Annotated in this window: 51 protein-coding genes (1 of these 51 cut by a window edge); 25 read left to right on the top strand and 26 right to left on the bottom strand. The window is 64.5% G+C overall.

The window, feature by feature from the left end; genetic code table 11:
- Positions 1-198, top strand: the 3' portion of a protein-coding gene (locus tag HDG32_RS00250; protein WP_184062307.1) for a hypothetical protein. It extends 138 nt beyond the left edge of the window; the window shows 198 of its 336 coding nt (coding positions 139-336); its start codon lies off the left edge, out of view; its stop codon occupies positions 196-198.
- On the opposite strand, the gene HDG32_RS00245 is transcribed toward HDG32_RS00250, so the two are convergent.
- Complete coding sequence (locus HDG32_RS00245) at positions 173-1,006, bottom strand: oxidoreductase (RefSeq protein ID WP_184062305.1); 834 nt, start codon at positions 1,004-1,006, stop codon at positions 173-175. The two genes, HDG32_RS00250 and HDG32_RS00245, sit on opposite strands and share 26 nt — an antisense overlap.
- Before the next feature lie 154 nt (positions 1,007-1,160).
- Between HDG32_RS00245 and HDG32_RS00240 the strand changes: the two genes are divergently transcribed.
- From HDG32_RS00240 to HDG32_RS00230, 3 genes are all read left to right on the top strand, one after another.
- Positions 1,161-2,072: an AraC family transcriptional regulator gene (locus HDG32_RS00240; protein ID WP_260335475.1), complete on the top strand. Its 912-nt coding sequence runs from the start codon at positions 1,161-1,163 to the stop codon at positions 2,070-2,072.
- Positions 2,073-3,293: 1,221 nt separating this feature from the next.
- Positions 3,294-3,710 carry a TadE/TadG family type IV pilus assembly protein gene (locus HDG32_RS00235; RefSeq protein ID WP_184062301.1) on the top strand — a complete coding sequence of 139 codons (417 nt, stop codon included), beginning with the start codon at positions 3,294-3,296 and terminating at the stop codon, positions 3,708-3,710.
- A 10-nt stretch (positions 3,711-3,720) separates the two neighbouring features.
- Entirely contained in the window at positions 3,721-4,908 is a 1,188-nt protein-coding gene (locus HDG32_RS00230) for a pilus assembly protein TadG-related protein (RefSeq protein ID WP_184062299.1), read from the top strand.
- A gap of 213 nt (positions 4,909-5,121) precedes the next feature.
- On the opposite strand, the gene HDG32_RS00225 is transcribed toward HDG32_RS00230, so the two are convergent.
- The 5 genes from HDG32_RS00225 to HDG32_RS00205 all read right to left on the bottom strand — a co-directional run bounded on the left by HDG32_RS00225 (position 5,122) and on the right by HDG32_RS00205 (position 10,500).
- Complete coding sequence (locus HDG32_RS00225) at positions 5,122-5,409, bottom strand: hypothetical protein (RefSeq protein WP_184062297.1); 288 nt, start codon at positions 5,407-5,409, stop codon at positions 5,122-5,124.
- Positions 5,410-5,638: 229 nt separating this feature from the next.
- Positions 5,639-6,067 (bottom strand): VOC family protein, encoded by a 429-nt coding sequence (locus tag HDG32_RS00220; RefSeq protein WP_184062295.1) that lies wholly within the window; start codon positions 6,065-6,067, stop codon positions 5,639-5,641.
- Between the two features lie 250 nt (positions 6,068-6,317).
- A complete protein-coding gene (gene zapE, locus HDG32_RS00215; protein WP_184062293.1) occupies positions 6,318-7,418 on the bottom strand; it encodes a cell division protein ZapE in 1,101 nt (366 codons plus the stop codon).
- Between the two features lie 247 nt (positions 7,419-7,665).
- A complete protein-coding gene (locus tag HDG32_RS00210) occupies positions 7,666-9,501 on the bottom strand; it encodes a thiamine pyrophosphate-requiring protein (RefSeq protein ID WP_184062285.1) in 1,836 nt (611 codons plus the stop codon).
- A 96-nt stretch (positions 9,502-9,597) separates the two neighbouring features.
- Positions 9,598-10,500: a YihY/virulence factor BrkB family protein gene (locus HDG32_RS00205; RefSeq protein ID WP_184062283.1), complete on the bottom strand. Its 903-nt coding sequence runs from the start codon at positions 10,498-10,500 to the stop codon at positions 9,598-9,600.
- 159 nt (positions 10,501-10,659) lie between these two features.
- On the opposite strand from HDG32_RS00205, the gene HDG32_RS00200 reads away from it, so the two are divergent.
- The 8 genes from HDG32_RS00200 (at position 10,660) to HDG32_RS00165 (ending at position 19,854) form a co-directional block, all read left to right on the top strand.
- Positions 10,660-11,742, top strand: coding sequence for a ligase-associated DNA damage response exonuclease (locus HDG32_RS00200; RefSeq protein ID WP_184062281.1), 1,083 nt, complete (start codon positions 10,660-10,662; stop codon positions 11,740-11,742).
- 10 nt (positions 11,743-11,752) lie between these two features.
- On the top strand, positions 11,753-13,426 hold the full coding sequence (locus HDG32_RS00195) for an ATP-dependent DNA ligase (RefSeq protein WP_184062279.1): 1,674 nt from the start codon (positions 11,753-11,755) through the stop codon (positions 13,424-13,426).
- 443 nt (positions 13,427-13,869) lie between these two features.
- Positions 13,870-14,346: a response regulator gene (locus HDG32_RS00190; protein WP_018425151.1), complete on the top strand. Its 477-nt coding sequence runs from the start codon at positions 13,870-13,872 to the stop codon at positions 14,344-14,346.
- A gap of 259 nt (positions 14,347-14,605) precedes the next feature.
- Positions 14,606-15,472, top strand: a complete 867-nt coding sequence (locus tag HDG32_RS00185) for a glucose 1-dehydrogenase (protein WP_184062277.1) — start codon at positions 14,606-14,608, stop codon at positions 15,470-15,472.
- 86 nt (positions 15,473-15,558) lie between these two features.
- Positions 15,559-15,876: a hypothetical protein gene (locus HDG32_RS00180; RefSeq protein WP_184062275.1), complete on the top strand. Its 318-nt coding sequence runs from the start codon at positions 15,559-15,561 to the stop codon at positions 15,874-15,876.
- 155 nt (positions 15,877-16,031) lie between these two features.
- Positions 16,032-16,592 carry a (2Fe-2S)-binding protein gene (locus tag HDG32_RS00175; protein ID WP_090809927.1) on the top strand — a complete coding sequence of 187 codons (561 nt, stop codon included), beginning with the start codon at positions 16,032-16,034 and terminating at the stop codon, positions 16,590-16,592.
- The gene (locus tag HDG32_RS00170; RefSeq protein ID WP_184062273.1) at positions 16,589-17,596 is read left to right on the top strand and encodes a xanthine dehydrogenase family protein subunit M; all 1,008 of its coding nucleotides are present in this window, start codon (positions 16,589-16,591) and stop codon (positions 17,594-17,596) included. Before HDG32_RS00175 ends, HDG32_RS00170 begins: the two co-directional genes overlap by 4 nt.
- Positions 17,593-19,854, top strand: a complete 2,262-nt coding sequence (locus tag HDG32_RS00165) for a xanthine dehydrogenase family protein molybdopterin-binding subunit (protein WP_184062271.1) — start codon at positions 17,593-17,595, stop codon at positions 19,852-19,854. The genes HDG32_RS00170 and HDG32_RS00165 overlap by 4 nt, the downstream gene beginning before the upstream one ends.
- A 71-nt stretch (positions 19,855-19,925) precedes the next feature.
- Here the strand turns inward: HDG32_RS00165 and HDG32_RS00160 are convergent, their stop codons facing one another.
- Positions 19,926-20,348: a PRC-barrel domain-containing protein gene (locus HDG32_RS00160; protein ID WP_184062269.1), complete on the bottom strand. Its 423-nt coding sequence runs from the start codon at positions 20,346-20,348 to the stop codon at positions 19,926-19,928.
- A gap of 291 nt (positions 20,349-20,639) precedes the next feature.
- Between HDG32_RS00160 and glgX the strand changes: the two genes are divergently transcribed.
- Together glgX and HDG32_RS00150 are read left to right on the top strand one after the other, a co-directional pair.
- The gene (glgX, locus tag HDG32_RS00155; protein ID WP_184062267.1) at positions 20,640-22,853 is read left to right on the top strand and encodes a glycogen debranching protein GlgX; all 2,214 of its coding nucleotides are present in this window, start codon (positions 20,640-20,642) and stop codon (positions 22,851-22,853) included.
- 151 nt (positions 22,854-23,004) lie between these two features.
- Positions 23,005-23,181 (top strand): DUF2934 domain-containing protein, encoded by a 177-nt coding sequence (locus HDG32_RS00150; protein WP_184035182.1) that lies wholly within the window; start codon positions 23,005-23,007, stop codon positions 23,179-23,181.
- A gap of 264 nt (positions 23,182-23,445) precedes the next feature.
- Here HDG32_RS00150 and HDG32_RS00145 read toward each other — a convergent pair whose 3' ends face one another.
- Together HDG32_RS00145 and HDG32_RS00140 are read right to left on the bottom strand one after the other, a co-directional pair.
- Positions 23,446-23,619, bottom strand: coding sequence for a hypothetical protein (locus tag HDG32_RS00145; protein ID WP_184062265.1), 174 nt, complete (start codon positions 23,617-23,619; stop codon positions 23,446-23,448).
- A 63-nt stretch (positions 23,620-23,682) separates the two neighbouring features.
- Positions 23,683-25,293: an FAD-dependent oxidoreductase gene (locus HDG32_RS00140; RefSeq protein ID WP_184062263.1), complete on the bottom strand. Its 1,611-nt coding sequence runs from the start codon at positions 25,291-25,293 to the stop codon at positions 23,683-23,685.
- Between the two features lie 251 nt (positions 25,294-25,544).
- Between HDG32_RS00140 and HDG32_RS00135 the strand changes: the two genes are divergently transcribed.
- Entirely contained in the window at positions 25,545-27,704 is a 2,160-nt protein-coding gene (locus HDG32_RS00135; protein ID WP_184062261.1) for a hybrid sensor histidine kinase/response regulator, read from the top strand.
- Between the two features lie 151 nt (positions 27,705-27,855).
- Positions 27,856-28,140 carry a hypothetical protein gene (locus HDG32_RS00130; RefSeq protein ID WP_184062259.1) on the top strand — a complete coding sequence of 95 codons (285 nt, stop codon included), beginning with the start codon at positions 27,856-27,858 and terminating at the stop codon, positions 28,138-28,140.
- 121 nt (positions 28,141-28,261) lie between these two features.
- Here the strand turns inward: HDG32_RS00130 and HDG32_RS00125 are convergent, their stop codons facing one another.
- The 3 genes from HDG32_RS00125 to HDG32_RS00115 all read right to left on the bottom strand — a co-directional run bounded on the left by HDG32_RS00125 (position 28,262) and on the right by HDG32_RS00115 (position 30,134).
- Complete coding sequence (locus HDG32_RS00125) at positions 28,262-29,281, bottom strand: class I fructose-bisphosphate aldolase (protein ID WP_184062257.1); 1,020 nt, start codon at positions 29,279-29,281, stop codon at positions 28,262-28,264.
- A gap of 97 nt (positions 29,282-29,378) precedes the next feature.
- Positions 29,379-29,798, bottom strand: a complete 420-nt coding sequence (locus HDG32_RS00120) for a secondary thiamine-phosphate synthase enzyme YjbQ (RefSeq protein ID WP_184062255.1) — start codon at positions 29,796-29,798, stop codon at positions 29,379-29,381.
- Between the two features lie 15 nt (positions 29,799-29,813).
- Positions 29,814-30,134 (bottom strand): thioredoxin family protein, encoded by a 321-nt coding sequence (locus HDG32_RS00115; RefSeq protein WP_090809954.1) that lies wholly within the window; start codon positions 30,132-30,134, stop codon positions 29,814-29,816.
- A 173-nt stretch (positions 30,135-30,307) separates the two neighbouring features.
- Here HDG32_RS00115 and HDG32_RS00110 point away from each other — a divergent pair, with 173 nt between their 5' ends.
- The 5 genes from HDG32_RS00110 to HDG32_RS00090 all read left to right on the top strand — a co-directional run bounded on the left by HDG32_RS00110 (position 30,308) and on the right by HDG32_RS00090 (position 34,813).
- Positions 30,308-30,604, top strand: coding sequence for a DUF2628 domain-containing protein (locus tag HDG32_RS00110; RefSeq protein ID WP_184062253.1), 297 nt, complete (start codon positions 30,308-30,310; stop codon positions 30,602-30,604).
- A 78-nt stretch (positions 30,605-30,682) separates the two neighbouring features.
- Positions 30,683-31,171: a hypothetical protein gene (locus HDG32_RS00105; protein WP_184062251.1), complete on the top strand. Its 489-nt coding sequence runs from the start codon at positions 30,683-30,685 to the stop codon at positions 31,169-31,171.
- 274 nt (positions 31,172-31,445) lie between these two features.
- Complete coding sequence (locus HDG32_RS00100) at positions 31,446-32,789, top strand: sugar efflux transporter (RefSeq protein ID WP_184062249.1); 1,344 nt, start codon at positions 31,446-31,448, stop codon at positions 32,787-32,789.
- Positions 32,790-33,005: 216 nt separating this feature from the next.
- Complete coding sequence (gene gnd, locus HDG32_RS00095) at positions 33,006-34,040, top strand: phosphogluconate dehydrogenase (NAD(+)-dependent, decarboxylating) (RefSeq protein WP_184062247.1); 1,035 nt, start codon at positions 33,006-33,008, stop codon at positions 34,038-34,040.
- A 74-nt stretch (positions 34,041-34,114) separates the two neighbouring features.
- Positions 34,115-34,813: an HAD family hydrolase gene (locus HDG32_RS00090; RefSeq protein ID WP_184062245.1), complete on the top strand. Its 699-nt coding sequence runs from the start codon at positions 34,115-34,117 to the stop codon at positions 34,811-34,813.
- 51 nt (positions 34,814-34,864) lie between these two features.
- On the opposite strand, the gene HDG32_RS00085 is transcribed toward HDG32_RS00090, so the two are convergent.
- Both HDG32_RS00085 and HDG32_RS36070 read right to left on the bottom strand, forming a co-directional pair.
- Positions 34,865-35,395 carry an ankyrin repeat domain-containing protein gene (locus HDG32_RS00085; protein ID WP_184062243.1) on the bottom strand — a complete coding sequence of 177 codons (531 nt, stop codon included), beginning with the start codon at positions 35,393-35,395 and terminating at the stop codon, positions 34,865-34,867.
- Positions 35,396-35,509: 114 nt separating this feature from the next.
- On the bottom strand, positions 35,510-35,638 hold the full coding sequence (locus HDG32_RS36070) for a hypothetical protein (protein WP_260335472.1): 129 nt from the start codon (positions 35,636-35,638) through the stop codon (positions 35,510-35,512).
- Between the two features lie 219 nt (positions 35,639-35,857).
- On the opposite strand from HDG32_RS36070, the gene HDG32_RS00080 reads away from it, so the two are divergent.
- Both HDG32_RS00080 and HDG32_RS00075 read left to right on the top strand, forming a co-directional pair.
- Entirely contained in the window at positions 35,858-38,251 is a 2,394-nt protein-coding gene (locus HDG32_RS00080; protein ID WP_184062242.1) for a phosphoketolase, read from the top strand.
- 13 nt (positions 38,252-38,264) lie between these two features.
- Entirely contained in the window at positions 38,265-39,416 is a 1,152-nt protein-coding gene (locus tag HDG32_RS00075) for an acetate/propionate family kinase (RefSeq protein WP_184062239.1), read from the top strand.
- 15 nt (positions 39,417-39,431) lie between these two features.
- On the opposite strand, the gene HDG32_RS00070 is transcribed toward HDG32_RS00075, so the two are convergent.
- A complete protein-coding gene (locus HDG32_RS00070; protein WP_184062237.1) occupies positions 39,432-39,686 on the bottom strand; it encodes a BON domain-containing protein in 255 nt (84 codons plus the stop codon).
- Positions 39,687-39,881: 195 nt separating this feature from the next.
- On the opposite strand from HDG32_RS00070, the gene HDG32_RS00065 reads away from it, so the two are divergent.
- Positions 39,882-40,577 carry a YceH family protein gene (locus HDG32_RS00065; protein ID WP_184062235.1) on the top strand — a complete coding sequence of 232 codons (696 nt, stop codon included), beginning with the start codon at positions 39,882-39,884 and terminating at the stop codon, positions 40,575-40,577.
- Between the two features lie 43 nt (positions 40,578-40,620).
- Here HDG32_RS00065 and HDG32_RS00060 read toward each other — a convergent pair whose 3' ends face one another.
- From HDG32_RS00060 to HDG32_RS00035, 6 genes are all read right to left on the bottom strand, one after another.
- Positions 40,621-41,139 (bottom strand): SLATT domain-containing protein, encoded by a 519-nt coding sequence (locus tag HDG32_RS00060; protein ID WP_184062233.1) that lies wholly within the window; start codon positions 41,137-41,139, stop codon positions 40,621-40,623.
- Between the two features lie 22 nt (positions 41,140-41,161).
- A complete protein-coding gene (locus HDG32_RS00055) occupies positions 41,162-42,205 on the bottom strand; it encodes a rod shape-determining protein (protein WP_013091688.1) in 1,044 nt (347 codons plus the stop codon).
- A gap of 146 nt (positions 42,206-42,351) precedes the next feature.
- Positions 42,352-43,197 (bottom strand): IclR family transcriptional regulator, encoded by an 846-nt coding sequence (locus HDG32_RS00050; RefSeq protein ID WP_184062231.1) that lies wholly within the window; start codon positions 43,195-43,197, stop codon positions 42,352-42,354.
- 90 nt (positions 43,198-43,287) lie between these two features.
- Entirely contained in the window at positions 43,288-44,016 is a 729-nt protein-coding gene (locus tag HDG32_RS00045; RefSeq protein WP_018425118.1) for an SDR family NAD(P)-dependent oxidoreductase, read from the bottom strand.
- Positions 44,017-44,029: 13 nt separating this feature from the next.
- Positions 44,030-45,331, bottom strand: coding sequence for an MFS transporter (locus HDG32_RS00040; RefSeq protein WP_184062229.1), 1,302 nt, complete (start codon positions 45,329-45,331; stop codon positions 44,030-44,032).
- A gap of 106 nt (positions 45,332-45,437) precedes the next feature.
- Positions 45,438-45,959 (bottom strand): 2,4'-dihydroxyacetophenone dioxygenase family protein, encoded by a 522-nt coding sequence (locus HDG32_RS00035; RefSeq protein WP_184062226.1) that lies wholly within the window; start codon positions 45,957-45,959, stop codon positions 45,438-45,440.
- Between the two features lie 327 nt (positions 45,960-46,286).
- Between HDG32_RS00035 and HDG32_RS00030 the strand changes: the two genes are divergently transcribed.
- Entirely contained in the window at positions 46,287-47,705 is a 1,419-nt protein-coding gene (locus HDG32_RS00030) for a trypsin-like peptidase domain-containing protein (RefSeq protein WP_184062217.1), read from the top strand.
- Positions 47,706-47,768: 63 nt separating this feature from the next.
- Here the strand turns inward: HDG32_RS00030 and HDG32_RS00025 are convergent, their stop codons facing one another.
- The 5 genes from HDG32_RS00025 to HDG32_RS00005 form a co-directional block, all read right to left on the bottom strand.
- The gene (locus HDG32_RS00025; RefSeq protein ID WP_184062215.1) at positions 47,769-49,250 is read right to left on the bottom strand and encodes an efflux transporter outer membrane subunit; all 1,482 of its coding nucleotides are present in this window, start codon (positions 49,248-49,250) and stop codon (positions 47,769-47,771) included.
- Complete coding sequence (locus HDG32_RS00020; protein ID WP_184062213.1) at positions 49,243-52,440, bottom strand: multidrug efflux RND transporter permease subunit; 3,198 nt, start codon at positions 52,438-52,440, stop codon at positions 49,243-49,245. The genes HDG32_RS00025 and HDG32_RS00020 overlap by 8 nt, the downstream gene beginning before the upstream one ends.
- Before the next feature lie 11 nt (positions 52,441-52,451).
- On the bottom strand, positions 52,452-53,660 hold the full coding sequence (locus HDG32_RS00015; RefSeq protein ID WP_184062211.1) for an efflux RND transporter periplasmic adaptor subunit: 1,209 nt from the start codon (positions 53,658-53,660) through the stop codon (positions 52,452-52,454).
- 369 nt (positions 53,661-54,029) lie between these two features.
- Positions 54,030-55,496, bottom strand: coding sequence for an amino acid permease (locus tag HDG32_RS00010; protein ID WP_184062209.1), 1,467 nt, complete (start codon positions 55,494-55,496; stop codon positions 54,030-54,032).
- Between the two features lie 361 nt (positions 55,497-55,857).
- The gene (locus HDG32_RS00005) at positions 55,858-56,586 is read right to left on the bottom strand and encodes a hypothetical protein (protein ID WP_184062207.1); all 729 of its coding nucleotides are present in this window, start codon (positions 56,584-56,586) and stop codon (positions 55,858-55,860) included.
- Positions 56,587-56,917: the final 331 nt, after the last annotated feature.

Here is a 56,917-nt window from a genome sequence, read left to right as displayed (position 1 = left end):
CATCTCCTTCGCCCCTTAATCCATTCGAGCATCGAGCCGCCTTCGATGAGCTTTCGCGTCTGGCTCAACAAATCCTCGCTGCCAACGGACTTTCAGATCGGGCAAGCATCGCTTCGTTCGCACCCGACGCCGCGGGATACGGTTCTCGACAGCTTCTCAGCCTCGGCGCTCATCAGCCGTCCGTCGAAACGGTGGTAGCCTCCCATGCATCGATTTCCACGTTCAATGCCGACAACTTGTCTCGAACGAGCCCGAGTGCGTCGCTACCGAGCAAAAGACGCGTGGGCGGATGATCCGCTGCCATGGCGGCCAGCATTGCGCGCGCCGCTTTCCTGGGATCTCCCAATTGCTTGCCGCTTTTTTCCTCGCGGGCCTGGCGGATGGGATTGAAAATATCGTCGTAATCCGAAATCGAGCGGGGGGTCCGCGTCATCGAGCGACCTGCCCAGTCAGTGCGAAATGAGCCCGGCGCCACGGCCGTCACGGCAATACCGAAGGGCTTGACCTCTTTGCCAAGCGCCTCGGAGATGCCCTCCAACGCAAACTTGCTCCCGCAGTAATAAGCGATTCCCGGCATCGTGATGTAGCCGCCCATCGATGTGATATTCAGAATGTGGCCGCGGCGGCGCTCACGCATGAACGGCAGGACGGCCTTCATCATGGCGACCGCACCAAATACATTCACATCGAACTGTCGGCGCATATCCGAGAGCGGCGATTCCTCCATGATGCCCTCGTGGCCGTAGCCGGCATTGTTGACCAGCACATCGATTGGGCCGATGCCAGCCTCGATTTCCGTCACGACGCCGTCGATCGCGTCGAAGTCGGTCACGTCGAGCACGCGTCCCCAAGCGGCATTCGCGGATACGGACTCGAATTCACGCTTTGCCTGGGCACTTCTCACCGTACCGACGACCTTGTGACCCACCGCCAGCGCTTCCTGTGCGAGCGCGCGGCCAAAGCCGCTGCTGACGCCGGTGATGAGCAGAGTTTTGCTGCTTGCCATTGAAGCTTCTCCCGAATGTCGATTGGAGAGTGCATACTAATCTGACCAGCGAGGCAAATTAAGCCGAATTCCGCTGATTTTCTTGCATAAAACTATGAACACGATACGCGCTTTGGCCCAGCATCCAGATCTATCCTCTCGAAGCCAGAAACGCATGATTGTCCTGCTACGCGCATTGGCGCCCGACGAGGGCTACAACCTGACGGCACTGCCGAGCGTCCGCATCTTGCGGTCGAACCGGGCGCTATCGCGCACGCCCGTTCTGTACGATCCCGGTATCGTGATCGTCTGCCAGGGCCGCAAGCGAGGTTATTTCGGCGACCAGCTCTACCTGTACGACGAGCGTCACTACCTGGCCGTGTCCGTGCCCGTGCCGTTCAGCATGGAGACCGACGCAACCGAGGAGCGCCCACTGCTCGCGCTGTATCTGCACCTCGATTTCGGATTGGCCGCCGAACTTGCGGAGCGGATCGACCGCGAAGGCGTGGGGGAGTGCGCACCAGCACCTCAAAGCATGATGTCGACGCCGATGGATGACGCAATGCAAGCGTCCGTGCTGCGCTTCCTCGAGGCGATGCATCGGCCACTCGAATCTGCTGTGTTGGGCGCCGGGCTGCTGCGTGAACTGTATTTCCGGGTGCTCACCGGAGCCCAGGGAGGCTCGTTGCGCGAGGCTTTGGCGATGCGAGGACAGTTCGGCCAGATAGGCCGCTCACTCCGCCTGATTCATGCAAGCTATGCGCAGCCCCTCGACGTAAGGCAACTGGCCGACGAAGCGGGTATGAGCATTCCGAGTTTCCACAGCCACTTCAAGGCAATTACGCAGGTGTCGCCGATGCAATATGTGAAGTCGACGCGCCTTCATCAGGCTCGCCTGTTAATGGTGCGCGAGGAGCTAACCGCGGAGGCGGCGGGACACGCTGTGGGTTATGCGAGCCCGTCCCAGTTCAGCAGGGAATTCAGGCGTCTGTTTGGCTTGACGCCTGCCGCAGAGGCAAAGCGTATGCGCGAGAGCTTCGCGATCCCGGCAGTATTCGCTGATACGGCTTATGTCTCGTCGCACTGAATTTGCCGCGGTTCGGTTCGATCGTAGATCAGTGATCGGACATCCACGAGTGTCTGCTAGACGGTGAGAATCATGCGCCCGCAACGTCGTCATGGAGGACGGTTACTTTTGACGAGGGAGGCTTTCAGCGCAGGTTGAAACCCGCCGCGAGTAACCGTCTTCGCTGGCCGCGGGTTGCCAGACCGCCGGCCCCGCGTCGTAATCAGGGCAGCGTTGGATCACAACCGGCACCGGTGAGCGCGATTGTTCGATGTCACGCCGATTGTCCGAAAGTTAGGGGGATACTGGGACGGCGGCCGTTTTCAAGCGGCGATGCAAACCACCGAGCCAACGGATCAACTGACTGCATGAAGGACTCGATCAACAACACACCGCTTCTCTTGACGACGAATACACAATCGCGGTCACGCGCCCAGATGGCTGTGCGTGTGTGGATGACGAAGCACGAACGCGTCGGGCCATGTGCCTGCGTGAGGGTTCGCGAAAACGTCGCAAGGCTAAAGTTCTTGCGCAGCAACGACTCGAAACTCGCGGGCAGATGCGATTGGTGGAATGACTATCGCTCGCATTCGCCGGAGTCTTCTTGAATTGAAGCCTGCGCGATAAATGCAACTCAGCTATGTCTGACTGCGCGAGAGCAGCCGCGGCCGGAGTTGTCGAGGCGCTGCGGCCGGGTCAAGCCACTTTCTCATCCACCGCGATGCAGTAACGTCGATCTCATTGAGCATGAGGCATCTGAAGCAATAAACCGGGTGGCCAGGATCAAGCGTAGCGAGATAAACGAACCCAATGTGTCGTCTTCAATAGCCGTTTTGCCTTTATTGCTGAAGAATTGTCTGGAAGCGCACAGATTCCCCCGATACGCCTCGTATGCTTTAGCGCTATAAGCGAAGCCAAAATGACAACCAGATGGCTTCTCGAGGCCCTTCGCATTCAGCAATCACATGCGGAGTGTGGCACTCAACGTCGGGGGACACCATGAGAAATCAAGCGAACAGCACCGTCGCGATTCCATCATATTTCAAGCGGGCCACGTCATCGGTGTTACCTCGATGTGCGCTGGCTCGTTACTGTTCACGCCCACTTCGATTCCCCGGCGCTAGCCGCGCCTTTGCGAAATTCAAGATCGCGTCGACCGAATCAGCGTCCAGAGCAGAGCGCAAGCTTTAGCCAACGAGGTGCTGTCGGTGACTGTTGCGTGAGCGCATACGGAGTCAAATAATGAGCCTGAAAAAAATGCAAAAGGGCGTGGTGGCCGTTGAAACCGCGCTCGTACTTCCGATCCTGCTGCTGATTGTGTTTGGGATCGTCGAGTTCGGCCTGGCGCTGTACGACCAGGCTGTCATCACCAACGCCGCCAGGGAGGGCGCGCGGGCGGGCATCGTGCTAACAAGTCCCAGGCCCACGACGACAAACATCACCAACGTGGTGACCAGCTATACGTCCTCGTACCTGATTTCGTTTGCGACGAAAAACCCGACACCGTCGGTCTCGGTGACCAACGCAGGCGGGTCGTTCGGCACCGCGTTGGCAGTCAAGGTTTCGTACACGTTCACGGGGTTGCTGCTCGGCCCCCTGATGAACCCGTTGACTGGGCCGATCACCTTGAGCTCCACGGCCACGATGAACAACGAATAAGAAGAACATCATGCGTAACATCCATACCATGCGTACTCAGCGCCGCGCAAAATCGATGAAGCAGCAAAAGGGTGCGGTGGCGATCATGGTCGCTCTGCTGCTGCTTATGCTCCTGAGCTTCGCGGCGCTCGCGATCGACATTGGCAACCTGATGCTCGCCCGCACTCAGGCACAGACTGCCGCCGACGCTGCGGCGCTTGCAGGGGCACAGTGCCTATATGCCCAAGCCAACAACCCTGGCTGCAACAACGCGAACGCCGCCAATCCGGATTGGAACGACTCGCAGACCGAGGCTGTTTCGTTCGGACCGAATAACAACGTCCAAGGGGCAGCCGTCCAACTGCATCCGTCGGATGTCACTACCGGCTATGTGAATGTCAGCAATGTCGCGGCTGGTGTATCCCAGGCAACCGTGCCGGTAGCAAGCGGAAACATCGTGCCGGCGGTCCAGGTGACGGTCCACAAGGACGGGACCGACTCTAACGGGGGCGTTCCGGTGTATCTGGCACAAGTGCTGAACATCGCGTCGCTGAAGACGAGTGCGACAGCGACTGCGGTCGTGGCTAGCCCGGGAACCGCTGAAGTTGGGGCACTGTTCCCGATTGTGATGTCGCGATGCCTCTACGACACCTACTGGAATTCGGCGACCAATTCACCCGATCTTGCTACCAGTACAACCGACCCCCAAGCGGCGAACAACGGCACACCAATTCCGCAGACGATCGGCCAACCGTACATCTTCGCGATCAGAGCGTCGTACCAGGCCGCCAATTGCAACGCAGGGCAATGGACTTCCCTCTCATCGGCGAACAGCCAGCTTGGTTCCAGCGCCATAGTCGGGTTGATGACGAGCGGAAACGCAAGTCCGATGTCTATCGGCGAACCGATCTATCTTGAAACGGGCCTAAATAGCAATGCGTTCCACAGTGTTGCAACGTGTAGTCAGATCGCGGCGGGTTCGGCGGGTAGTTGTGCCTGGGTGACCGTAGCTGTAGTGAGTAACGTCACGGGGGGACAGGGGAGTACTCCGCCGATAGTCGCATTCGGGTGCCTGCACATCCTGAACGAGACGGGCAGCGGCTCCAACGCAGTCATCACCGTTCAGATGGGCAACGATCCCAACTACTGCAAAAACAACCAGACGGACGGCATCGGGCCCGACTATGGGACGATCATGATGCCCCGGTTGGTTCAGTAGCTTTGCAATCGAGACGTCGTGGCAATCAGGGCCGACACGTTGGGGCGAACTCGGCCTTCTGGCGCGTTTATGACCGGCCAGTCACACCAACTTTTTTCTACCGTCGCGATCTGTGTTGCAAGTCGCGGCTATTCGGTCACGCTACGCCCGACGAAATTGAACCGCCTGGTCGCTTTGCGCTCATTTGCGCCCGGTTGCCAGCCTTGATTGCTGTCATTGGCCGGCTGGCGACTTTGTGGTTGGGGTCGCCAGCGAGTTGTTAACCCCGTAAGCGGGGGGGCGGGACGTCGAGCGACTGTTCGCGCTATTCGGCTGGCCCGAGGTCGACGACGCGGCGCCGCTGTCCGTGTTGGTGGCGCCAGGCGTGCCGTAGCCACTCGTTGCAGCGGCCGGCGACTGTGTGGTCGGAGTCGCCAGCGTGTTGTTGCTTTGTGCATATACGCTGCCCGACAGCGTGAGTGCGGCGACGGCCGCGATCAATGTGCTGGTTGCCTTGTTCATGACACGCGTCTCCTTGGTTGGACTGCGATTTCGACGCAAACGATGCATCCGCACCGTTTCCGTCGTGCTCGCCTAATGCCAAGTTTAGGAAAGCGATGGCTGATAGTTACGCGCATTATTCACAATGGTGAATATCGATTTTCGGCGCTAACCGGGTAACCTGACGCGCGCTGGTCCCCGATCTGAGGCTATCAGTCAACGCGCGCAAGACTGCCACTGTGGTTGCCCATCATTTCTGTTCCCGCATCCACGGCGTAAACGTGATTCCGACCAGCAATCCTTCCGGCCCGATGAAGCGACTGACCGTCTGGCCCCACGGCTCATTCCGGTTCCTGACCAGCATCCGATACCCTTGCGATTCAAGTTCCGCCGTTGCCGCCTGGACGTCGTCGACATCAAACTCGATCCAGGCTTGCGGGATGGGTACGTCGCGAGGCCACGAATCCGTGCCGAAGCACGACTGCGAGGCGTGGGAGAGCGGCCACAAGGCGAAAGAGTTTGCGCCGTTCAGACCCTCCGTATGGAGATAGCCGCCGTTCTCTTCCTTGAAGGGGATACCGAAGGCCCGACCGTAGAGATCGCGGCTTGCCTGGGCTTCAATCACAATCGGGCCAAAACCTGCGATGAACAAGGCCGTGGCTTTTGGGATCTTTTCCATGGCTTCTCCTTTGCCGCGAAAGAGCGGCGCGATGAAGAACGAACAGGTTCGCCCACGCCCATCGAACTGATCTGGCGGCGAGTTTTCCGGTACCGCGGGGCATGGCATGGTTGAGTGTAGGCTTGTTTCGGGTGGCCGGCGATGCATCGCGCGGCGCCGTGGCGCGTGCGTCGAGGCGAAACGGCGTTGGCACGCTTTACCGTTGCTTTGCAAGAATTGCAGAAATGCGCGCGGGTGCGATGCCCGGCCATCAAGCCTCGGCGTTGATGCCGTCTTGCGCGTTGTCCTCGCCGCCCCGTTCAAGCGTGCTGCGATATGCGCGCGACTGCATCTCGGCAAGCCGGCTCAGCGTACGCGACAGATCACGCGCGCCTTCGAGACCGATCAACGCGGTCTCGATCGGCTGATCGGAGGCGATGAAGAGCGCACGCTTGCGGTCGTAGAAGATGTCGATCAGCCAGACGAGGCGCTGCAGCGTATGCGGCTGCCTCAGCGCTTCCGTATGCAGACGATCGACGATCAAGCCTTGCCATTGCTCGGCGAGATCGAGGTAGTCGAGGTGCGAGCGGCTTGCGACGCACAACTGCTCGAAGTCCGCCCACAGCAGCGCGCGGCCGGCTGCCCGCGCTTCGAGCGGCCGGCCCGCCGCGCTCAGCCTGATCGGCTCGATCGCAGCGTCGCGTTCATGGCTCGTGAAGATATCGCGCAACGCGGCCTCGCTCGATGCGTCGAGCGGCGCGAAAAAGCGCGGCACCTCGGCCGCTTCGCCGCTGAAGCGGTAATCGCGCACGCCGTCGAAATGGATCACCGTGAAGCCGCGTTTGATCTGCGCGATGGTCGGCAGAAAGCGCTCGTGAAACTCGGGGTCGGGCAACAGATCGTCCGGTGCGTAGTTCGACGTCAGCACGATTCGCGTGCCCAGGTTGATCGCGGTGTCGAGAAAGCGGCCCATCAGGAACGCGTCGGCGATATCGTGCACATGAAATTCGTCGAAGCACAGCAGCTCGATACCGTCGAGCCATTGCCGCGACACGTCGCCGAGCCGGTCGTCGCCGCGCGGCGCGTGCACGAGCCGGCGGTTCATCTCGCGCAGGAACTCGTGGAAATGCAGGCGCCGTTTGCGGCATGGCGCAAGCTCGAACAGCGTATCGACGACGAGGCTCTTGCCGCGGCCCGGCAGTCCGTGACAGTAGACGCCTTGCGGCCCGAACGCGGCGGTGGACCATGCCTGCCGCGCGCGCTGCTGCGCGCCGACCAACCCGACGAGCGCGCCGATGGCCTCGCGCTGCCGCGCATCGGCAGAGATGCCGCGCGCGGTCAGTGCGCGCGCGATGCGGGTTTCGTCAAGCATGGGCAAGAGCGTCCATGCCTGATGACGCGAACGACGCGAACGACGCGAATGATGCGACTTGCGCGAATGACGCAGTGTGGGCCGCCGCGAAAACGGCGAGGATGTGTGTGAGCATGAGATAACGGCCGACGTGATGGCCTGCGGCGAAGCAGACCCAATGAGCGCGTGCACGGAGCGCGCGCCATTTTACCAGCCACGTTCTGCGTCGAACGTTGGCGCGCACACGCGTCGTCGAGCCGCTACCGCGTCATTTGTCGTGATGCCCCGGCAGCACGGCACCGAGCACCTGCTTCGCCGTTTCGACCACCACGTTGCCCTGATCGGGATCGCCCTTCATCAACGTCTCGACGAACGCCTTTGCCTGCGCGAGCGTGACGTGCGGCGGCAGCGGCGGCACGTTCGGATCGGCCTTCACCTCGATCACGACCGGGCGATTCGACGCGAGCGCGTCGTCCCAGGCGGTGGCCATCTGATCGGGATTGTCGACATAGATGCCCTTCAGACCGATCAGCTCCGCGAAGCGGTGATACGGCACGGACGGAATGTTCTGCGAGGCCTCGAACTTCGGATCGCCTTCCATCACGCGCTGCTCCCATGTGACCTGATTCAGGTCGCCATTGTTGAGCACCATGCAGATCCAGCGCGGATCGCTCCAGCCTTGCCAGTACTTCGCGACCGTGATCAGTTCGGCCATGTTGTTCATCTGCATCGCGCCGTCACCGACGAGCGCGATCACGGGCCGCTCGGGGTACGCGAACTTCGCCGCGATCGCATAGGGCACGGCCGCGCCCATCGACGCGAGCCCGCCCGACAGCGAGCACATCATGCCGCGCTGCACTTGCAGATCGCGTGCGTACCAGTTCGCGACCGAGCCCGAATCGCTGGTGACGATCGCGTTCGAGGGAATGCGCTTCGACAGCTCCCATACCGCGAGCTGCGGATTCAGGCCATCTTTCGCGGGTTCGTGCGCGCGTTTTTCCAGCGTCTTCCACCAGTCGGACACCCAGCCTTCGATGCGCTCGCCCCACAGCCGATCCTTCTTTTCCTCGAGCAGCGGCAGCAGCGCGCGCAGCGTCTCGGCGCTATCGCCGACGAGGTTCACTTCCATCGGATAACGCAGGCTCAGCATGTCGGCCTTGATGTCGATCTGCACGCCGCGCGCGTCGCCTTCCTTCGGCAGAAATTCCGAGTAGGGGAAGCCCGAGCCGATCATCAGCAACGTATCGCAATGGGTCATCATGTCGTAGCTCGGCTTCGTGCCGAGCAGGCCGATCGAACCGGTCACCCACGGCAGATCGTCGGGCAGCGCGGCCTTGCCGAGCAGCGCCTTGGCGACGCCGGCGCCGAGTTTCTCGGCGATCGCGATCACTTCGTCGGTCGCGTGCAGCGCGCCCGCGCCGACCAGGATCGCGACCTTGCGGCCCGCGTTCAGCACGTCGGCGGCCTGGCGCAATTGCTCGTCGCTCGGCACGACGCGCGGGCGCGCGTAACCGATGCCCGAATGCAGCGTGCCATGCTTGCGCCCCGGCGGCTCGTAGGAAATGTCCTGCAGATCGTTCGGCAGTATCAGCGCCGTGACCGCGCGCTCGGCGAGCGCGATGCGCACCGCGCGATCGACCAGATGACGGACCTGCGCGGGCAGCGTCGCAAAGCCGACGAACGAGCCGGCCACGTCCTTGAACATCGCGGGCAGATCGAGCTCCTGCTGATAGTGTCCGCCGATCGCCGCGCGTGCCTGCTGACCGGTAATCGCCAGCACCGGCATGTGATCCATGCGCGCGTCGTACAGCCCCGTCAGCAGATGCGATGCGCCCGGCCCCGAGGTGGCGATGCACACGCCCAACTCGCCGGTGAATTTCGCATGCGCGGAGGCCATGAACGCGGCCATTTCTTCGTGACGGACCTGAATGAATTCGATCGGGCCCGGCTGATCCGTGCTTTTGTGGCGTTTCTTCGCTTCGCTCTGCGCGCGGTTCAACGCGCCGAACACGCCGTTGATGCCGTCGCCCGGATAGCCGTAGATTCGCCGCACACCCCATGCGTGCAGCCGCCCGATGATGAAATCGCCGACGGTTTCAGCCATGATCCTCGCTCCTCGATAGCCAGTCGATGCCGCCCTGCGAAATGGGCGGCCGTCGTCGGTATCGGCGAGCAAGGCTTGTTCCTTGCGAATGGCTTGCTACCCGGTCTTGATCCTCGGCTGCGGCGCGTCGAGCGGTTCGTGGCCGAAGCGCTCGTATTGCGATATCACCTGCGCGCCGAACAGCAGCAAGGTGGCGAGCCATTCGAAGCTGAGCAGGATCACGATCGCCATCGTCAACGAGCCATAGACGACGCTGACCTGCGACAGCGTAGCGAAATACCAGACCAGCACGTGCCGCGTGATCTCCCACAACACGCCGGCCACCACGCCACCGATCAGCGCGTGTTTGAGCGACGGACGTCCCACCGGCATCACCAGATACACCGAGGTCAGCACGAAGATTTCGCCGGCGAGCCCGAACAGATACAGCATCACTCGCGAGAAGCCCCGCAACGACACGTGCAGACCGAACAGTTTGAGTCCTTCTGCGCCGATCGTGTCGAGCGCGCTCGACACGAACGTGACGATCAGCAGTCCCACGCCGAGAAACAGGATGTAGCAGTACGGCAGCAGCGCCGAGATCAGGAAGTGGCGCCGCTTCACGACGACCCGATGCACGAAGATCAGCGACATCGCGTTTTCGAGCACGGTGAACGCGAGCGAGCTGAAGAAGATCATCGTCAGCAGCAGCACCCAGCCGATTACCGCGCGATGCAGCAGGAAGTTCGACAGCTCACGCACGAGCGCGGCCGATTGTCCGGGCACGAGCCAGCGCAGCAGATGCGCAAGCGCGTCGAGCACCAGCTGCTGCGGCACCACGCGCGACAACACGATGACGATCAGGATCAGCAGCGGCACGATGGACAGCAACGCGTAGTACGCGACCGCGCCCGCGAGCAGCAGCCCCTGGTTCGCGCGAAACGCTTTCAGCGTTTGCAGCAGGAAGCGCCAGGGATGTCTGGCGATATACAGCGCTTGCTGGTCGAGCAGGATCGGCATGAGGCCTCGCGGTGCGCGCCGGGCACTGCCGGATGGCAGCCGCTCTCGACACGCCTGTGTGCTTTATATACCGTAAGCAGAAACGGGGCCATCAATGGTGCGGCATATAGTTTGCTTGGCCGCGTTCGCAAGATCGCGTTCCCTTGCCGAGGACAGCCGATGGATCAGCCGCCGCGTCAGACCGACACCGCGCCGCAAGCCAACGATCTGGTGATCGCGCGGCCGGAGGGACTGTATTGCCCGCCCGGCGATTTTTACATCGATCCGTGGCGGCCGGTCGAACGCGCGGTGATCACACATGCGCATTCCGACCACGCGCGTTTCGGTCATCAGCGCTACCTGGCCACGCGCTCGGGCGCGAGCGTGCTGCTATCGCGGCTGCCCGGCATCGCGCTGCACCCGCTCGACTACGGCGAGCCGCTGACGATTGGCGCGGCGCGCGTGTCGCTGCATCCGGCCGGGCACGTGCTCGGCTCGGCGCAGGTGCGCATCGAACACGCGGGCCGCGTGTGGGTGGCGTCGGGCGACTACAAGCTCGAAGCCGATCCGACCTGCGTCGCGTTCGAACCGGTGCGCTGCGATACGTTCATCACCGAATCGACGTTCGGTCTGCCGATCTATCGCTGGGATACGCCGCAAAGCGTGTTCGATTCGATCGATTCATGGTGGCGTCACAACGCCTCCGAAGGGCGCGCGTCGGTGCTGTTCTGCTATTCATTCGGCAAGGCGCAACGCGTGCTCGCGAGTGTCGATGCGGCGATCGGGCCGATCTTCTGCCACGGCGCGCTCGAGCCGCTCAATCGCGCGTATCGCGACGCGGGCGTGCGGCTGCCGGCGGTCGGTCTGGTCGGCGAGATTGCCGCGAAAGACAAGGGCGTATTCAAACAGGCGCTGATCGTCGCGCCGCCGTCCGCGCAGAACAGCGCGTGGCTCAAGCGCTTCGGCGACTACAGCGATGCGTTCGCGTCGGGCTGGATGCGCCTGCGCGGCGCGCGTCGCCGGCGCGGCGTCGATCGTGGCTTCGTGCTGTCGGATCACGCGGACTGGCCGGGTTTGCAAACGGCGATACGCGAGAGCGGCGCCTCCCGCGTGATCGTCACGCATGGCTCGATCGAACCGATGGTGCGCTGGCTCAACGAGCAGGGCCTGCACGCCAGCGCGTTCGAAACGCAATACGGCGACGATACCGTCGAAGCCGATGCGGCCGGCGCCGACCAAGCGCCGGCGGCGAGCGAATCATGACGGGCACCGTATGAAACGCTTCGCGGCTCTCTACACCGCGCTCGATGCGACCACGTCGACGCACGACAAGCTCGCGGCGCTGACCAGTTATTTCTCGGTGGCCGACCCCGAAGACGCGGCATGGGCGTCGTATTTCCTCGCGGGCGGCAAGCCGCGTCAACTCGTGCCGACGCGTTTGCTGACCGAAATCGCGCGCGAGCGCGCCGGCTTGCCCGAGTGGCTGTTCGAGGAGTCGTATCACGCGGTGGGCGATCTGGCCGAGACCATCGCGCATATCCTGCCGCCGGCGTCGCGCAAGTCCGAGCTGGGTCTCACGCAATGGATCGAGCAACGCATGCTGCCGCTGCGCGGCCTGCCGCCCGACGAGTTGCGCAGGCGTCTGCTCGGCTACTGGGACGAACTCGACTGGGGCGGTCGTTTCCTGCTGACCAAGCTGATCGGCGGCGGCTTTCGTGTCGGCGTCGCGCGGCAACTGGTGGTGCGTGCGCTCGCCGAAGTGGCCGGCGTCGATCACAAGCGGATCGCGCAACGAATGGTCGGCTGGACCGATTCGCAACAGAAGCCCGATGCGGCGCGCTATCTGCGTCTGATCGCGCCGCAGACCGACGACGATATGCAAGCGCACGCGCCTGAACACGATAGCGACCTCGGCCTGCCGTATCCGTTCTTTCTCGCGCATCCCTTGCAGACCGATCCGGCGACGCTCGGCGATCCCGCGCACTGGCTGATCGAGTGGAAGTGGGACGGCATACGCGCGCAACTCGTCAAACGCGGCGGCCGCGTGTGGTTGTGGTCGCGCGGCGAGGATCTGATTACCGATCGTTTTCCCGAAGTCGCGGCATTGGGCGAGTCATTACCCGATGGCCACGTGATCGATGGCGAGATTCTCGCGTGGGAGCCCGGCGCGGCAGCGCCATTGCCGTTCGCGCGGCTGCAACCGCGCATCGCGCGCAAGACGCTGACGCGCAAGATACTCGCGGATTCGCCCGCCGCGCTGCTCGCATACGATCTGCTCGAAGCAAACGGACAGGACCAGCGCATGAACCCGCTCGCTGAACGGCGCGCACGCCTCGATGCGCTGGCCAGCTCCGTCGATGGCACGCTGGCGCGTGGTCTGCTGCGCATATCGCCGCTCGTCCTTGCAGCGGACTGGACCGCGCTCGCGGCGTTGCGCGACGAGAGCCGCGCGCGCGGCGTCGAAGGTTTGATGCTCAAGGAGCGCGAGTCGATGTACGGCGTCGGTCGTACCAAGGCGTCGGGCACGTGGTGGAAATGGAAGATCGAGCCTTATGCGGTGGACGCTGTACTTGTTTACGCGCAGCGCGGTCACGGCCGTCGCGCGAGTCTTTACACGGACTACACGTTCGCGGTGTGGGACGAGGCCGACGGCGTGCGCACGTTGGTGCCGTTCGCGAAGGCCTATTCAGGGCTCACGGATGAAGAGATGCGTCGGGTCGATGCGATCGTGCGCAAGACCACCGTCGATAAATTCGGCCCCGTGCGCAGCGTGACGCCAACGCTCGTGTTCGAGATCGGCTTCGAAGGGATACAGGCGAGTTCGCGTCACAAGTCCGGCGTGGCCGTGCGTTTTCCACGCATGCTGCGCTGGCGCACGGACAAACACATCGACGACGCAGACACGCTCGCGATGTTGAAAGGGTTCATCGATAATCGTGCGGGATAACCCGCAGAGCACAAACCCCTAACATGTCGAGCATTTTTTTATCGGCATCGTCGCTTATTCTTTGTTAAGACCGCGTCATCGATTCGCGCCATCAGTGCGCAAGCGGCATGCATTGCGTGGCCCCCCAATTCGTTGAAATTACCGATAACCTGCGACGCCCCGGAACGAGGCGGATAGCACAAAGACAGAGCGTCAATCGATGTTGCGCAGCGCGCACATCGTAGGCGCCGTCATTCAAATGCCGTGATGAATGGTCACGCTGAATCCCGCATTCCAGCTGATTGAAATGCTGGAATGCGCGACGAGGCGTGCTGGCCGCGGCATCGTCCGATGCGAAGCGGGAATAACAAAAAGCTGATCGTAGTCCGGCAAAAGCAATGGGATCGAATCTTGCACGTGTGGCGCGGATGCCCTTCAGGGCCAATGTAAAAGGGCGAGAAATAATGACAGTGTTCAACGACAACGTGGACAGCAGCGACGACGTGCTCGTATGGCGGCCGATCCGCTATGCGATGGCCGCGCATCGTCGTGTGCTGGTAGTCGACGATTACCGGGAAGCGGCCGATGCGCTGCAAATGCTATTGATGGCCGACGGCTTCGAATGCCGCGCGCTCGACGATCCGTTTGCCGTGTGCGAGACCGCGCGCGAATGGCAGCCGTTCGCGGTGGTGCTCGACATCAAGATGCCTGGACTCGACGGGCTCGAACTCGCGCGGCGGCTGCGCGCGCATCCGCAGACTTCACACATGCTGCTGGTCGCGTGTACCGCGTTTGCGTCGCGCGACGATCGCGCGCTCGCGAAGGCGGCCGGCTTCGACGCGCATTGCGCCAAACCGTTGACACCCGAGCGTCTGCTGCGCGTGCTCGAATCGGCGGCGGCGTTGCATGCGGCGGAGCCATCATCTGAATCACGTTGTTAGCGAAAACTTACTGACAGTTCTGTTACTTCTGCGCGGTCGTCGCCAGAAAATCGCACTCGTCGCTCTGCGAATCCGTTTGTCATCAATCTGCCATCTATTCGCCACCGTTCTGTCCGACGCAGTTTCTTTAGCCATGCGTGTCCTGCGCGCAGGAGTTTCCTCTCGCTATTGCATGCAGGCCCACTCGTTGCTGAAAAACCGATGATGCGGCGCGCTCGTGCGCGCCGCCCATGGTCATTCGCACCGAGGGAGATCCGACATGAGCGACACGCAACGTCCGGCACCGCCGTTTCCTGAACAGCAGCAGGACCAGAGGCCCGGCCGCACGGCCGACATGAACCCGCAACCGGATCACGGCGAGAAAACCTATGAAGGATCGGGGCGTCTCGCAGGCAAGGCGGCGATCGTGACCGGCGGCGACAGCGGCATCGGCCGCGCGGTCGCGATCGCGTTCGCGCGCGAAGGCGCGGATGTGCTGATCGCCTATCTCGACGAAGACGACGATGCGCGCGAGACCGCACGCTGGGTCGAGGACGCGGGTCGCAAGGCGGTGCTGGTCGGCGGCGATATCCGCGATCGCACGCATTGCGATGCGATCGTCGACAAGGCGATCGAGGCATTCGGCCGGCTCGACGTGGTGGTCAACAACGCCGCGTATCAGATGAGCTATCCGTCGCTCGACGCGATCAGCGACGAAGAATGGGACAAGACCTTCGATACCAACATCGGCGCGATGTTCAGGATCACGCGCGCGGCGGTGCGCCACATGAAGCCGGGCGGCGCGATCATCAATACTTCGTCGATCAATGCCGATCATCCGAATCCTGGCCTGATCGCGTATGCGACCACCAAGGGCGCGATCCAGAACTTCACCGGTGGCCTCGCGCAATTGCTCGCGGAAAAGGGCATTCGCGCGAACTGCGTGGCCCCGGGACCGATCTGGACGCCGTTGATTCCATCGACGATGCCGGCAGACAAGGTCGAGCAGTTCGGCAAGCAGGTGCCGATGAAGCGGCCCGGCCAACCGGCCGAACTGGCCGCCGCGTACGTGATGCTCGCGTCGGATGAAGCGAGCTACATCTCGGGCGCGACGATTGCGGTAACGGGCGGCGCGCCGATTATTTAGGTTGTCGAACTAATGGCGGCATGGCCGCCTGCGCTCACGTACGAGGTTCGCGCAGTGGTTTTCATAACGTCATAAGGGAGAGTTCCATGAAGATCGATGTATCCGTCAAACTGGCTGCCACGCTCGTTTCAGGCTGCCTCGCGCTAGGCTTTGCGCAGGCGGGCTTCGCGCAGACCGGTACCAATCCGTCCGTGCAAAACAGCAAGTCTGCCGCGCAACCCGGCGCAAGCCAGGAAGAGTCGCGCACGCCGGATACGACCAGCGCGAACAACGCGAACGGCAATGTCGGCGAATCGGGGGGCGCCACCAATGGCGTCGCCGGCAGCGGCAATGGCCGCACCACCACCCACAAGCGCTTCAAAGGCGCGACGCCGCCGCACGCGGGTAGTGGGGCGGGGCAATAAGCGATCCGTCGAGCGCGTCGGCCTGTCTCGCGACGCGCCGGACGCCGCGGCGGCATCGCGCTCGCGCGCTGTCGCCGCTTTGCATTGGTTTGAGTTGCGTTGAGTTCCGTCGCGTGTCGCATTGCTTGCGCGATGCCTTGTGAGGAGGAAATCCGATGGCTACCCCCGATGCTGAAACCGCCCGGGCCGACGCGCCCGCGTCGCATGCATTGACGTTCGAGATCAACGGCGAGACGCGGCGCTTCGACGTCGAAGCGTGGACCTCGCTGCTCGATCTGCTGCGCGAGCATGCGCACCTGAGCGGCACCAAGAAGGGCTGCGATCACGGTCAATGCGGCGCTTGTACGGCGATCGTCAATGGCCAGCGGATCAATACCTGCCTCGCGCTCGCGGTCGTGTACGACGGCGCATCGATCACGACGATCGAAGGTCTCGCGAACGGCGACACGTTGCATCCGCTGCAGCAGGCGTTCATCGATCACGACGCGTTCCAGTGCGGCTACTGTACGCCCGGACAAATCTGCTCGGCGCACGCGATGCTCGAAGAAGGACATGCGCGCTGCGCGGACGATGTGCGCGAGCAGATGAGCGGCAATCTGTGCCGCTGCGGCGCGTATCCGAACATCGTCGCGGCGATTCTCGACGCTGCGCATTTCGGTGACGATGACGCAAGGCAAGACAGTGCGGTCGCGAATAAATCTGGAGCGCGGCCATGAACTGCTTCTCGTACACGCGCGCCGATGCGGTGCAGGATGCGCTCGAACGGCATCGTTCGGACAGGGGCGCCGCGTTCCTCGCGGGCGGCACGAATCTCGTCGACCTGCTGCGCGAAGACGTCGCGCGCCCGGCTTTGCTCGTCGACATCAACCGTTTGCCGCTCAGGCAGATCGAAGCGTCGGCGCAAGGCGGCCTGAAGATCGGCGCGCTCGTAACCAATAGCGCGCTCGCGTATGACGATACCGTCGCGACACGCTACCCGCTGCTCGCGAAAGCGATCCTGGCGGGCGCGTCGCCGCAGATTCGCAACGTCGCGACGGTCGGCGGCAATCTGCTGCAACGTACGCGCTGCTACTACTTCTACGACATTGGCACGCCGTGCAACAAGCGCGAACCCGGCAGCGGCTGTCCGGCGCTGCATGGCGTGAACCGCATTCACGCGATCCTCGGTGCGAGCGAGCACTGCATCGCCGTGCATCCGTCCGATATGTGCGTCGCGTTGGCGGCGCTCGGCGCCACCGTGCATCTGATCGGCACCGACGGCGCACGCACGCTGCCGTTCGCGGATTTTCACCGGCTGCCCGGCGATACGCCGCAGATCGACACCAACCTGCGCGACGACGAACTCGTGACCGCGATCGAACTGCCGCCGCAAGGTTTTGCCGCGCATCACGCGTACGTGAAGGTGCGCGACCGCGCATCGTATGCGTTCGCGCTGGTGTCGGCCGCGGTCGGTGTCGAACTCGATGACGAGGCGCGGATCGTCGACGCGCGTTGCGCGCTCGGCGGGGTCGCGCACAAGCCGTGGCGCGATCCCGCCGCCGAAGCCGCACTGCGCGGCGAGACGCTGAACGCGCGAACCTTGCGCGATTTCGCGGCGACGCTGCTGCGCGGTGCGCGCGCTCAGCGCGACAACGCGTTCAAGATCGAACTCGCGGCGCGCGTGATCGTGCGCGCCTTCGGCGAGGCCACACAACGTTCGTTCGAGGAGGCCGCGCGATGAACCGTGCCGAACCCTTGCCGTCGACAGGCAGCCCGAAGCCTGCCACCGGCGTGCCGCATTCGCGTGTGGACGGGCCCGTCAAAGTGACCGGCGCCGCGCAATATGCCGCCGAGTTCTGCGTCGAAGGGCTTGTGCATGGCGTCGTCGTGTCGGGCACGATCGCGGCAGGCAAGATCGTGTCGATCGATACCTCGGCCGCCGAGGCGCTGTCCGGCGTGCTGCTCGTGCTCACGCATCGCAAGCGTCCGGCGCTGCCGTCGGACGTCGACGCGTTCAAGGACATGGTCGCGCCCGGCGGCACGCCATTGAGGCCGCTGTGGGACGAGCGCGTGTGGTACAGCGGGCAGCCGGTTGCGCTGGTGGTCGCGCAATCGCTGGAACTGGCGCGCTACGCGGCGTCGCTGGTGCAGGTGCGTTACGAGGCCGGCTCGCACCAGACCGATATCGAAGCAGCGTTGACGAGCGCCGTGCCGCCGTCGGCCGAGAAGGGCGGCTTCGATCCGCCTCCGCCCGAGCGTGGCGACCCACGCAAGGCCTTGGCCGATGCAAAGGCGCGCGTGGACGCGTTCTACACGACACCACCGGAGTATCACAATCCGATGGAAATGCACGGATGCACCGTGGTGCCCGATGCGCAAGGACGCTTGACCGTCTATGAAAAGACTCAGGGCGTCGTCAATACGAAGGGCTATCTGACGCGTGTGTTCGGTTTGAAAGACGACGAAGTGCAGGTGGTGTCGCCGTTCGTCGGCGGCGCGTTCGGCTCCGGCTTGAGGCCGCAATATCATCTGGCGCTCGCGGTAATGGCCGCGCGCGAACTGAAGAAACCCGTGCGCGTCACGCTGACCCGGCAGCAGATGTTCACCTTCGCGCATCGTCCGCAAACGGTGCAGCGCGTCGCGCTCGGCGCGTCGGCGGATGGCCGCCTGCAGGCGGTGATCCACGAGGCGGTGTCGGAAACCTCGCGCTACGAGGACTACTGCGACGTGGTGGTCAACTGGGCGGGGCAGCTGTATCGATGCGACAACGTGTCGATGGGCTACAGGGTCGCGAAGCTCGACGTGCCGACACCGGCCGACATGCGCGCGCCCGGCGCGACACAAGGGCTCTTTGCGCTCGAAGTCGCGATGGACGAACTGGCCGAGGCATTGCGGATGGACCCGCTCGAATTGAGGCTCGTCAACTATGCGGAGCGCGACGCGAACAGGAATCTGCCGTTTTCGAGCAAGGCGCTGCGCGACTGCTATCGGGAAGGCGCGGCCCGCTTCGGCTGGGCGGGGCGGCCGCTCGAGGCGCGCGCACGCCGCGACGGCAACGAGTCGGTCGGCTGGGGCATGGCGACCGGTGTGTGGGACGCGATGCAGAACGAAGCGGCCGCACGCGCGGTGTTGACGCCCGATGGCCGCGTCAGCGTGTCGAGTTCGACCGCCGATATCGGCACCGGAACCTACACCGCGATGACGCAGATCGCCGCCGATGCGCTCGGCGTGCCGCTCGGCGACGTCAGCTTCGAACTCGGCGACACCCGGCTGCCGAAGGCGCCGATCGAGGGCGGATCGTGGACGGTGTCGTCGGTGGGCAGCGCAGTCGATGCCGCGTGTACGCGCCTGCACAACCGTCTGGTTGAACTGGCGCGCGAACATGGTGGCACACGGTTCGCGTCGGCGACCCGCGAACACGTGCGGCGCGAGCGCAACCGGCTCGTGTGCGGCCCACACGAGGACGACTCGATCGCGATTGCGACGCTGTTGCAGCGCGCCGGGCTGGACGAACTCGAAGAGCAGGCCAGCGTGAAGCCGCACGAAAAGCAGCAGGCGTATTCGATGGGCACGCATTCGGCGGTGTTCGCCGAAGTGCGCGTCGACGACGCGCTCGGCACTGTGCGGGTGACGCGCGTGGTCAGCGCGGTCGCGGCGGGACGCATCGTCAATCCGAAGACGGCGGGCAATCAGGTCGCGGGCGGCGTCGTGTGGGGCATCAGCATGGCGCTGCACGAGCACGGGCAGTTCGATCACGCGCTAGGACGCCAGATGAATCACAACCTCGCCGAATATCATATGCCGGTGAATGCCGACATTCACGAGATCGACGTGCTGTTCGTCGACGAGCGCGATGACATCGTCAATCCGCTCGGCGTCAAAGGTGTCGGCGAAATCGGCGTGGTGGGCGTGGCCGCGGCAGTGTGCAACGCTATCTGGCATGCGACCGGCAAACGCATCCGCGATTTGCCCATTACGCCCGACAAGCTGCTCGGCTGACTACGCCCCTGAACGCCTGTGCATGGATGGCCCGTTGCCGCGTCGATCGATTCGACGCGGCAACGCCGCGCTCAATTCGCGTACTTGAACTCCGGCAACGCCTCGAGCGATTTCTTCGTCGCCTCGGGCAGCACGACGCGCCGGTTGTCGATCTGCAGATCGTTGAACGGCACGGCGACCAGATGCTTGCCCATGCCGAGAAAGCCGCCGACCGACAGGATCGCATACGTGGTGCGCTCGGTGCCCGGCGACACGATCAGATCATCGAGCGTGCCGATGTTGTCCTTGTTGCGGTTGTACACGTCCGCGCCCGACAGCTTCGACGCGCGATAGCCGCTCGCGAGCTGCACGACGTCCGTGCGTTTTTCGGTGATCGCCTGCGGCGCGCCTTGCGCGAACGCGCTGCCGCACGTGCCCAACGCGGAAATCAGCGTAATGGCGGCGAGAAGCGATGCGGAAGCGGCCAGCGGTGTGATCTTCGTGTTGCGCATCATCTGTGTTCTCCCGGTTTGGTGTCGTGCGTTTCGACGGCGCGCAATGCGTGCGCCTTGCCGGTATGCTGCAAATCTCATGCCGCGACTTTGGGCTGAGGGAAAGCGAGGGGATCAGGCCCATAAGTTGCTACACGCACCGGCGCGCTGCTTGCGCGCGGTGCAATGTCCGCGCGCGGGCCTCGAATGCCTACACTGGAACAATCAGCAGCAAAGAACACGTGGAAAGGCAGTTGAAAAAAACACATGCATGACCCTGAGATACCAACCTCCTTGCAGCCACTGAGAACACCTATGTCATCCCCAGCCAGCTACTCGACGCGCATTGCCGAAGGCACGCCTTTTCCGCTCGGCGCGACATGGAACGGCAGTGGCGTCAACTTCGCGTTGTTCTCCGCGCACGCAACCAAAGTCGAACTGTGTCTGTTCGATGAAACTGGCCAACACGAACTCGAACGGATCGAGCTGCCCGAATACACCGACGAGGTATGGCATGTGTTCGTACCGAATCTGAAACCGGGTGCCGTCTATGGATATCGCGTGCATGGTCCCTACGAGCCCGAAAACGGGCATCGCTTCAATCCGAACAAGCTGCTGCTCGATCCATATGCGAAGGCGCACATCGGCGAGCTTATATGGGCGCCGGAAATCTTCGGCTATACGCTCGGCTCGGAAGAGCTCGACCTGTCATTCGATGAACGCGATAGCGCGCCTTTCGTGCCGAAGTGCAAGGTGGTCGACGCGAATTTTTCGTGGAGCCATCCGGAGCGCAACGCGCTGCCGTGGGAGCGCGTGATTCTCTACGAGACGCACGTGCGCGGCTACACGAAACGTCATCCGCGGGTGCCCGAGCGTTTGCGCGGCACGTTCGCGGGTCTGGCGCAGCAGCCGGTGCTCGATCATATCCGCAGCCTTGGCGTGACCTCGGTCGAGCTGATGCCGATCCAGACTTTCGTCAACGACAGCCATCTGCTCGACAAGGGTCTCACGAACTACTGGGGTTACAACACGATCGGCTTTTTCGCGGCCGATCCGCGCTTTTTCGCGTCATCGACCGAGTCGGTCGGCGAATTCAAGGAGATGGTCGACCGCTTTCACCAGGCCGATCTCGAAGTGATACTCGACGTCGTGTACAACCACACGGCCGAAGGCAACGAACGCGGCCCGACGGTCTCGTTCAAGGGCATCGACAACGCGTCGTACTACCGGCTGATGCCCGACGAGCCGCGCTACTACATCAACGACACCGGCACCGGCAATACGCTGAACCTGTCACATCCGCGCGTGCTGCAGATGGTGACCGACAGCCTGCGCTACTGGGTCACCGAAATGAAAGTGGACGGCTTCCGCTTCGATCTCGCGACGATCCTCGGCCGCGAAGATCACGGTTTCGACGAGGGCGGCGGCTTTCTCGACAGCTGCCGCCAGGACCCGGTCCTCTCCAGCATCCGGCTGATCGCCGAGCCGTGGGATTGCGGCCCCGGCGGCTATCAGGTGGGCGGTTTTCCGCCGGGCTGGGCCGAATGGAACGATCGCTTCCGCGACACCGCGCGGGCGTACTGGAAGGGCGACGAGGGCACCGCCGCCGATCTCGCGACGCGCGTCACCGCGTCGGGCGACAAGTTCAATCATCGCGGCCGGCGGCCGTGGGCAAGCGTGAACTTCATCGCCGCGCACGACGGCTTCACGCTGAACGATCTGGTCTCGTACAACGACAAGCACAACGAGGCAAACGGCGAGGACAACCGCGACGGCCATTCGGACAACAAGTCGTGGAACATGGGCGTCGAAGGACCGACCGACGACGCCGACCTCCGCCAGCAACGCGAGCGCCAGAAGCGCAATCTCCTCGCGACGCTGCTGCTGTCGCAGGGCACGCCGATGATCCTCGCCGGCGACGAATTCGGCCGCACGCAGCAGGGCAACAACAACGCATATTGCCAGGACAACGAGATCAGCTGGGTCGATTGGGATGCGATCGACGACGACGGCCGCGCGCTGACCGAGTTCGTGCGCAATCTGACCACGCTGCGCCACCGTTTGCCGGTGCTGAGGCGCGGCCGTTTTCTGACTGGCGAATACAACGAGACGCTCGACGTGACCGACACGCGCTGGCTATCGCCGGACGGCACCGACATCACGGGCGAGCAGTGGGCCGATCCGGCGATGCGCTGCTTCGGCCTCGTGATCGACGGCCGTGCGCAGGCGAGCGGCATTCGCCGTCTCGCGTCCGACGCGACCTTGCTGCTGGTGCTGAACGCGTATCACGACGTCGTCAACTTCACGCTGCCCGACATTCCCGAGGGCGATCTGTGGACCTGCCTCGTCGACACCAACATGCCGGTGCGCGCCGAGCTGCCGCAATTCAGCGCGGGCGATGCCTACCAGGTGACCGGCCGCTCGCTGCTGCTGTTCGCGCTCGAAGCGCCGAGCCGCGCGACGCAGCGCGTGTTCGACCGCCTCGAAGAGCAGTTGACTTCCGACGAAGGCGACTCCGCGCCAGGCTAGTGCAGGCTGGCGAGCGACGCCAGCCCCGTCGCAAAAGCGGGCCGCAGCACAGGTACAAGGTTTGCTCCCGCTGTTGTTGACGATACGCACGCGTCTGCGATCTTCGCCACGGCAGGCGCGCGCACGCAAACGGCCAAGCTGGAGTGAACAAATGGAACAGGAACCGAGCGTCGAGGAGCAGATCCGCACGCGCGCCTACTATCTGTGGGAGCAGGCGGCCGAGCCGAAGGGCACGCCCGAGCAATACTGGGAGCAGGCCCGCAGTGAGATCGAGAAGGAGGCACCACCGGTCGAGAGCGGGCCGGTGTCGGGCGATTCGATGAAATAGGTATTGCTCAACAGGATTGAGTAATAGGACTCCGAGCCGGCGAACCGCGTGCGGCTCAGGGACCGTTTTTCCATGCCCGATCTTCGCTCCGCAACATGAACGACACACCCGAGCCGCGCGGCACGAGTGCCGCCTCGCGCCGCGTGCCGTCGCATCGATGCGACGCGAACGGTGATCGCGCAGCCCCAGTTCGAGGATGGCCGATAGGTGGTATTCCTGAGCGATCGTTGCTGATGCGTCCCGGCATCGCGGCTTGTTATCCGCCTATTGACCGGCGGGCTTGTCGTGCCCGCCCTTCGACTTGTCCTGCTCCGGCTCGATCTTCGTGGTGCCGCCCGTCGAAGGCGGGTCGCTAGCCGGGAAGCTGTCTTCGACCTGCGTGTCGATCTGCTGCTCGCTCTTTTCCGAGTGCGGATGCTTTTCCTTGTTTGTCGTCATGGTGGCTCCTTGCTCCAGGTTGAACGTCAAGACATCGGATCGCGCGGGTCCACGTGCGCATCGTCACGACGCCGCCGCTTCCGGCGCGCCGATGATCGCGAGCGCGTCGGCCCGCGACAGCCCGCCGCGCATCGCGTCGGAAAGCCGCGCGGTCAGCGCTTCGCGCTCGCAGGCGAACACCGCGTCGACGTGGCCGTCGCGCACGTACAGCGCGATGAACTGGTGACGATCGAAGTCGCCATCGACGACGATCTCATCCCACTCGCTCGCGTAGCCGAGGTATTCGAAGTTCTTGCCGTAGTGATAGGTCCAGAAGAACGGCACGTCGGCATAGCGATTGCGCAAACCGCACATGTTCTGCGCGGCGATGCGCGCATGCTGCTGCGCGACGCGCCAATGCTCGATACGCACCGGCTCCTGGTTCTCATGCAGCGTGAACACGGCGATATCGCCGGCCGCATACAGACCGCACGCGGCGTTCATGCCGGCATTGACGACCACGCCGCCGTCCTTCTGCAATGGCAGTCCTTCGACAAACCCCGTAGCCGGCGCAACCCCCGTGCCCAGCAGCACGACATCGGCCGCGATGGCCTCGCCGCCGGCGAGCATCACCGTATGCACATTGCCTTCCTCGCCCTCGAGCGAGGCGACCTTGGCGTCGAGATAAAACTTCACGCCATTGCTTTCGTGCAGCGCGCGAAACATCTGGCCCGCGCGCTCGCCGAACTGCTTCGCGAACGGCACCTTGTCGCGCGAAATCACGGTGACGGGCACGCCGTGCTTGCGCAACGCGGACGCGACTTCGAGGCCGATGAAGCTGCTGCCGAGAATCGCGACGCGGGTTTGCGATGCATCGTCGCCGAGCGCGTCGATCAACGCGGCAGCATCGTCGAGGTGTCGAAGCACATGCACGCCGCCGAGTTCGCAGCCGGGCATGTCGGGCACTTTCGGCACGCTGCCGGTCGCGAGCAGCGCGGTGTCGTATTTCAGCGGCTCGATGCTCTGCTCGCTACCACCCGCGCCGGCTTCGAAATGGATCGTGTGCGCAGGCACGTCGAGCCGCGCGACCTTCGCGACGATGCGCTCGATGCCGTGCGTGTGCAGCCAGTCGGGCGGCAGCAGCGGCGGCACGTCGGCGGGCGTCATTTCAAACGAGGGGACGAATTTGCTCAGCGAGGTGCGGTCATAGGGTGCGTGCGCTTCGTCGCCGATCAGCGTGATGCGGCCCTCGAAGCCGAACTCGCGTAACGCGGCACAGGCAGCGGCGCCGGCCGCGCCCGCGCCGATTACCACGTAGTGCTTGTCTTGCGCGGTGGCATCGGGCGGGGATGTGTGCGCTGCCGGTGCCGCCGCTGCGATTTTTTCCGCCGACACGAGCACGTCGTCGCCATCGAGCGTGACCGGGTAGCGATCGAGCGGCAGCAGCGCGGGCGGCTCGAGCACGTTGCCGGTGGCGACGTCGAACGTACCCTTGTGCCATGGGCAGATGATGCGGCCGTGGCACAGCGCGCCCTCTTCGAGCGGGCCCCCGGCATGCGGGCAATCAGGCGAGTACGCCCGCACGGTGTCGCCATCGCGCACCAGCAGAATCGGCGTGCCGTCCACGATCACGCGCACCGCGCGGTCCGCTGGCAATTCCGAGAGCCGCGCGACGCGGCGGGCAGTCGTGGACATGGTGAGGCCTCGCGCAAGAAAGAGCTCGCGCAGCGCACGCAAACGCGTCGCGAGCGGTGACGGAAGTACGCTTGCCATCAAGCAGCGATAAGGCAGCAATCGTCGTGCCCGGACGCGTCGGCGGAGTGATGCCGTGAAGCTGCTTGGGAAGATAGGCCGAGTTGCGGTAAATTTCGAGACAGGGGAATTAGCGCGCGAACAGCGGCGTGCGAATTCACAGGCAATGCCTTCCCTGACCGTATGCAACTTTCATGGAGCAGGTGACCGTGCAGCGTGCAGAACGTGTCGCAGTCGATGTGCCGATGCCGTCACGCAACTTCGCGGCGACGCGGCGCATGCTGCTGATCTTGCTGGCCGTGTCGATCGTGTTTCCGTTGGCCTGCCTCGTGGGCTATGGCTACTTCGACTACCAGCGCCGCATCTCCGATGCGAACGATATGATCGACCGCATCGCGCGCGTGGCGCAGGAGCAGGCCATCAAGGTGCTGGATTTGAACCGGCAGATGGCCTCGCGCGTGATCGAGCTGCTCGGCAATTCCGACGACGCGCAGATCCGCGCGCGCGAGCGCGAATTGCACGAGCGTCTGCAGAGCATCGGCGGCGACTATCCGCAGGTGGCGTCGATCTCACTGCTCGGCGTGAACGGCCAGTTACTTGCGTCGAGCCTCGCGTATCCGGCGCCGGCAGTGACGATCGGCTTGCGCGACGACTTTCTCGCCGCGAAGGCGATGCGTCCGCAGCCGTATTTCTCGCTGCCGATGTTCGGCACGCTGTCGAAGGTCGACGTGTTCACGACCGCGATCGCCCGCATGGGTACGGACGGTCAGTTTCTCGGCGCGGTCACGGTGGCGCTGCGCAACGAATATTTTTCGCGCTTCTATCGCGAGCTGACCAACGGCGATCCGTCGCTCGCGCTCGCGCTGTACCGGCAGGACGGCAATCTGCTGGTGCGCTATCCGCCGTGGCCGGCCGGCGCGCGGCCGTCGATACACAGCGCGTTCATGTCCGCGTTGCGCGACAAACAGCTGTTCGGGCACGTGCGTCTGAATTCGACCGTCGACGGTGTCGAGCGGCTGCTCGCGTTTCGCCGTGTCGGCGACTATCCGTTGTATGTGATGAGCGCGTACGCGACGTCGTCGATCGTGGCGGCGTGGCGCACGCACTTTCTGTTGATTGCGGCGCTGACGGCGGTGCCCTGCATCGCGATCTGGGGGCTCGTGCTGTATTCGCTGCGTCAGCTCGAGGCGGAGCGGCGCGCGTGGGAGCGGTGGCAGGGCGAGGTCGCGATGCGTCTGTCGGCCGAGGCGTCGAGCCGGCAACTGCAGCGCATGGGCGCGCTCGGCAATCTGGTCGCGAATGTCGCGCACGATTTCAACAACCTGCTGATGGTGGTGTCGGCGAACATCGAGCTCGCGCGCCTCAAGCATTACAACGATCTCGAGAAGGAAGTGCATGCGGTCGAGCGTGCCACCGCCACGGCCGAAGCGCTGACGCGGCGTCTGTTGAGCGTCGCGCGCAAGCAGCCGCTGAAGCAGGAGCCCGTCGAGCTTGCGCGCTGGCTGCCGGCCGCCGTGCCGCTGATCAACGCGGCGCTCGGCGACACGATCGAACTGGCGTTGCGCATCCCGGAGAACCTGTGGCAGGTGCTCGTCGATCCGACCGATCTCGAGTTCGCGATCGTGAACATCGCGATGAACGCGCGCGATGCGATGCCGCGTGGCGGACGCTTCGTGATCCGCTGCCAGAACAATCGGCTGGTCAGCAGCGATACGCTGCTGCCGGACGGCGAGTACGTGCTGATCGCCTGTTCCGACGACGGCGAAGGGATGCCCGAATCGGTCGCGCGACGCGCGTTCGAGCCGCTGTTCACGACCAAGCTGCGCGGCTCGGGCACCGGCCTCGGGCTCGCCCAGGTGCTGTCGATGTCCGAGCAGGCCGGCGGCACCGCGAAGATCGACAGCGTGCTGGGCAGCGGCACGACGGTGCGGATGTTTTTGCCGCGCTATCGTGAGGGCGCCGCGCTGGCCGGCGCCGATGCGCGCCAGCCGCTGCCGACCGCGGCCGGGGCCGTGCTGCTCGTCGAGGACAACGAGGACGTCGCGGCCGGCGTGACCGCGGTGCTCGAAACCTTCGGCTGCGAAGTGCATCACGAGCCGACCGCCGACCAGGCGTTCGACGTGCTGAGCGCCGGCGAGCGCTTCGAGCTCGTGCTGTCGGACATCCAGATGCCGGGCAAGCTGAACGGTATCGACCTGGCGGAGAAGATCCGCAGCGCGTGGCCGTCGCAGAAGATCGCGCTGATGACCGGTTACGCCGACGAGCTCGACCGCGCGCGTCGGCTCGGCATTGCGATACTCGCGAAGCCGTTCAATATCGACGAACTGCATGCGCTGGTGGCTTGCGGCACCTGAAGCCGCGGCACCGTTCGTCTATCGCGTCCATGGGCTTTTCCTGGCGTGCTGTGCTGCGGCACAGCCCTTGCTGAAAAGAGCGCGAGGTTTGCGCGTCCGGTCACCGCGCGCCCACTTCCTTTCGACACTCTCGACACCGAGGAGAATCGCCATGAAGATCAGACACGCAGTGCTCGTTTCCATCTTGCTCACGGCTTCGTCGCTCGCAATGGCCCAAGGCGCCGGCGGTGGCGCAGGCGGCGGGGGGCCGGCCGGCAACGACCCGAACACCAACGCCGCGACCTCGACACGCGAGGGCGGCGATGCGGGCGCGACCGGGGAGACCACGCCTTCGACTCACCATCACATGAAGAAGCATTCGAAGTCGAAGAAGCCCATGACCGACTCGACGAATACGCCGGGCGCCGACGCGAGCAGCGATACGAAGGGGCAGTAAGCGCAGCGTGTCAAGGCAGAAGGGCGGCTGGAGTCGCGCGTCGGGTGTGACCCGGCGTGTCGGCTCCCACCGTTTTGTTCATAAACGTGATTACTGGCGATTCGCAATCGCTCGCCAGCGGTCAATCCTTTTCCATCTCCGCGTCGTACTTGCCGAGCGCGGCCGCGCCGTTCAGACGCGCGCGCTTGAGCAACGCCTGCTGCGCTTCCTTCACGTTGGCCGGCTGTCCGCGCCACGCATTCAACGGCGGCTCCTGCAACGCGCGCCCGTACGAAAAGCTCAGATTCCACGGCAGCGCGCCGAGCCGGTTCATCGCACTGAGATTGGCGGTAGCCTCCTCGGGCGACTGTCCGCCCGACAGGAACACGAGACCGGGAACCGAAGAGGGCACCGTACGCATCAGCACGCGCACGGTTGCCGCCGCGATATGCGCCGTGCTCGACTGCTGCTGATGCTCGGAGCCGGCCAGCACCATGCTCGGCTTCAGCACGATATGTTCGAGCACCACGCGATGCCGATGCAGCGCATGAAACACCTCGTGCAATACGGCCTCGGTGACTTCGGCGCAACGCTCGATCGTGTGATCGCCGTCCATCAACACCTCGGGTTCGACGATCGGCACGATGCCGGCTTCCTGGCTGATCGCCGCGTAGCGCGCGAGCGAATCGGCGTTCGCCTCGATCGCGAGCCGGCTCGGCAGGCTCGCCGTGATGTTGTAGACCGCGCGCCACTTCGCGAAGCGCGCGCCTTGCCGCTTGTAATCGGCGAAGCGTTTGGCGAGACCGTCGAGGCCCTCGGTGATCTCGTCGCCGGGAGCGAGCGCGAGCGGCACCTTGCCGAGGTCGACCTTGATGCCGGGCACGATGCCGTTTGCCGCGGCCGCCTGCGGGAACGGCGTGCCGTCGTCGGCTTTCTGGCCGAGCGTTTCTTCGTAGAGGATCACGCCGCTCACGAACTCGCCGAGGCCGGGCGTCGTCAGGAGCAGGTTGCGATACGCGCGACGGTTTTCCTCGGTCGATTCGAGGCCGATCGTCTTGAAGCGTTTGGCGATGGTCGGGCCGCTTTCGTCGGCGGCGAGAAGACCCTTGCCCGGTTGAACCATCGCCTTGACGGTGGCTTGCAGCTCGCTACGGGTGTCCATGAGGTGTGCTCCCTTGGGTAGGCTCCGTTCGATGCGGTGTGCGGAGAAGTGCCGGTGACAGTTTCCTTTGCGTGACGAGTGGGTGCGAAGGCGGACTTCATTCGCCGAGCAGATGCAACACGATATCGCGCGGCTGCGGGTGACGCCGATGTTCGAACAGATACAGCCCCTGCCATGTGCCGAGCACCATCCTTCCATGCTCGACGGGCACGGACAGCTGCACCTGGGTGAGCGCCGTGCGCAGATGCGCGGGCATGTCGTCGGGGCCTTCGGTGTCGTGCTCGTAGCGCGTGTCGTCCTCGGGCGCGAGGGTCTCGAAGTAGCGCTGCAGATCTCGCCGCACGGACGGATCGGCATTCTCCTGAATCAGCAGCGACGCCGACGTGTGCCGGCAAAACAGCGTCAGCAGACCGGTACGGATGTCCGTCTCGTCGACGAAGCGGCGCGCGTCGTCGGTAACTTCGACGAGGCCGCGGCCGCGGGCCTGGACACTCAGATGATGGATGACCTGGCGCATGACGGAGCTCGAATCTCAGAGCGACGCGAACGCGTCGTCGATATCCTCGGCGCTGCGTGGCCGCACCACGCGCGCGACCTCGGCGCCGTCGCGCATCAGCACGAGCGTCGGCCACAGTTTGACCTTGAACGAGCGGCCGAGCGGGCGGCCCGGGCCGTCCTCGATCTTCAGATGCCGCAGGCCCGCGTGCGGCGCGAGCGCCTGGCGGATCGATGCCTGCGCGCCCTGGCAATAGCCGCACCAGTCGGTGCCGAATTCGACGACGGTGACGCCGGGCAGCGAGTCCAGCTCGGCGCGGGTCGGTCCTTTCGGGGAATAAGCTGTCGGCGAGGTCATGCGTGCTCCGCTGCTGATCGTGATCTGCCAAGGGTAGCAGCTATGTCGCGGATCGTCAGCGCAGCCGGCCGTATGCTGCCGATGCGCGCGGTGTCGCCGCGGCATGTTAAAAAGCGGTGCGCGCGTGCTCGACCGATCGACGCGCCGCGTCATCGCACGGAACCTCGCAAAACATGAACACACGAATCTATCTGCAACATCCGCAACACCAAGACGCTATCGCGGTCGCGACCGGCTTCAGCTGGGGCGCGTGCCTGCTCGGCTTCATCTGGGCGCTGTCGAAGAGAATGTGGTTCGCCGCGTTCGTGATGCTAGGCATCAACGTGATCCTGCTCGGCATCGGTCTGTGGGGCGAGACGGCCGATCTGATCGGCTTCGTGCTGTCGATCGTGTTCGCGTTCGCATGCGGCGCGTATGGCAACCGGTGGCACCGCTGGACGCTCGAACAGCGCGGCTACGTCGTGGTGTGATGCGTTCGCGCTGGAGCGGGGATTGCTGCGCGCAGGAATGTGATCGAAGCTGAGTTCAATCCGTCATGGAGGCGTTTCATGTTCATTGCATCGGCAGTCGCTGGTCTTTCCGCTGCTCGGCTTTCGACGCGCGGCGCGCGGGCGGCCGCGCTGGCTGCATCGTTGGTCATGTTGGCCATCGCGCCGCTCGCGCACGGCGCCGACGCGGCGCCCCCCGCCACGATTGCGGCCACCCCAGCCACGGCAGCCTCCGCCCCCGCCGACGACACCTTCCTGCTGACGATCTTCCTGCGCCACGACGAATCGAAGCCGCTGCCGAAAATCAACGCTCAACTGCGCGAGCAGGGCTTCTTCAAGACCTTCCCGCCGCCAGGCATCGAAGTCGTGTCGTGGTACGTGATGATGGGCATCGGGCAGGTCGTGACGCTGCGCGTGCCCGCGAGCCGGTTGCGCGAAGTGAACCGCGCGATCGAATCGACCGCGTGGGGCGGCTATCACACCGAGTTCTATCCGACCTACGACTACAAGGCGCAGGCGCAGCAAATGCGCGCAACTGAGGGCAAGTAGCGTTGAGCGTGCCAGCAGCTTGCCGCTAACGGCACGCATCGGCACGCATCGGCACGCATCGGCACGCATCGGCACGCATCGGCACGGCGCGGCGCGAGTCGCCGGATGCATCCGCGCACGCCTCACGGATTTGGGACAGCTCTTAGCGGGTTTACGCGAGCCGCGCTCCGGGTCGATAATGCCCCGGTCGTTCCGGCCCCCTGCCTGCGACGCCTAACGTGCCTTCGAGCGCTTCGCTGCATATCGAGGCCCGCTCCACCTGACCCACCGCCCCGTGTTGAAAACTGCGCGTTTTTTCGACCTGCTTCGCATTCCTGGCTTCAAGCCGCTCGCCGCCGCCACCCTGATGCTCGGTGTGGCGATGTCCTTCACCGCACCGTATCTGTCTCTGTTCGGCATCGAACGCGCCGGCATGACGCCGTTCCGGCTCGGCGTATTCATGACGCTGATCGCCGCGAGCGGCGTGCTCGCGAGCACGGTGGCGGGGCGCTGGAGCGACCGGAGCGGGCGGCATCGACCGTTATTGCTGGCGGCGCTCATCGCAGCCGCGCTCGGCTACCTGTGTCTGTGCGTGGTGCGCGATTACCGGCTGCTGCTCGTGGTCGGCATCGTGTTCATCGGCGCGGGCGGTTCGGCGATTTCGATGGTGTTCTCGTTCAGCCGCGCGGCGCTGCCGGTGCCCGACCCTGCCGAGCGCGTGTTCGCGAGCGCGACGCTGCGTACGATCCTCTCGGCCGCATGGGTGTTCGGGCCGGCGGTCGGCGCGCTGGTGCTCGCCGCGACGAGCTTCACCGGACTCTTCCTGTTCGCGGCCGCCAGCTTCGCGACCTGCGGCTTCATCGTCTGGCGCATGCAGGAGCCGCAGAGCCATCTCGGCGATCACACGGTCGAGGACACCGCGTCGGAGCCGTCCGCGTCGATCACGGTGCCGCCGCTGAGGCAGCCCGGCGAGGACGCGCACGAAACGCTGCCGGTCGCGTCGGCGAACGACATCCTGCGCTCGGTGACCGCGCTGACCTTGCTCGGCCTCGCCGCGAACGCGACGATGATCGTACTGCCGCTGTACATCGTGCATGGGCTCAACGGCACGCATCTCGACGTGTCCGTGATGCTCGGTCTCGGCGCGCTGACCGAGATCCCGATGATGCTCGCGCTCGGCGCGAAGTCGTCGTCGCTGCACAAGCCGAACTGGCTTGCCGCTTGCGCGGCCGTGCATGCGGTGTACTTCGTCGCGATGTCGCTGGCCGGCAACGTCAGCGTGCTGATCCCGATGCAGATGCTGAACGCGTTCGTGGTCGCCGTGACCTCGTGCCTCGGCATGACCTACGTGCAGGATCTGATGCCGCATTCGCCCGGGCGCGCGACCGCGCTGTTCTTCAATGCGGCGCGGGTCGGCTCGATCCTGTCGGGCGTGCTGTCGGGGCTGCTCGTGCAGGCTTTCAGCTATCGCGGCACGTTCCTGTTCTGCGGACTGCTGGGGCTGTGCGCGCTGGTGCTGTTCGCGGTGCCCGGCTATCGCTATCCGCTGATGTGGCGCGCGGTCAAGCGCGTCGCGGCCGAGCAATACGCGAAGCTGGCCGCCCGCCGCGGCACGCGCGTGCCCGAGCGTAGCGAATGACACGTGAGCCCGCCGCGTTCGCTTTCGTGCGGATGCGGCGCGCCTCCAGTTGCGTGGAACTTTGAGCCGCGCTGCGCCTCTGCAAAAAAGTGTGGCTTGCTTCGATACATGCGGCGTAGCTCGCGACACAGCGTCTATGCTTAAGGGCAGCCACGCCGCCGCGACACGACGACCGGAAAATCGGGCAGCGCAACGCAGCATCTTTCGGAGCGAGCCATGCAGCTAGGCATGATTGGATTGGGACGAATGGGCGCCGACATGGTGCGGCGCCTGACCAGGGGAGCTCAGCAGTGCATCGTCTACGACGTGCAGCCGGCGGCGGTCGACAGGCTGAAGCAGGAAGGCGTGGCCGGCGCGAGCTCGCTCGAAGACCTCGTCGCGAAGCTCGACAAGCCGCGCGCCGTGTGGCTGATGGTGCCCGCCGCCGTGGTCGACGCGACGCTCGACAAGCTCGTGCCGCTGCTCGAGCCGGGCGATGTCGTGATCGACGGCGGCAACTCCTACTACCACGACGACATCCGCCGCGGCCAGCAACTCGGCGCGCGCCAGCTTCATTACGTGGACGTCGGCACGAGCGGCGGCGTCGCGGGGCGCGAGCGCGGCTACTGCCTGATGATCGGCGGCGAGGCTGAGGTCGTCAAACGGCTCGAACCGATCTTCTCGACGTTGGCGCCCGGCGTGGGCACGCAGAGCGCGACACCGGGCCGCGCGGCGGGCGCGAGCACCGCTGAGCAGGGCTTTCTGCATTGCGGCCCGCAAGGCGCGGGGCATTTCGTCAAGATGGTTCATAACGGCATCGAGTATGGGCTGATGGCCGCCTACGCCGAGGGTCTGAACGTGCTGCGCCACGCCGACGCCGGCCGGCACGCGCGCGAGGCCGATGCGGAGACGTCGCCGCTGCGCCGTCCCGAGCTGTATCAGTACGATCTGAATCTCGCGGATATCGCCGAGGTCTGGCGGCGCGGCAGCGTGATCGGCTCGTGGCTGCTCGACCTGATCGCCGGCTCGCTCGCCGGCGACACCGAACTGAAAGGCTACGCGGGCCGCGTATCGGATTCGGGCGAGGGGCGCTGGACCGTCACGGCGGCCATCGACGAAGGTGTGCCGACGCCGGTGCTCAGCGCGGCGCTGTTCGCGCGCTTCAGTTCACGCGGAGAAGCCGATTTCGCGAATCGCGTGCTGTCGGCGATGCGGCACGATTTCGGCGGCCACGCGGAAAAACCCGTTGCGCCGGACGGCGGGCTGAAGTAGCCGAGGCCATCCACGCGTGCGCTATCACGCCGATTCGCCGAACCATCCCGCCGAACTTGCCACAAGGAACCGCGATGCCAGTCACCTCCGCCACGCCGCACGACGTCGTGTTTCTGTTCGATTGCGACAACACGCTGCTCGACAACGATCACGTGCTGCAGGATCTGCGCGCGCACATGATGGGCCAGTTCGGCGAAGAGAACAGTGCGCGCTATTGGGAAATCTTCGAGAACCTGCGCACCGAACTCGGTTACGCCGACTACCTCGGCGCGCTGCAGCGCTACCGGACCGAGCATCCACGCGACACTCGCCTGCTGTTGATGTCGTCGTTCCTGATCGAGTATCCGTTTGCGAACCGGCTCTATCCGGGTGCGCTCGACGCGCTGCGGCATCTCGGCAAGCACGGGCCGACGGTGATCCTGTCGGATGGCGACGTCGTGTTCCAGCCGCGCAAGATTTCGCGCTCGGGCTTGTGGGACGAAGTCGACGGGCGCGTGCTGATCTACATCCACAAGGAGTTGATGCTCGACCAGGTGATGGAATGCTATCCGGCGCGCCATTACGTGATGGTCGACGACAAGCTGCGAATTCTGAGCGCGATGAAGAAGGCATGGGGCGCGGAGCTGACCACCGTGTTTCCGCGCCAGGGACACTATGCGTTCGATGCGAAGGAGATCGCGAGCAATCCGCCCGCGGACGTGACGGTCGGGCGGATCGGCGAGTTGGCGGAGATCGACGTGCAAACGCTGTTGCGTAGCGCGAAGGGCAACTAGGCGGCGCCGCGCGCGTGGTGCGGGCGCCGTTTCATGGGTGACATCGCGGGCTCACGCGCCCAGCGCTTTCAGGCGCGCCTGGGTATCGGCCGCGCCCATCCGTGCGGCGGCATCGGCCGCGCTGACGCCGTTCGCGTCGCGCGCATGCGGGTCCGCGCCGTGCGCAAGCAGCAGATCGACGATCGCGGTGCGGTTGAACATCGCCGCGATCATCAGCGCGGTACGGCCATCGGGCGATGCGCCTTCGACGTCGGCGCCATGCACGAGCAAGGTTTCGATCACCTTGTCGAAGCCCTTGAACGCGGCGCCCGCGATCGGCGTCTGGCCCGCGTCGTTGCGCAGGTTCGCATCGGCGCCCCGGTCGAGCAGCGTGCGCACCGCGTCGACGTGGCCGTGGTAGCTCGCGAGCATCAGCAGGCTGTCGCCGCGCTCGTTGCGCAAATTCGGCGGCACGCCTTTCTCGATGACGGCCGCGAGCATCGTCGCATCGCCGCGCCGCGCGAGGTCGAAGACTTCGCGCGCGAGCGCCTGCAATTCGGGATCGGGTTGCGATGCGGGCGGGTTGTCGGTGTGGTCGGTCAAGGCACTCTCCTTGCGATGAATGAGCGGCGTGTTGCCAATGCCGCGCCCGGTCTTTCAGCGAGCATACACATTCCGTGGCGCTCGCGTTCGCACGCTGGCAGCCGCGCCGCTGTGCTAGACGTGGTCGAACAGCTTGACCAGCAGCCCGAATATGCCGATCGGTATGGCGACCGCGAGGCATGTGAACACGAGCGTAAGGACCAGGACCACGAGCACTTTCAGCGCACTGGGAGATGTCGACATGGCGGCCATTGACCTGAGACAGGAAATCACGACAAGAAAGCAGACAGCGCAAGGAGTTGCAGCACGAATGCCACATTCAGCGCGACATACTGCGAGTGGTAGAAAGCATTCGCCCCCGTTTGAGCAGCTTAGTACATTCGACTCGCACCGCCCGGCTTCGTTTCGAGTGCGCTGCATCATCCGCCAACCAGCCTGACAGTTCTTTCGAGGAGTGACGCCATGGCCGAAGCAACCTCGCATCCCACCCCACCGCAAGTTCTGGACCCCGATACGCTGCGCAACCTCGATCGCTACTGGCGCGCATGCAATTACCTGTCGGTGGGCATGATCTATCTGCGCGACAACCCGTTGCTGCGCAAACCGCTGAAGGCCGAGCACATCAAGAACCGGCTGCTCGGCCACTGGGGCTCCGACGCCGGCCAGAGCTTCGTGCTCGTGCATCTGAACCGGCTGATCCGCAAACACGATCTCGACGTGATCTTTCTGTCCGGCCCCGGTCACGGCGCCCCCGCGAGCCTCGCGCACTGCTACCTGGAAGGCCACTACTCGGAAATTTATCCGGACCGCAGCGAGGACGAAGCCGGTATGCGGCGCTTTTTCCGGCAATTCTCGTTCCCGGGCGGCATCGGTTCGCATTGCACGCCCGAAACGCCGGGCTCGATTCACGAAGGGGGCGAACTCGGCTACAGCCTGTCGCACGGCTACGGCGCGGCGTTCGACAACCCCGAGCTGATCGTCACCGTGATGATCGGCGACGGCGAAGCGGAAACCGGCCCGCTCGCCACGTCGTGGCATTCGAACAAATTCCTGAACCCGATCCGCGACGGCGCGGTGCTGCCGGTGCTGCATCTGAACGGCTACAAGATCGCCAACCCGACGCTGCTCGCGCGCATTCCGCGTGAGGAACTCGAAGCATTGATGGTCGGCTACGGGCACAAGCCGTATTTCGTCGAAGGCGACGATCCCGACACGATGCATCAGCAGATGGCCGCGACGCTCGAACAATGCATCGACGAAATTCGCGCGATCCAGCAGCATGCGCGGCAGAACAACGACACCACGCGCCCGCGCTGGCCGATGATCGTGCTGCGCTCGCCGAAGGGCTGGACCGGGCCGAAGGAAGTCGACGGTCACAAGGTGGAAGGCTCGTGGCGCTCGCATCAGGTGCCGGTGGCCGATGCGGTGAGCAATCGCAAGAGTCTGCAGATCGTCGAGGATTGGCTGCGCAGCTACGGCCCCGAAACGCTGTTCGACGCGAACGGCCGGCTCGTCGAAGAACTGCGCGCGCTCGCGCCCGAGGGCGCGCGCCGCATCAGCGCGAATCCGCACGCGAACGGCGGACTGTTGTGCAAGATGCTCGACATGCCGCCGTTCCGCGACTACGCGGTGGCCGTGAAGAAACCGGCGGCGGCGTATACGTCGCCGACCGCGGTGCTCGGCACGTTCCTGCGCGACGTGATGCGCAACAACATGTCGAACTTCCGGCTGTTCGGTCCCGACGAAACTTCGAGCAACAAGCTGCACGCGGTCTATGAAGCGTCGGGCAAGACCTGGCTCGCCGCGCTCGAACCGGGCGACGCCGACGGCGGCGAACTGTCGCCCGATGGCCGCGTGATGGAAATGCTCAGCGAGCACACGCTCGAAGGCTGGTTGGAAGGCTATGCGCTGACCGGCCGTCACGGACTCTTCGCGACCTACGAAGCGTTCGTGCACGTGATCGACTCGATGTTCAACCAGCACGCGAAGTGGCTCGAAAAAGCCAAGCGCGAGCTCGGCTGGCGGCAGCCGGTGCCGTCGCTCAATCTGCTGATCACGTCGATCGTGTGGCGCCAGGATCACAACGGTTTCACGCACCAGGACCCCGGTTTTCTCGACGTGGTCACGAACAAGAGCCCGGACGTCGTGCGCATCTATCTGCCGCCCGACGCGAACTGTCTGCTGAGCGTCGCCGATCACTGCCTGCGCTCGCGCGACTACGTGAACGTGATCGTGTCCGACAAGCAGCCGCATCTGGACTATCTCGACATGGACGCGGCCGTCACGCATTGCACCAAGGGCATCGGCATCTGGGACTGGGCGTCGACCGATCAGGGCGTCGAGCCGGACGTCGTGATCGCGTGCGCGGGCGACATCGCGACGATGGAAGCGCTCGCCGCCGTGCAGATCCTGAAGGAGCGCTGCCCGACGCTGAAGATCCGCTTCGTCAACGTGGTCGATCTGTTCCGCCTGATGCCCGAGCATGCGCATCCGCATGGGCTGTCCGACCGCGATTTCGATTCGCTGTTTACGACCAGCAAGCCGGTGATCTTCAACTTCCACTCGTATGCGGCGCTCGTGCACAAGCTCACGTACAACCGTCAGAATCACGGAAACATGCACGTGCATGGCTATGACGAGAAGGGCAACATCAATACCCCGCTCGAACTCGCGATCATCAACGGCGTCGACCGCTTCACGCTGGCGATCGATGCGATCGATCGCGTGCCGTCGCTGCGCGGCGTCGGCGATCATACGAAGGAGTGGCTGCGCGGGCAGATCATCGAGCATCTCGCGTATGCGCACGAGGAAGGGATCGACAAGGAGGAAATCCGCAACTGGACGTGGAAAGGCTGAGCGAGGAGGCGCCATGCACGACCACGATCAGGAACGGACGATCCTCGTGCTGAACAGCGGGTCGTCATCGCTGAAGTTCGGGCTGTTCGCCCACTCGGCCAACGACGAAACACTGTTGCTCGAAGGCGCGGCCGAAGGCATCGGCCGCGACGACGGCCGCCTGCGGATCAGAGCGGCCGATGGCCGCGTGCTGTTGCAGCAGGAGCACTTGCTCCAATCGCAGACCGAGGCGTTGCAGGCGCTCTCGCAGGTGCTCGTGCAACAGCATCATGCGCGGCCCTCGGCGGTGGGGCATCGCGTCGTGCATGGCGGTCCGCATCTGCGCACGCACCAGCTCATCACCGACGACGTGCGCCGTCAGTTGCGCGACGCGCTGCACTTCGCGCCGCTACATATCCCGCCGGCACTCGCGCTCATCGATGAAGCCGCGCAGATCTTCGCCGACGCGCCGCACTATGCGTGCTTCGACACCGCGTTTCACGCGACGCTGCCGCCGCGTGCGGCGCAACTCGCGTTACCGGGCCGTTACGCGGACGCTGGTGTGATCCGCTATGGCTTTCATGGACTGTCGTACGAATCGCTGGTCATGCAGCTCGGTGCGGCGTTGCCGTCGCGAGCGGTGTTCGCGCATCTCGGCAATGGGGCGAGCCTGTGCGCGCTGCTCGACGGCCGCTCGGTCGATACGTCGATGGGCCTGACGCCGACCGGCGGCATCCCGATGGGCACGCGCTGCGGTGACCTCGATCCGGGCGTGCTGCTGTATCTGCTGCGCGCGGAACGCCTCGACGCCGATGCGCTGGAAGCGCTGCTCAATCGCCGCAGCGGGCTGGCCGGTTACGCGGACGGCGAAAGCGACATGCAAGTGCTAGAAAAACGCGCGGCGGCCGGCGACGCGCGGGCGTCGCTCGCGCTCGATGCCTTTGCGACCGCGGTGCGCAAGACGATCGGCGGGTATGCGGCACTGCTTGGCGGCATCGATCTGCTCGTGTTTACCGGCGGGATCGGCGAGCACAGCGCCGAGGTTCGGCGGCGCGTATGCGATGGGCTTGCGTTTCTTGGGCTCGTCGAAAACGACCCGGCGGGCAAGGTGAGGGTGTTGCACACCGAGGAGGAAAGGCAGATCGCGCGGCATTGCCGGCAACTGCTGCAAGCGGGCGGGAGCTGACTCGCTTGACTGAGGTCAGTCCTTGCGGACGACGGTCCGGTCCGCGACTGAGGTGACGCCGAACAGACGCGTCACGTCTTCGAGCATCGCGGCGCGCTGTGCTTCGCGCTGAAGCTCGCCCGACAGCGTGATGCGCCCCCGCGCGACCTTCACGCGCACGGCGCGCGGCGGCACGGCCGAATCCCACGCGAGACGGCGAGCTGCTTCGGCGGCGATCTGCGCGTCGGTCAGGCGGGCAGATTCGCTCGCTCTCGAGCTTGTGGACCGCATGGCGTCTCCGCGAAACAGAATGTCGATCAACTCACACTAGCAGATGTGGCGGGTTTTGCCGGCGTGCGCGCTTCGCCGGCAGCGCAGATTCGCTCGCCGCGCCGGGCTCGCCACGTTTATCATAGTGCCCACCTGACAGAACGCGCCGTCCAGCCGCGAACGGCGCGCGCATCTTCCACGAGACCTCGCAATCCCATGAATTCGACTCCCGACGCTCCTTCCCGACCCTCGCTGCGCGCGCTGACCGCGCTCGAAGGACGTGTTCTCGGCGTGCTCGTCGAAAAACAGCACACGGTACCCGACAGTTATCCGTTGTCGCTGAACGCGCTGACGCTCGGCTGCAATCAGAAGACCGGCCGCGCGCCGGTGATGAGCGCGACCGAGGCCGAGGTACTGACCGCCGTCGACGGCCTGAAACGCCTGAGCCTCGTGTTCGAGGGCAGCAGCAGCCGCGTGCCGCGCTTCGAGCACAACATGAGCCGCGTGCTCGGGCTGCCGGGACAGTCGATCGCGCTGCTGACCACGCTGCTGCTGCGCGGCGCGCAAACGGCCGCCGAATTGCGCCTGAACAGCGCGCGCCTGCATGGCTTCGCCGATATTTCGTCGGTCGAGGCGTTCCTCGACGAGCTGGCCGCGAACGATCCGCCTCGCGTCGTCCGGCTGCCGCGCATGGCGGGCGAGCGTGAGAATCGCTGGATGCATCTGTTGTGCGGCGAGGTCAGCATCACCGAAGCCGCGCAGTCCGCGCTCGCCGAGGACGACAGCGTGCCGCTGTCGGCATTCGAGGCGCTGAAGGCCGAGCAGAAGCGTCTCGCCGATGAAGTCAGCCGTCTGCAGGCCGTCGTGCGGCGCATGGCGACCGAGCTGGGTATCAGCGCGGACGATCTGTGATCTGAAACGGAAACGAAAGCGAAGGCGCGCCCGGCCGCCTGTTTCACGCATCACGCCGACGCGGCCTGTCCGCCAGCAACGTGCGCTGCGTGCGATAGAAGATCCGCGGCGGCACGTTCGGCGAGTCTTCGGCGAGACGGTCGAGCTCGGTACGGATCCCGGTGAGGTAGTGCGCTTCGCGCGCATCGGCGTCGCCGGCAAACACCGCTTCGAGCCGCCGACGCACCGCGCCATAGCGCGCACCGGCCGCGCGATGCTTCTCGGCACGCTCCGCATAGCGCAGGAACGTCTGCAACGCGGCCGACATCGCCGCCGCCACGCTGACGAGCCCAACGACTATCCGCATCTCGATCGACACCGGCGGCGCGCTCAACGACGCGAACACCGCCGTGCCGACGAACGCGGTCAGCGCGGTCACGAGCCAGCCCATGCCGCGCTCGCGCGCCGACAGCAGATCCGCCATGTCGTAATGGCTCATCTGCGATTCGCGCGCGCGGCGAATCCATTTCAACAGCAGCTCGGTTTCGTCGACGGGCGGCTCGTAGGCGGGCAGGGTCGTCATCGTTCAGCGTTCGGCACGCGCATCAATCGTAGGAAAACGAGCTGCCGAACTTCTCGATTCGCTCCAGCGCCATGCCCGAGCCGCGTACGACGCAGGTCAGCGGCGCCTCTGCAACGAACACCGGCAGGCCGGTTTCCTCGGCGAGCAGACGGTCGAGGTCGCGCAGCAGCGCGCCGCCACCCGCGAGCGTGATGCCGCGCTCGGCGATGTCCGCGCCGAGTTCCGGTGGCGTCTGTTCCAGTGCGATCTTCACCGACGACACGATCTGATTCAGCGGATCGGTCAGCGCTTCGAGGATCTCGTTGCTCGACACCGTGAAGCTGCGCGGAATGCCCTCGGACATGTTGCGGCCTTTGACTTCCATCTCCATGACCTCGGAGCCCGGAAACGCGGAGCCGATTTCCTTCTTGATCGCCTCGGCGGTCTGCTCGCCGATCAGCATGCCGTAGTTGCGGCGGATGTAGTTGACGATGGCGTCGTCGAACTTGTCGCCGCCGACGCGTACCGAGCCTTTGTACACAATGCCGCCGAGCGAGATCACGCCGACCTCGGTGGTGCCGCCGCCGATATCGACGACCATCGAACCGGTTGCATCCGACACCGGCAGGCCGGCGCCCGTCGCCGCGGCCATCGGTTCCTCGATCAGATAGACCTGCGAGGCGCCCGCGCTATGCGCGGCCTCCTTGATCGCGCGGCGCTCGACCTGGGTCGAACCGCACGGCACGCAGATGATGATGCGCGGCGATGGCGCAAACAGCCGCGACTCGTGCGCCATCTGGATGAAGCGCTTGATCATCTGCTGGGTGATGTTGAAATCGGCGATCACGCCGTCTTTCATTGGGCGGATCGCCTCGATGTTGCCCGGTACCTTGCCGAGCATCTGCTTCGCTTCGCGGCCCACGGCGAGGATGATCTTCTTGCCGTTCGGCCCGCCTTCCTGGCGGATCGACACGACCGACGGCTCGTCGAGAACGATGCCCTTGCCGCGCATGTAGATCAGCGTGTTCGACGTACCGAGGTCGATTGCCAGGTCGTTGGAAAAGTAGCCGCGCAGAAAACCGAACATGCGTATTCCTGTCTTTGCGAAGGCGGGCGCGTGAGCGCCGCCGGGAGCTTGTCGGGGTCTGCCGCTTGCACGCGGCGGGCGGCCAGAGCGGCCGCGCGACAGCAAGAATAGCAGTTTATCGACGGGCGCGGCCGCACTATCGTCCGCTATCTGCCGCTCGCCGGCCCCAGCCGCGCCGCGATCGTGCGGCATGCCGCAAGCAGCGGCTCGATGTAAGTGGCTTGCACATCGTCGCGTCGGCGGAAGGTCGGCATGCTGATGCTCACGCAGCCGGCCGCGCGGCCGTCCGGGCCGCGAATCGCGGCGCCGTAGCAGCAAATCGATACTTCGTTCTCCTCGCGGTCTTCCGCGTAGCCGCGTTGCGCGGTCGCGTCGAGCTCGCGGCGCACGGCGTCGAGGTCGGTCAGCGTGTGCTCGGTGAAACGCTCGAGCGGCGCGTTCTTCAGCAGCGCCTCGCGCTCGGCCACGCTGAGTGTCGCCAGATACGCCTTGCCGACCGAGCTCGACGTCAGCGACACGCGCGTGCCGATGCGCGATGCCATACGCACCGCGTGCGGGCTTTCGAGCTTTTCGATGTAGACCATCTCGCCCTGGCTGGGCACCGCGAGGTGGATCGTCTCCGATGTGAAGTCGCGCAACGCCATCAACGCATCGACGGCCGCGAGCCGCAGGTCCGAGCGCTCCCAGCTATGGCTCGCAAGGTTGATCAGGCGCGGTCCGAGGCCGAAGGTGTTGCCGCTGCCGCTCGCGACGATCAGCCCTTCAGCCTGCAAAGCCGCGACGATGCGATGGACGGTCGGGCGCGGATAGCCGCTCGCCGCGCTAAGCTTTGCGACGTTGGGCGGCGTTGGCGCATCGGCGATCAGTTGCAGCACAGCGATGAACTTCGAGAACGCGGCCGCGCCGGCGACGGCCTTGGAGTCGGCGTGCCCGACAGCGTCATGGCCGGCGGCGCCGGCGTGGGAACGGGGTTTGGAAGCGGAACTCGACATCACACGGAGGCAGGGCAGAGCAGGGGTACGCAATTATGCCTTTATCGATGGCGTCGAACGACGGCGCCGCCGCTTCACGCGCCGACCCGATCACGCGACGAGATATCCGCCGTCGACCGGCACGATTGCGCCCGTCATGAACGACGCCGCCGGCGAGCACAGGAACACCGCGACCTGCGCGACTTCCTCCGGCGTGCCCCAGCGACGCAGCGGCGTACGTTCCAGAATCGCCAGCGAGCGTCCATCGTCGTCCTGCAACGCCTGCGTGAGCGGCGTTGCGATCCAGCCCGGCGCAACCGCATTGACGCGAATGCCGTCGGCGGCATAGGCGATCGCGAGCGACTTCGTTAGCTGCGCCACCGCGCCCTTGCTCGCGCTATAAGCGGGCACGAGACCGCCGCCGAAAAAACTCAGCATCGACGCCGTATTGACGATGCAGCCCGCCGACGCCTTCAACGAGTCGCGCGCGGCGGCGCACACGCGCATCGTGCCGTTCAGGTTGATATCCATCACGCGTTCGAACACGTCGAGCCGATGTTCTTCGACGCGGCTGATCACGCCGGCGCAGTTGACCACGATGTCGAGACGCTCGAACGCGTTCACCGCGGCCGTGACGGCGTTGCCCGAGCGGACATCCAGCGTGACGCGCGCAATCTCGCGATTGAGCGTATCGGGCGTGCCTTCGGGCAGCGGCAAACCAGCCGCCACCGTGTGCGCGCCAAGCTGCGCGAGCGTGTTGGCGATCGCCGCGCCGATACCGGACAAGCCGCCGGTCACGAGCGCGGTCTTGCCTTCGAGGAGCTGGTTCTGGAACGTCATGGGAGAAGCCGCCTCAGGTGGGTTGGGTCTCGATCGAGCTCGCGAGCGGCGCGGGCGCCACTTCCTGGACGACGAACAGATAGACGAGCGCCGCCGCGAACGCGACGGCCGCGCTGATCAGCAGCGCGTTGACGAACGAATGCGTCCGATCGACGACGATGCCGGTGATCACCGGCGCGAACGAGCCGCCCAGATAGCCCCCGAAGTTCTGCATGCTGCCGAGCGACGCCACCAGATGTCGCGGCGCGGCGACGCTGACGAGCGCCCATGCGCTGCCGCTCGACAGGTTCACGAACAGCATCGCGAGCGACACGTAGACGATCGCGAGCGTCGTGCTCGGTGTGTAGGCGGCCGGCACCGTGAATGCGGCCGCGCCGACGAGACCGACGCACAGTGGCCACTTGCGGCTGCGGATCGGCGCCATGCCGCGCTTCAACAGATAGTCGGCGATCACGCCGCTGCTCGCCATGCCGATCGTGCCGAACACATACGGAATCGCGACGAGCCAGCCGGTGTGCGCGATGCTCAGATGACGCTCACGCTCCAGATAGCCGGGCAGCCACGTCAGATAGAGCCACACCATGTAGATCACGCCCATGAAGCCGAAGATCATGCCCCACGTGTTGCGCAGCTTGAACAGCGCGCCCCATTCGGACCAGCTGAGGCCCTGCGGGTTCTCCTGGCCGGTCGCGCCTTCGTTCAGATGCGCGGTTTCTTCTTCGGTCAGCACGATTTCGCTGCGATTGCGATAGACGAGGTACCACGCGAGGGCGACGACAACGCCGAGCACGCCCATGATGACGAACATCGTTCGCCATCCGAAGGAAAGCATCAGCACCGTGAGCAGCGGCGGTGCGATCATCGGCGCAATGGTGGATGACGAGATGAAGGTGCCGATCGGCGTGCCGCGCTCGCGTACCGCGAACCATTCGCTGACGACTTTCGCGCCGGCCGGAAACAGCGGCGCCTCGGCGATGCCGAGCACGACGCGCGCCGTGAGGAAGTGATTGAGCGTCTGGATGAAGCCGCCCGCGACCTGGGCGATCGACCACACGAGCATGCCGAGGCCGAGCATCACGCGCGATCCGAAACGGTCCAGCAGCGCGCCGACCGGCAACTGCGCGAACGCATACGACAACGAGAACGCGGACAGCAGCAGCCCCATCTGCGAAGCGGACAGATGCAATTCCTCGCTGACCAGATGATTCGCGATCGACAGCGTGCTGCGGTCGAGATAATTGACGATGCCCGCCACCGTCAGAAAGACGACGGCGACCACCTGGATACGTTTCAGACGCTGCGACTTCTGAAGCATGTTTGTCTCCTGCGCAATGGGTCCTGCTGTGTGGGAATGGTGTTGCCGTGCCTGTCGGTATTGCGGTGTCCTGGCCGTTGGTTCCGTCGGGGGCTTGCGCGGCGTTTTACCGGACGAACTGCTCGACGTAGTCTTCGCCGAGGCCCACCGCCGCGTAGTGCTTGCGGCACATGTCGATCTTCGTGAATACGTCTTCGTAACCGGTGTAGTTCCCGTACGGATCGCAATAGAACATCACGCCGTTGACCTGGAAGTACGTGATCATTTCCTCGACGTCCTCGGGCACATATAACGTATGCGTTTCGCCCGGCGGCTCGTACACGTAGCTGCCTTCGGTCGCGACCCAGTCATGCTCGAGATAACGCCAGCGGCCCTTGAGCACCATGCCGTGCACGGCCTGCGGATGACGATGCCGGCTCAACACACCCGAGCGGCGTACGCGCAGCAGATTCATCCAGTATCCCTGCGACGCATTCAGGCACAGTGGGCGGAACGACACGTTTTCTGCCTGCGGAACCCACACCCGTTCGTCGGTCGGAATCGCGAAGGGCACGACGATTTCCGTTTGCGCTTCCTTCGGGAACGGTAGCTGGTACGGTGTCAGGTCGGATTGATTGGCCTCTGGCATGGGAAATTCCTCGCGCAGTGTGCAGAAAAAAGCAATGTCCACATTGTGGATACAAAGTCCACAATGTGGTTATTATCGGAGCCGCTTTGGGCGGGGTCAATCCTGGGGAAATTACTGGTCAGGCACGATAAAGCGACGCCGCACTCATTCTCGAACCGCGCGAAAGATGCACGTGTTGCTATCTCATAAAAGCCGCACGACACGCAAAAAGCGCCTAAAGCAAGGCCTGCGCGCGCATTCTGATCGAACACCATCTTTAAGTCTGCTTTAAGTGGAGGCCACTACATTACGCATCCACCACGTAACCCTCCGCAAGACTCCCTGACTATGACCACCAAAAACTATTGGCGCGGTAGCGCCGCGATCTGCGTCGTCCTCGCAATCGGCGGCGCGTATGCGCTCAGCCATCGCAATGCCGATGCGTCGGTGAACGACGCGCAGGGCCCGACGTCGTCGCTGCACGCGGCGGCGGATATCGTCGGCTCGCGCTCGTCGGCACCGGACTTCTCCAGCATCGTGACGCGCTATGGCCCGGCGGTCGTGCATATCGGCGTGAAAGAAGCCGCGTCGGTCGACGAGAACGGTCAACCCAAGAGCGGCGGCGAAGCGCTCGGCTCGGGTTTCATCATCAGCCAGGACGGGTACATCCTGACCAACAATCACGTCGTCGACGGCGCGACCAGCGTGACCGTGAAGCTCACCGACGGCCGCGAATTCCACGCGCGCGTGATCGGCAAGGACAAGGCCACCGACGTCGCCGTCGTCAAGATCGACGCGACCAATCTGCCGACCGTGAAGATCGGCAACCCGGACAGCAGCAAGGTCGGCGAATGGGTCGTGGCGATCGGCTCGCCCTACGGCTTCGACAGCACGGTGACCTCGGGCATCATCAGCGCGAAATCGCGCTCGTTCTCCGACGATAGCCCGATCCCGTTCATCCAGACCGACGTGCCGGTCAACCCGGGCAACTCGGGCGGTCCGCTGTTCAACCTGAACGGCGAAGTGATCGGCATCAACTCGATGATCTACTCGCGCACCGGCGGCTTCCAGGGACTGTCGTTCGCCATCCCGATCGACGCGGCGATGCACGTGAAGGACCAGCTCGTGAGTACCGGTCACGTGAGCCGCGGCCGCATCGGCGTGGGCGTGCAGCCGCTCAGCGCCGACAAGGCCAAGGCGCTCGGCCTCGACTCGACGGGCGGCGCACTGGTCGGCTCGGTTGATCCGAATGGTCCCGCGCACGCAGCCGGTCTGCGCCAGGGCGACGTGATCGTCGGCGTGAACGGCAAGCATATTGGTAATACGACCGAATTGATCGGTCAGGTCGCGCAACTCTCGCCGGGCAGCAAAGCGACGATCAGCGTGTGGCGCACCGGCGGCGAAAGCAAGCTGGCGGTGACGGTGGGCGCGCAGCAAGCGTCGGACATGGCGTCGGCCGCGCCACGCGAAGAGCAGCAGGAACAACCGCAGCAGCAAAACCGTCCGCGTCTCGGCGTCGCCGTGCGTGCGCTGACTCAGGACGAACAGCAGCAAGCGCAACTGCCGGGCGGCGTGGTGGTGCAGCAGTCCACCGGTCCGGCCGCCGAAGCCGGCATTCAGGCGGGCGACATCATCGTTGCCGTCGACGGCAAGGTGATTCACGGCGTCGAGCAGCTGCGCCGCATGATCGCTCAGGCGGACGACAGCGTGTCTGTCACCGTGGTGCGCGATGGTGAACAAGCATCGGTCGACGTAACGCTTGGCTGATGAGTAGAACCCGCCGGTGCAATGCCGGCGGCGGGCACGACGCGCTGCTGTGGCGCGCGTGCCTCAGTTGGACGGGTGGAGCCCCTCAGCGTGAGACGTGCTTTGCGTGACGTTCCGCGGCTCGTCGGGCCCGCCTCCCAATGCGACGTAAAGCGACACCCCGTTCTGCAAGGCCGTCGCCCGAAGCTGGATCAGCTGCTGCTCGGCGGCAAACTGATTGCGTCGCGCATCCACCACCTCGAGATAGATCGAGATCCCGTTTTCGTAGCGCAGCTCCGCCGTTTCGGCGAGTTGCCGCTGCGCCTGCACCGCCTGTTCCTGCGCCGCGATCTGTTCCTTGTAGCGTTGTCGCGCGACCAATGCGTCGGACACTTCACGAAACGCGTTCTGCACCGTGCGCTGATAATCGGCGACCAGTTCGTCGCGTCGCGCGCGCGCCTGCGATAGTTGCGCCTGGCGCTGTCCCGCATCGAAGATCGGCATGCCGACCAGCGCGCCGAACGACCACGCCTGCTTGGCCGGCACGAACAGATCGCCGAGTTCGGGCGACACATATCCGAAGCTGCCCGTCAGCGCGATGCGTGGAAAAAAGTCCGCGCGAGCGGCGCCGATGTCGGCATTGGCTGCGCGTAGTTGCTGCTCGGCCTGCTGGATGTCCGGCCGGTCGATCAGCAGTGCGGAGGGCAGGCCCGCATCGAGCTCGCGGAACTGCGCGGCGTCGGCGATCGGCGGCGCCGGCGGTAGCGACCCGCTGAGCGGCCCGCCGATCAGCACCTCGAGCAGATGGCGCTGCTGCGCGGTGGTCCGTTGCAGCTCGGCCAGCTGCGTCTGCGCCTGCGTGACCAGAATGGCCGCCTGGTCGTAATCGACCATCGACGTGACGCCCGCGTCGAGTCGCATCTTCGCGACTTCCAGCGCGTAGCGCCGACTGTCGAGCGTCTGTTGTGCAAGCTCGATGCCTTCCTCGCCCGAGCGGATCGCGTAGTAGTTCGACGCGACATTGCCGATCAGCGACAAACGGAACGCGTGCTGCGCGTCGACAGTGGCCAGATATCGACGCCGCGCGGCTTCGCTGGTGTTGCGCACGCGCCCCCAGAAGTCGAGTTCGAACGACGTCACTGCGGCCTGCACGTTGTACTGGTTGAACTGGACCGAGATGTCCGTGTTGTCGAACTCGGGATCGATCGAACCGAGTGGCGCCCTGGTGCGGGTCGCACCCGCGTTCGCATTGACCTGCGGCAAACGCGCGGCGTTCTGGATGCGATAAAACGCGCGCGCCTGCTCGATGCGCGCGATCGACGCGGCGAGATCGCGGTTGTGCTCGAGCGCCGCCTCGATCAGCAGCTTCAGTTGCGGATCGGCGAAGAAGGTCTGCCAGTCGACTTCGCTTGCCAGATGCGCGGCGGCCGGATTGGCGGTCTCCGTCGTGTCGAAACGATCTGCGATCGGCAATTGGGGCTGCTGATAGTTCGGCGCAAAGTTGCAGGCGGCGAGCGAGCAGCAGAAGAGGGGCAGCACGAGGCGCACATGAAGGCATTTACGCATCGCGCTGCCCTCCACCCGAATCGCGCGGCATGGCCGTCGGCAGATCGTCATCGTCGAGATCGATGCTGCGTTTCTTGCGGCTCAGCCAGCGTCGCGCGGCGACATAGAACAGCGGCGTAAAGAAGATGCCGAACATCGTCGCGGTCAGCATGCTGCCCATCACGCCGGTGCCGACCGCGCGGCGGCTCGCCGCGCCCGCGCCGGTCGCGAGCACGAGCGGCAGCATGCCCAACACGAACGTGACGCTCGTCATCAGAATCGGGCGCAGACGCTGCTGTGCGCCGCTTTTGGCGGCGGCTAGCGCGTCCCTTCCTTCGGATTCCTCCTTGATCGCAAATTCGACGATCAGAATGGCGTTCTTCGCGGCAAGGCCGATGATCGTCACGAGGCCGATGTTGAAATACACGTCCGCGGACAGTCCACGCAGCATCGTCAACAGTACCGCGCCAATCACGCCGAACGGGATGATCAGCAACACCGCGACCGGAATCGCCCAGCTCTCGTACAGCGCCGCGAGCAACAGGAACACGACCACGAGCGACAGCCCGAGCAGCATGCCGATCTGGCCGCTCGCCTGTTTTTCCTCGAGCGCGGTGCCGGTCCATTCATAACTCAGGTTGCCGGTCAACACGTGCGACGCGATGCGCTCCATCTCGGCGATCGCCGCGCCGCTCGAACGGCCGGGCGCGGCCTGACCCGACAGTGTCGCGGACGGAAAGCCGTTATAGCGTTCGAGCTGCTGCGGTCCGGAAATCCAGCGCACGCGCGTGAACGCCGAGAACGGCACCATCTCGCCGCGGTTATTGCGCAAGCGCAGCGAAGTCACGTCCTCGGCACGCATGCGTAGCTCGGCGTCCGCCTGCAACAGCACGCGCAGCACGTTGCCCTCGAACACGAAGTCGTTCACGTAGTTCGAGCCGAACGTCAGCGCAAGCGCCTGGTTGACCTGACCGATTTGCAGGCCTAATGCGCGCGCCTTCACGCGGTCGATCTCGACATACAGTTGCGGCGCTTCCGGCATGCCCTCGGCGCGCACGCCCGCGAGAACGGGGCTTTGCGACGCCTCGATCATCATCCGCCGCGCGGCCTGTTGCAGCGCTTCGCCGCCGATGCCGCTGCGATCCTGGATCTTCATCGTGAAGCCGGTCGCGTTGCCGAGCGACGGAATCGGCGGCGGGTCGAGCGCAAAAATGATCGCCTCGGGAATCTGCCGAAACGCCGCATTCGCGCGACGCACCAGCGCGCTCGCCGAATTGGCCTCGCCCGAGCGCTCGTCCCACGGCTTCAGATCGACGAACGACAGAGCCGCCGATTGCCCCTGGCCAAAGAAGCTGAAGCCCGTCACGGACGCGACGTTGCGCACTTGCGGCTGGGTTCGCAGAAACGCCTCGACCTGGTCGATCGCGTGCTGCGTGCGCTGGTCGGTCGAACCCGGCGGGCCGGTATACGTAATGAAGATATGCCCCTGGTCCTCGGTCGGCAGAAAGCCGGTCGGCAGCCGCGTGAAGAAAAACACGGTGATCGCGCAGGCCGCGACGAACACCAGCAGCCAGCGCAGCGGCGAGCGCAGCATCGCATCGACGCCCACGATATAGCGTGTGGTGCCCGCGTCGAGCCCACGATTGAAGCCGTCGAACACGCGATGCAGCAGACGCGAAGCCGCGTTCTTCGGCCGCTCCTTGGCGGCCGCCTCGCTGCGCAACAGCGCCGCGCACAACGCCGCGCCGAGTGTCAGCGCCAACATCGTCGACAGCAGGATCGACACCGCGAGCGTGACCGAAAACTGCCGGTAGATGCCGCCCGTCGAGCCCGGAAAAAACGCCATCGGAATGAACACCGCGACGAGCACCAGCGTACTCGCGATCGCCGCGCCCGATATCTGCCCGATCGCCTTCACCGTTGCGCGCGGCGCGCCGAGCCCTTCCTCGCGCATGATGCGCGCGACGTTTTCGACGACGACGATCGCGTCGTCGTTGAGGATACCGATCGCGACCACCATGCCGAACAGCGACAGAATGTTGATCGACAGCCCGAACAGGTAGAGCCCCGCGCACGTGCCGATCAACGCGATCGGCACCACGATCGTCGGGATCACGGTCGCGCGCCAGTCCTGCAGGAACAGGAACACCACGACCGTCACGAGCAACAGCGCCTCGACCATCGTGCGGATCACGCCCTGCACCGAGGTCGTGATGAACGGCGTGGTGTCGAACGGCACGGTCCACGCGACGCCGCGCGGGAAGATCGGCTGCAATTCGGCCATGCGCTGGCGCACCGCGCTGGCGACTGCGAGCGCGTTCGCGCCGCTCGCGAGCTGGATCGCGATCCCGGCCGACGCCTTGCCGTTGACGGTCAGGCGGTTGCCGTAGCTGTCGTTGCCGAGCTCGACGCGCGCGACGTCGCCCACCCGCACGGTCGAGCCATCCGGATTCGCGTGCACGATGATTTCGCGGAACTGCTCGGGCGTCGTGAAGCGGCTTTGCGTGACGATCTGCGCGGTGAACTCGGAGCCCGGCGCGATCGGCTGATCGCCGAGGCTGCCGCCTGCGGTCTGGCTGTTCTGCTCCTGGATCGCCTGCAACACCTCGCTGGCCGACAGCCCAAAGCCCGCGAGCTTGCGCGGATCGAGCCAGATCCGCATCGCGTACGACGAGCCGAACAGCTGCACGTCGCCGACGCCGTCGATACGGCGCAGCTCGTTGATGATGTTGTTCGACGCGAAGTTGCCCATCGCGACGGCGTCGGTGGTGCCGTCGGTCGCCTGCAGTGCAAGCAGCATCAGAAAGCCCGACGACGCCTTCGTCACGCTCAAGCCGATCTGACGGACTTCGAGCGGCAGGCGCGGTTCGACGCGGCTCAGACGGTCCTGCACCTGAGTGCGCGCGATGTCGAGATCGGTGCCGGGCTTTAGCACCACGGTGATCTGCATCGTGCCGTTCGAGCGGCTCACCGACGACATGTACAGGAAATTCTCGATGCCGTTCATCTCGTCTTCGACGATCGAAGTGACGGTACGCTCGAGCGTGCTCGCGTCCGCGCCGCTGTAGACCGCGCTGATGGTGAGCGACGGCGGAGCGACGTCGGGGTACTGCTCGACCGGCAGCAGCGCGAGCGCGATCGAGCCGAACAGCACGATGAAAAGGGCGATGACCCACGCGAAGACCGGCCGGGCGACGAAGAATCGATTCATCGGCGAGCCCGTCAGTGCGCGGTCGAAGCGGGAGCAGGGGACGCGGCCGAATGCGCCGCTGGCGACGCATCGGGGGCGGGCCGCGCGTCGACCCGTTGACCGGGCTGCACCTTCTGCCAGCCATCGACGATCAGGCGCTCGCCGGGCTTCAGACCGTCGCGCACGGTCCAGCGTCCTTCGCCCTGCTCGCCGAGATAGATATTGCGGCGGACCACGGTGCCGTCGTCGGCGACCAACGCGACGCTTGCAATGCCGTTGTCGAGCTGCACCGCGCGCTCGGGAATACGGATGCCCCGCACATTGCCCGCCGCGATGATGCGCCCGCGCACGAACTGCCCCGGCAACAGCGTGCGGTCCGGATTCGCGAACTGCGCGCGCACCGTCTGCGTACCGGTCGACGGATCGACGACGAGATCGGCGAAGTCCAGAAAACCGCGCTCGTTGTAGACCTGGCCGTTGGCAAGGATCAGTTGCACCTCGACGTGCTTCATCCTGGTCGGCTTGCGCGCGCCCGACTGGATCTGCTGCTGGAAGTCGAGCATCGCGGTATTCGACTGCGTGAACACCGCGTTGATCGGCGTCAGTTGATTGACCTGCGTGAGCAGCGTGGCGGCGCCCGCGCTGACGAGCGCGCCTTCGGTGACGAGCGCGCGGCCCGCGCGTCCGGCGATCGGCGTGCGCACGATGCAGCGATCGAGCCGCAATTGCGCAAGCGAGACCGCAGCTTGCGCATCGGAGACATTGGCCTGCGCCTGCTGCATCGTCGCGAGCGCGGCGTCGTATTCCTGCGCGCTGACCGCATGACGGCCGACGAGCGGCTTGAACCGGTCCACCACCGACGCCGCGTTGTCGCGCACGGCGCTCGCGCGCGTGAGCGCGGCCTGCGCCTGCTGCAACTGCGCGCGATAGTCGCTCGCGTCGATCTGGAAGAGTGGGGCGTTGGCCGGCAGGTCCGTGCCTTCCTGATAGAGCGTGCGCTGGACGATGCCGTCGACGCGCGCGCGAATCTCGGCGGTGCGCACGGCCTCGATGCGGCCAGGCAACTCGACGACATCGGCGACAGGGGTGGTGGAAACCGTTTCGACCAGCACGGGAACCGGTGGCATCGACGCGGCGGTGGGAGTCTGCGACCGGTCGTTGCAGGCGGCAAGCAGGAGCGGCAAACCGGTGATCAGAAGCGATACGGCACGACTACGCAGGCGGAGTGCGGAGCAAAGCAAGAGAAACTCCTTTGATCAAGGCAGTCTTTTTTGCGCGTGAGATCGGTGACGGTTTTAACGGTTTGCGGTCGAATTAACTATTCAGAACGTGTGTGGGTGCGTTAATGCGGGGAAAAGATTTCTGTTGATCCTACCGTGTCTGGGTGGCTTGTCAATTTATTCTTGGTGGTCGCGAGTGGAATGGACTCGCAAGGACCAGGCGGCGGGCGCAGTGGTCACGACCGGGGGATTCCCGCTTGCAGACGAGATCTTGAATGGTAATTGTCAATTACATGTCAATTGCCATCCCGCAATTGCCGCAATTCAAAGCGCATGCAATTGTCATCGAAATCGATGCGCCTGAAAAAAATATTCCGAGTCGCCACACACTCACGTACGTTTGCGCTCCGGATGCCGCAACACCGAATGGTTGCGGCCGTATGACAGATAAATCGTCATGCCGATCACGAGCCACACGACGAGCCGCAGCCACGTGACGAGCGGCAAACCGACCATCAGCAGCAGGCAGAACAGGATGCCGAGCACTGGCACGACCGGCACGGCGGGCGCCCGGAATGGACGCGTCGCCTCCGCGTCGCTGCGCCGCAGATAGATCACCGCGCCGCACACGAGGACGAACGCGAACAGGGTGCCGATGCTGACCATCTCGCCGAGCACGCCGATCGGTGTCAGCGCCGCCACGATCGCGACGACGGTGCCGATCAGGATCTGACTCAGATAGGGTGTATGCAGACGCAGATGGACCCTCGAGAAAAAGTGCGGCAACAAACCGTCTTGCGACATCGTGAAGAAAATGCGGCTTTGTCCATAGAGCAGCACGAGTATCACGGTGGTCAGCCCCGTCAACGCGCCGATTTTGATCAGGATCGAGAACCACGTGAGCCCGATCGCGTCGACGCCCTTGGCGATCGGATCAGGAACGTTCAGCTCGGGGTACGGAACGAGGCCGGTCAGCACGCCGGCGACGAGGATGTACAGCACCGTACAGATGATCAGTGAGCCGAGAATGCCGATCGGCATGTCGCGCTGCGGCTGTCGCGCTTCCTGCGCGGCGGTCGACACCGCATCGAAGCCGATGAACGCGAAGAACACCACGGCCGAGCCGCGCAGAATGCCGCTCATGCCGAAACTGCCGAACTGGCCGGTATTGGCAGGAATGAACGGATGCCAGTGTTCCGGCTTGATGAAAAACACGCCGATGGCGATAAACGCGACCACCACGGTCAGCTTGATCGCGACCATCACGTTGTTGAGCCGCGCCGACTCCTTCGTCCCCAACACGAGCAACGTGGTCAGGATCGCGATGATCAACACCGCCGGCAGGTTGATCACGCCGGTGACCGTCGAGCCGTCGGCCAGTTTGACGATGGTGCCGGGGGCGGCGGCGAGGGTAGGTGGAATGTCGATGCCGACGTTGCGAAACAGGCTCACGATATAGCCGGACCAACCGACCGCGACGGTCGCGGCGCCCATCGCGTACTCGAGGATCAGATCCCAGCCGATGATCCACGCGAAGATCTCGCCGAGCGTCGCATACGTGTACGTGTAGCTGCTCCCGCACACGGGCAGCATCGCCGCAAGCTCCGAATAGCACAGGCCGACGAACGCGCACGCGATGCCGCCCAGCACGAACGACAGCGTGATGGCCGGCCCCGCGAACTGCGCGGCGGCGGTCCCCGTCAGCACGAAGATGCCTGCGCCGATGATCGCGCCGATGCCCATCGCGGTGATACTCGTCGCGCCCAGCGTTTTCGACAGGTGACGGCCTTCTTCGGCGTCGGCGCTGGCGACGATATCAGCAACGGTTTTGCGTGCCATGTAACCGGTAGCGGCCATGATAAGTCGTCCCTTTTCAGTGTTGATCAGGCACGAACCGGTTAGGCTGCCATCGGCTCGTGGAGCACGACAAAAACATCCGTCGCCGCGCACGGCAATGGCCACGGCAAGTGCGGAGAAAGCATCTAACGGAAAATTCAGTCTATGCCGGATTAAAGGCAAAGTGAAATCCGCTTGCTTTGTCGGCGCGATGGGGCAGTGCAATGGCTGACGCGCGCAGCGCCGGGCGTGCCGCGGGCCGTGGTGCATTTGTGCATTGCGATCGCAAGCAAGGCCTCTGGTTCGATTCAGGAGGACTTACGATGTGCAATTGCGGAATCGGCAAGCCAACGTGGGCGATTTCAGGCTTGCGGGGCGGACCTCAGCCGATCCGTCCGCGCCGCAGCACGCCGCTCAGACCGAGCGAGTGGCCTGGGTCGTAGTAGTGAATGAGGAGCGTGCGCCGCTGTCCGTTCTGTACGTCGAGGTTCGCATGCTGAAGTGCGAAGCCGTTGAATTCGTAGACGCTGCCCGGCTTGACCGGAATGCGCTTGCAGTTGCCGACACGCAGATCATGCAAGGTATGCCAGCTGCGCCAGCTGAGCGGCAGGCTGTGCAGGAAGCCATGGCGCATCTTGCAGATCATGTTGGTCAGCGTCGTTACGGACAGGCGCGGCTTGCGGTACATCACGAGGTCGCCGTTGTGAACTCCGTCGGGTGCGAGCTGAAGCGGAATCAGCAGCGTTAGCAGGTGCGAGTCGTAGTGGCGGCAGTGGCTCTCGGTCAACGAAGTCTTGCTCGCACAGCGCAGTACGTGGAACGGCTCAGTCGGTAAGTCTGTCTGACCGAACTTCTCGGCCATCGCGCGCGCATTCGCGCAGATCGACTGCTCGAGTTCGCGAAAGGCCTGACCGCGACGCAGCATCTCCGCAATCTTTGCGCCGGACTGCGAGCGCGGTGCCGTCGTGCCAAACAGGTGGTCGATGAACTCATTGATTTCGACGATCGACTCCTGCGGAATCACGTCATCAAAAGACCTCAAAGCGACGCTTTTGTCGATTCGAATCTGCTTAGTCTCTGTATGCCCACGCACGTCTGTCAGGGTGTCCATAGCCCAAATTTCCATTCGCTTTTTATTCTACGGCCGTATTGAAAAATATCCCCTCCGAGGCGCGCACAATGTGCGCCAGCGTACATAAAGGCCTCAGGCGATTGAGCTCGATCATTAAATCTAAAGTCGGATTCATCTGACAGCTTTTGTAAATCTCGTTGGGCCGATTTGGAAAATGCTGCGACTGCGACGATTCAGCTTTGCCCAGGTACGACATTACAGCTTTGCCGCTACATCACATGTCCCCGCCAAGTTCAAATGTCGGGGTTTGCACTAGATTGAAATGTCGGGTTTTACGGTGCTTTTCTTATGTTTTTGGGGTGGGCGGCGC

The organism is Paraburkholderia sp. CI2 (assembly GCF_014201055.1).
Lineage (GTDB): Bacteria > Pseudomonadota > Gammaproteobacteria > Burkholderiales > Burkholderiaceae > Paraburkholderia > Paraburkholderia tuberum.
This window is presented reverse-complemented; position numbering and strand designations above follow the sequence as displayed.

What these genes read in the sequence shown, in the direction of transcription:
- HDG32_RS00245 (WP_184062305.1), bottom strand. Translation starts at nt 1,006, where the DNA reads ATGGCAAGCAGCAAAACTCTGCTCATCACCGGCGTCAGCAGCGGCTTT.
- HDG32_RS00240 (WP_260335475.1), top strand. Translation starts at nt 1,161, where the DNA reads ATGATTGTCCTGCTACGCGCATTGGCGCCCGACGAGGGCTACAACCTG.
- HDG32_RS00235 (WP_184062301.1), top strand. Translation starts at nt 3,294, where the DNA reads ATGAGCCTGAAAAAAATGCAAAAGGGCGTGGTGGCCGTTGAAACCGCG.
- HDG32_RS00230 (WP_184062299.1), top strand. Translation starts at nt 3,721, where the DNA reads ATGCGTAACATCCATACCATGCGTACTCAGCGCCGCGCAAAATCGATG.
- HDG32_RS00225 (WP_184062297.1), bottom strand. Translation starts at nt 5,409, where the DNA reads ATGAACAAGGCAACCAGCACATTGATCGCGGCCGTCGCCGCACTCACG.
- HDG32_RS00220 (WP_184062295.1), bottom strand. Translation starts at nt 6,067, where the DNA reads ATGGAAAAGATCCCAAAAGCCACGGCCTTGTTCATCGCAGGTTTTGGC.
- zapE (WP_184062293.1), bottom strand. Translation starts at nt 7,418, where the DNA reads ATGCTTGACGAAACCCGCATCGCGCGCGCACTGACCGCGCGCGGCATC.
- HDG32_RS00210 (WP_184062285.1), bottom strand. Translation starts at nt 9,501, where the DNA reads ATGGCTGAAACCGTCGGCGATTTCATCATCGGGCGGCTGCACGCATGG.
- HDG32_RS00205 (WP_184062283.1), bottom strand. Translation starts at nt 10,500, where the DNA reads ATGCCGATCCTGCTCGACCAGCAAGCGCTGTATATCGCCAGACATCCC.
- HDG32_RS00200 (WP_184062281.1), top strand. Translation starts at nt 10,660, where the DNA reads ATGGATCAGCCGCCGCGTCAGACCGACACCGCGCCGCAAGCCAACGAT.
- HDG32_RS00195 (WP_184062279.1), top strand. Translation starts at nt 11,753, where the DNA reads ATGAAACGCTTCGCGGCTCTCTACACCGCGCTCGATGCGACCACGTCG.
- HDG32_RS00190 (WP_018425151.1), top strand. Translation starts at nt 13,870, where the DNA reads ATGACAGTGTTCAACGACAACGTGGACAGCAGCGACGACGTGCTCGTA.
- HDG32_RS00185 (WP_184062277.1), top strand. Translation starts at nt 14,606, where the DNA reads ATGAGCGACACGCAACGTCCGGCACCGCCGTTTCCTGAACAGCAGCAG.
- HDG32_RS00180 (WP_184062275.1), top strand. Translation starts at nt 15,559, where the DNA reads ATGAAGATCGATGTATCCGTCAAACTGGCTGCCACGCTCGTTTCAGGC.
- HDG32_RS00175 (WP_090809927.1), top strand. Translation starts at nt 16,032, where the DNA reads ATGGCTACCCCCGATGCTGAAACCGCCCGGGCCGACGCGCCCGCGTCG.
- HDG32_RS00170 (WP_184062273.1), top strand. Translation starts at nt 16,589, where the DNA reads ATGAACTGCTTCTCGTACACGCGCGCCGATGCGGTGCAGGATGCGCTC.
- HDG32_RS00165 (WP_184062271.1), top strand. Translation starts at nt 17,593, where the DNA reads ATGAACCGTGCCGAACCCTTGCCGTCGACAGGCAGCCCGAAGCCTGCC.
- HDG32_RS00160 (WP_184062269.1), bottom strand. Translation starts at nt 20,348, where the DNA reads ATGATGCGCAACACGAAGATCACACCGCTGGCCGCTTCCGCATCGCTT.
- glgX (WP_184062267.1), top strand. Translation starts at nt 20,640, where the DNA reads ATGTCATCCCCAGCCAGCTACTCGACGCGCATTGCCGAAGGCACGCCT.
- HDG32_RS00150 (WP_184035182.1), top strand. Translation starts at nt 23,005, where the DNA reads ATGGAACAGGAACCGAGCGTCGAGGAGCAGATCCGCACGCGCGCCTAC.
- HDG32_RS00145 (WP_184062265.1), bottom strand. Translation starts at nt 23,619, where the DNA reads ATGACGACAAACAAGGAAAAGCATCCGCACTCGGAAAAGAGCGAGCAG.
- HDG32_RS00140 (WP_184062263.1), bottom strand. Translation starts at nt 25,293, where the DNA reads ATGTCCACGACTGCCCGCCGCGTCGCGCGGCTCTCGGAATTGCCAGCG.
- HDG32_RS00135 (WP_184062261.1), top strand. Translation starts at nt 25,545, where the DNA reads ATGGAGCAGGTGACCGTGCAGCGTGCAGAACGTGTCGCAGTCGATGTG.
- HDG32_RS00130 (WP_184062259.1), top strand. Translation starts at nt 27,856, where the DNA reads ATGAAGATCAGACACGCAGTGCTCGTTTCCATCTTGCTCACGGCTTCG.
- HDG32_RS00125 (WP_184062257.1), bottom strand. Translation starts at nt 29,281, where the DNA reads ATGGACACCCGTAGCGAGCTGCAAGCCACCGTCAAGGCGATGGTTCAA.
- HDG32_RS00120 (WP_184062255.1), bottom strand. Translation starts at nt 29,798, where the DNA reads ATGCGCCAGGTCATCCATCATCTGAGTGTCCAGGCCCGCGGCCGCGGC.
- HDG32_RS00115 (WP_090809954.1), bottom strand. Translation starts at nt 30,134, where the DNA reads ATGACCTCGCCGACAGCTTATTCCCCGAAAGGACCGACCCGCGCCGAG.
- HDG32_RS00110 (WP_184062253.1), top strand. Translation starts at nt 30,308, where the DNA reads ATGAACACACGAATCTATCTGCAACATCCGCAACACCAAGACGCTATC.
- HDG32_RS00105 (WP_184062251.1), top strand. Translation starts at nt 30,683, where the DNA reads ATGTTCATTGCATCGGCAGTCGCTGGTCTTTCCGCTGCTCGGCTTTCG.
- gnd (WP_184062247.1), top strand. Translation starts at nt 33,006, where the DNA reads ATGCAGCTAGGCATGATTGGATTGGGACGAATGGGCGCCGACATGGTG.
- HDG32_RS00090 (WP_184062245.1), top strand. Translation starts at nt 34,115, where the DNA reads ATGCCAGTCACCTCCGCCACGCCGCACGACGTCGTGTTTCTGTTCGAT.
- HDG32_RS36070 (WP_260335472.1), bottom strand. Translation starts at nt 35,638, where the DNA reads ATGTCGACATCTCCCAGTGCGCTGAAAGTGCTCGTGGTCCTGGTCCTT.
- HDG32_RS00080 (WP_184062242.1), top strand. Translation starts at nt 35,858, where the DNA reads ATGGCCGAAGCAACCTCGCATCCCACCCCACCGCAAGTTCTGGACCCC.
- HDG32_RS00075 (WP_184062239.1), top strand. Translation starts at nt 38,265, where the DNA reads ATGCACGACCACGATCAGGAACGGACGATCCTCGTGCTGAACAGCGGG.
- HDG32_RS00070 (WP_184062237.1), bottom strand. Translation starts at nt 39,686, where the DNA reads ATGCGGTCCACAAGCTCGAGAGCGAGCGAATCTGCCCGCCTGACCGAC.
- HDG32_RS00065 (WP_184062235.1), top strand. Translation starts at nt 39,882, where the DNA reads ATGAATTCGACTCCCGACGCTCCTTCCCGACCCTCGCTGCGCGCGCTG.
- HDG32_RS00060 (WP_184062233.1), bottom strand. Translation starts at nt 41,139, where the DNA reads ATGACGACCCTGCCCGCCTACGAGCCGCCCGTCGACGAAACCGAGCTG.
- HDG32_RS00055 (WP_013091688.1), bottom strand. Translation starts at nt 42,205, where the DNA reads ATGTTCGGTTTTCTGCGCGGCTACTTTTCCAACGACCTGGCAATCGAC.
- HDG32_RS00050 (WP_184062231.1), bottom strand. Translation starts at nt 43,197, where the DNA reads ATGTCGAGTTCCGCTTCCAAACCCCGTTCCCACGCCGGCGCCGCCGGC.
- HDG32_RS00045 (WP_018425118.1), bottom strand. Translation starts at nt 44,016, where the DNA reads ATGACGTTCCAGAACCAGCTCCTCGAAGGCAAGACCGCGCTCGTGACC.
- HDG32_RS00040 (WP_184062229.1), bottom strand. Translation starts at nt 45,331, where the DNA reads ATGCTTCAGAAGTCGCAGCGTCTGAAACGTATCCAGGTGGTCGCCGTC.
- HDG32_RS00035 (WP_184062226.1), bottom strand. Translation starts at nt 45,959, where the DNA reads ATGCCAGAGGCCAATCAATCCGACCTGACACCGTACCAGCTACCGTTC.
- HDG32_RS00030 (WP_184062217.1), top strand. Translation starts at nt 46,287, where the DNA reads ATGACCACCAAAAACTATTGGCGCGGTAGCGCCGCGATCTGCGTCGTC.
- HDG32_RS00025 (WP_184062215.1), bottom strand. Translation starts at nt 49,250, where the DNA reads ATGCGTAAATGCCTTCATGTGCGCCTCGTGCTGCCCCTCTTCTGCTGC.
- HDG32_RS00020 (WP_184062213.1), bottom strand. Translation starts at nt 52,440, where the DNA reads ATGAATCGATTCTTCGTCGCCCGGCCGGTCTTCGCGTGGGTCATCGCC.
- HDG32_RS00010 (WP_184062209.1), bottom strand. Translation starts at nt 55,496, where the DNA reads ATGGCCGCTACCGGTTACATGGCACGCAAAACCGTTGCTGATATCGTC.
- HDG32_RS00005 (WP_184062207.1), bottom strand. Translation starts at nt 56,586, where the DNA reads ATGGACACCCTGACAGACGTGCGTGGGCATACAGAGACTAAGCAGATT.